The organism is Parundibacterium terreum (assembly GCF_014636315.1).
Lineage (GTDB): Bacteria > Pseudomonadota > Gammaproteobacteria > Burkholderiales > Burkholderiaceae_D > Undibacterium > Undibacterium terreum.
In genome coordinates this window covers 804,730-852,826 of the sequence record NZ_BMED01000003.1, presented here as the reverse complement: position 1 = coordinate 852,826, position 48,097 = coordinate 804,730, and the positions used below count along the sequence as shown (strand labels likewise).

Sequence of the window (48,097 nt, the reverse complement as noted above, 5' to 3'; positions counted from 1 at the left end):
GGTGCGAGCAGCATAACGTATCACTGACGTGGGAAGCTGGTCCGCGGAAACCGGCGTCTCGCAGAGGTTGATCGAAACTGAGCTGCCGCAAGTCTTCGCTTCCGCCTGGACAACGAATTCGCCGTCCTGGGGAAAAATCAGCAATCCACGGTCTGCCCCGGCATGCTCGATTGCCGTGCGCAACAGCGATTCGATCAGCTTTTCCGTCACAATCTCGCCCGATACCGCTTGCGATACCTTGATCACAGTTTCCAGGTCCAGATCTTCGACCTGTACATTGATCGTAGCCATAGAGCCCGGAATTCGCATGTCCTGCGTCAAATCCGGATGGAGCCGATCGAGTTGTCGCACCTTCCCAAGCGCACCCCATTTCAAATAAGTGCGCCGCGCGTTTCCTAGATAGAGATGCGCAATCTCCTCTAAGCCGCGCGCCACGTAGAAACGGGCAGCCAGTTCGTAGCACAATGCCTCGTTTTGAAGGAATCCATTTGAGCGCGAGCAGCGGATGGCGCGTTCGTAAAAATCCATTGCCTCGAGCTGGCGTCCCTCTATGCGTGCTATCTCCGCATCGACTAATAGCGCACTATCTTCGAAGTTCTGGGGACAATTTTCCGCCCAGGACCGAAGTTGCCTGCTATGGGTCGACAGCGCGTCTTTATGCCTCGCATACGGATCAGTACCTACGGGCTCGCAACTGGCGGCAAGGGAGAGCGCGGTATAAAGATGATATTCCGACCTCTCCAACAGCATTACCGAAAGCGACGCTGATGACGAAAGATACATTTTCGCCTTTTCTGCGGCATTGTTAGCTGAAGCGTAGTCGCCAGCGAAGAACCGTGCCTGCAGCTTTCTGATCCAGTAGAAACATTCTGGCACGGCCAGAGCCGGGTGACCAGTGAGGCGCCCCTCGAATGAACCCTCCACGAATATATCAGTGTCGAGCGAACCGAATTTCGCTGTTTCGCCGCGGAGCGTCCGAACCAGCGCAAGCGGGGCAGCGATCAAATCAGCAGCATATCCGAACCGGATCGCGCGCGTAAACTCCAATCCGCTCTCGGCTTCACGTGCGACCAGATCAAGTGGATCTCCCGACGCTAGAAGCATAGAACTTATTTTGCGACTTGCGTATGCAGCAAACATCGGATCGCCTTGCTCATTCGCCATCTGAAAGGCACGACGAGCCGGATCGATACCCTCCCGTAGCGGGCGTGTCCACGGCACCACGAGCGCAAAGACAGAATAGGCTTTTCCAGCCCATCGCCTCAATCCGCGGTGCTCGGTCAAATCGCAGGCCATCTTTCCCAGTCGATAGCCTGCATCGTAGTCGCCGAAGCGCTCGCCAGCGATAAGTCCGACTCCGGCATAATGAGTAGGCGAGGCGTCACTGTTGCCATGCTCCAGGCTGAGGTTCACCGCCCTGCAGGTGGTGAGCGCATACAAGTTACCGTCGGTGTATAAGGCCGGTGCTCCGAGAGCGGTGAGCACGTCGAGAGTTGCGCGAGACTCCGGATCCTCCATTAGCGGCAGGTCAATGAGATCCTCGATTGGCCGACTTCCGAGACGAGACCAGATACGTCCGTACTCGAGCCGCGCCTCCAGCTCAGTCGGATGAGCTTTCCAATCGATGCCCACATGCCCGAGGTATTCCAACCCCACCGTGACCGCGCGGTCGACGGCTCCTGACATCGTGTAAATATCCACGCGTCGGCTCGCGACAGCCGCTCGTTGAATGATGTCATTTGCGCGCGTCGCGAGCTTCGTCAATCGCTCCTCCACTAATGACAGCGCACCTATACAGATCGCACAGTCGGCTCCATGTAGCTCCAGGGCGAAGGCAAGGTCCTGCCGGCGCTCCCATCCATCCTCGGGCATCAGCGCTGCGCCAGCGCTGATATATGCCAGTGCAGAAGAGTAGGCAGACGAAGCCTTCGCTCGCTTGCCAGCGATCAGATTCAGCTCGGCGAGCTTCTCGCGTTCATCCTGTGATGTGATGAGCGGTGCACCGCGGTTGAGTTGATTAACGATCTCAAAAATCATCTCCGGTAATTTTTCCGGCGAAATACAAGCTTCAAGCTCCCTACCTATTCGGAGGTGGATCTGCGCACGTTCCCCCTCAGGAATCAAGGAGTACGCTGCTTCTTGAATTCGGTCGTGTACGAAGTTGCAGGATCGCTCAGTGCATGTGATGAGACCGGCTTGAACTGCCTCCCAAAGGCCTTCATGGAAATCTTCTCGCAGACGTGAGGACACTGTTTCCAATAGTGTAATCTCAGCGCCGCTCCCTATGCATGCAAGGAATTGAAGGTCTTGCTGGATTTCAACAGACATTCGGGTCAGTTTGACGACCATGAGATCCACCACATTATCGGTATATCCCTTCCGACGGATGCGATCAAGGTCCCACGACCAGTGCTCTGCTTCATGATCAAACACAAGCATCTTCTCTTCTGCCAGTGAAGAAACGAATTGAACGCCGAAGAACGGATTTCCTGCGGTTTTCTCGTGCACAAGGCTCGCGAGCGAAGCGACTTGCTCTGGCTTGCAATGTAGAGCATCAGCGATCAGCTGCTCAAGATGCTCTCGGGTAAGTGGGTCGAGCGTTATTTCGGTCACGTTCCCACCTTCAGCCTTGATGGTGTCAAGTTTACGCATCAATAGATGCGTGGAATTGACTTCGTTGTCGCGATAGGCACCGATCAGCAGGAGGTTTTGAGGATTGGGCCGGGTCAACAAATCCTCTATCAAGTCGAGTGTTGCCACGTCCAGCCATTGCAAATCGTCAAAAAACAACACCAGCGGATGTTCCGGCCGGGCAAAGACGGCAATAAACCGGCTGAACACTAGCCGAGCTCGGCGTTGCGCATCTTTTGGAGGCAACTCTGGAACTGGCTGTGATGCTCCGATGATGAGCTCCACTTCTGGAACCAGATCCGCAAGGAGCCCCGCATTAGGTCCCAGAGCTTCCCGAAAAACTTCTCGCCAAGCTATAAGCTCCTTCTCGCTTTCGGCAAGCAATGGATGTAACAGACTCCGAAACGCTTGCGCTAACGTCGAATAGGGGATGTCGCGTTTGTACTGACCGGACTTACCCGCTGCGAAAAGCCCACGCGACGGCACCAGTGCTCGATGTAGCTCATTGACTGTGGCTGACTTACCGATTCCGGCATATCCAGAGACCAGCACTAACTCCGGGGCACCGTTTTTAACGACGCGCTCGAAGGCGGCGAGCAGGGTCTCGACCTCGCGCGATCGCCCGTATAGTTTCTCTGGAATTATTAGTTGATCAGGCGTATCGCGTTCGCCAAGCGGGAATTCGTTGATGCGTCGCTCGGTAAGACAGCGTCGCAAGTCCGCCTCAACGCCTGCCGCGGTCTGATACCGCTCTTCCGAGGCCTTGGCAAGCAATTTCATGACTATCGCCGAAAGGATGGGGGGCAAATTGGGCACACGGAGATGCGGTGGCTCTGCCTCTATCGCTATATGGCAGTGCATGAGCTCCATCGGTTCAACTGCGGAGAACGGCAGACTTCCAGTGATCATCTGGTAAAGCGTAACTCCGAAGGCGTATAGATCGCTGCGGGAGTCGACCGAACGATTCATCCGCCCAGTCTGCTCCGGCGCCAGATACGCCAGCGTACCTGCAATGGCCTCCGGCGGCTCAGGCCTTTGGCGCTCTCGCGTAAAACGTGACGCGAAGCCGAAACCCGTGAGCCTAACTTCACCGCTATCGGAATTCACCAGAACATTGGCCGGCTTGACGTCCCTGTGCACGAGCCCACTTTGGTGGACTTTATTTATCGCCGACGCTATGCCGATGGCGAGCCGCAGGAAGGTTCCTGAGTCCATCGGCGCGTCGAGAAGTTCATCAAGGGACTTGCAGCAGGCATCTTCGGGAGTAAAGAATCTGCTGTCAGGTGCCCGGAGCCGCGCGGCTAGATCAAGATCAAGTTGAATTCGGTTCATGAATGCCGGTCCATTCTGGTGCTTGCCCGAGTCACGAGCGGCCGAACCACAATGTCTTCAGAAACGACTCCTTTGAACTCCAAGAGAACACTGAAGATCCATAAGCGGCTGGCTGGCAATGATCACGCACCGACTGACTACGAATAATGAAACAGTATTATTAGAGAATACAAGATATTAGCCCTCCGAGATAGACTTGTCTCGGGTCGCGCAGACGGCCATGGTTTTCGGAAAGTATTAATTGCTGATTTGCAAAAAGCCTTAACCCAGGCTCGCTGGAGACAGAAATGGCAATCAGTGACCTGGGCACGATTAGTGTCAAAGAATTTAGCCCCGAACACAATTAAAAATCTTATAACTTCGTATTCGGGGGTGCTATTACATATTTATGCAATTACATGACATCTTATTCTGTGTTACCAGCCCGTGCCCACGGTGAAAGCAGATTCACTTACGGTGCGTCTAGCGTGAATCGTGCGCCGACGTTAAGTGATTTTTTTTCGAAGCTACTTCTATCAATGTTTAAAGCAAAAAAAACCTTGGCACTAACTGAGCCAAGGTTTAACCACCGCGTCCCAGGCGGTGGGGAGACGACTCAATACCAGAAAACAAGCCATTCCGGAATTCCTTAACGGCGATATCACTGTCATTCGAACAAGTTAATGTCAGTGCACGCTTTCCATACATAAATGCCTAACAATAAAATTCCTACACTGGCTATGCCTGTTCCGATCCAACCAAAATATCCGTAACTAAATACCCCTAGTATCCAACCAAGCACACAGCTAGCAAAACAATAAATAGCCGCCGCTCCGGTGTAAGCTGCTAGCACGACAGCGCGCCGAGTCCGCCTACTATCGATGCTGAGGGATTCTTTGTCTGCTTTCATACCGGAGCCATCTTTAGACGCCATTTTTGCATAGTGAGAATTTCGCGTTTGGCCTTCTTCAGCGCTTTGCATAAGCAATGTCGTTAATAACAGAGGTAGGCGTGATCTGCTTCAAGCTTGTCGCTCCCACCTGGCGCATGATGGTTTCGAACTCTCTCTGCAGGATGTTTAACACAGCAGCGACACCAGGTTCTCCAAATGCCGCAAGGCCCCAGCAGTATGGACGTCCGATGCCAACGCCTGTGGCGCCGAGCGCCAAGGCTTTGAAGACGTCTGTACCGCGGCGAACGCCACCGTCGACCAACACTGGAATACGCCCTCCGACGGCTTTGACTACTTCGGGAAGTACGCCTATTGTCGATTGCAGGCTTTCCTCCGCACGACCGCCATGATTGGAGACGAAGATCCCGTCGACGCCAACCTGCAAAGCCTTAGCGGCGTCGTCTCCAGTCATTATTCCTTTCAGAAAAATCTTCATCTTGGTCGAATCTCTCAGCTTTTTGACGAAATCCCAGGACATGCCAGTTCCATACAAGTTTGTGACATGTGAGACGTCAATATTGCTAAACATAGGTTTGCGGGAAACCTCATTCGCAAACCCGCCGGCATGACAGGCTACACAAGTACGATCATCCAGGCGGCGCAGGCGGAACAACGTCTCGGTGTTGCGCCCACCTTGTCGATCTACAGTCAGCACCAACGCAGGCACGCCATTACTTTCTGCTCGCTTGATCAAGGCCTGCGTCACTTTCCAATCGTCGGTCGGATACAGTTGTAGCCAGACGGGCGAGCCGTGGGCCTTGTTTACGTCTTCCAGGGAAGAGTTGCCTACTGTTGAAAGAATCATATGTTGCTTTTTAGCGCCGGCGGCACGAGCAACTGCCACTTCAGCCTCGGCGTGAAAAGCGCCCTGACTGCTCACCGGCGATAAAAAGATAGGGCTGGAATATTGGGCGCCCAAAAGGTGCATACTTGTGTCAATCTTGCGTGCGTCAATCAGCCTACTGACTTTGATACGTATCTTAGAGTAGTCCTCATGATTGGCGCGCAACGTGTCATCACCATCTACGCCAGTAGCAAGATAGCCGAAATGTGCTGATGGCAATGCTTTTTTGGCAGCCGGTTCAAAGTCCATGACGTTAAGCGCGTCTTCCGGCGACTCAATGACATCACCCACTTTTCGTGTCTGCGCACGCAGTACATCATAGCTTTGCGCCAGCGCGGCGGCGGGAATCGCCCCCACTAACACAGCAAGAGAGCCTAGCGTCGTTGCGTTGCTAACTAGAGGACTGCAGGCCAAAAAGCGCAAGAAATTGCGGCGAGCATCTTGCATCTCCAACAGTTCCGATGTTTGTTCTGCGCTGAATAAATTTAATTCGCTCATTAGTCGCTCCGGTCATAACGTGTCGGTTTAGCGCTCATGTCCCCGGGATAGAAGCCGTGGAGAGCGCTATGAGTAGAGGTAAGAAGCTTCTCCGACCTTTTACTCAGTCTATATTCAGCGGTTCTTCAAGCTAATACCTCTAAAGGGGGAGATTAAGAAAAATAATTGCGAGGCCAATGGCGAATTTATAGATTCCTGCTCAAATTTCTTTTTCACGTGATTCTTTTTTTAACATTCGCGCAGTGACCAACCGAAGAGTTAAAGTTTCTTCTTAAAAATTGAATGCGGTCGGGTGAAATACCTTCTATTCAATTTTTTTCCCTTGATTACTAACCGGAGTTGAAATGAAAAATACGCTAGTTATCTCTACGTTTGTCCTAGTCTACGGACTCAATTCTGCAATGGCCGAAAACAATCCATCTGCCAGTGATACCCCGGAGAAAACCCGCGCGGAAGTAAAGGCGGAAATTAAAGCGGCTCGTAAATCCGGTGAGCTAGATCGAAATCAAGACCTTGATCCTTTTCCGATAAAGGCCAGTAAAGGTAAGGGAAGAACTCGTAGTGACGTAAAAGCCGAGGCGAAGTCTGCGGTCAAATCTGGGGAGGTAAATAAAAATATTGACCTTGATCCGATACCCCAAAAAGGAGACAAGCGCAGCGGAAAAACGCGTTCAGAAGTAAAAGCTGAAGCAATTGCTGCAAGTAAGTCTGGTGATCTGAACAAAAATCTTGATCTACAAGACCTACCTACAAAAACAAAGTAGCGCTAAGCAGCCCAAGGTACCTTGGTCTAGTACACAGCTATCCTCGAGTCGGAATCTCTAGCTCAGAAACATAGGATGCAGAACCGTGATGCCGCAAATCCGACTCTTTGCCAGCACGAACCTCTCCTTAGCACAAAACATCAACACGTCGGACGAGCATTCACTTGGCGGGTTATCCCTTCGTGGCTACGTGTAACTGGTGCAGCGCTTATTGCATAAATATGTAATTTCACCCCACTACAGAAGTCCATACACTGAAAGTCTGAAATTCCCAATTCAATCAATTCAAACTGCGCATAACTGCGGAATTCGACGCAAACCTCAATAAAGGAAATGCATGATGTCCAAACCAATTCGAAAAATTGCCGTCATCGGCACTGGCGCTATTGGCGCCAGTTGGGCGACCCTCTTTTTATCAAGGGGTCTGGAAGTAGTGGCGACCGACATAGCACCGGGGGCGGAAAGCAGATTGCGTCAGTTCATTGATCAAGCATGGCCGGCGCTTGAGTCAATGGGGCTGGGAGCCGATGCAGATAAGGGCAAGCTCAGTTTCACCCAGGATATGCACAAGGCGATAGAAGGCTCGGACTTGGTTCAAGAGAATGGCCCAGAGCGAATCGATTTTAAACTTTCGCTATATGAAACTCTCGATGCGAACCTACCCCCTGAGGTCCCGATCGTATCCAGCTCATCAGGACTCATGATGTCGGATATCCAGGTTGGTTGCAAACGTTATCCTGAGCGTTGCGTCATCGGCCATCCTTTCAATCCGCCGCATTTGATTCCACTGGTGGAAATTGTGGGTGGTAAGCACACGTCCGAACAAACAATTCAACAAGTGACGGAATTCTACCGTGCGCTGGGTAAGCGTACCGTCCGGCTTCACAAAGAAGTACCAGGACACGTTGCGAATCGCCTAGCGTCGGCTCTTTTTAGAGAAATCGTTTATCTAGTGTCCGAGGGCGTCATCAGCGTAGAGGATGCTGATACCGCCGTTTGTTGGGGACCAGGCTTACGTTGGGGTGTTATGGGCCCCTCATTGCTCTACCACCTTGGCGGTGGCGACGGCGGCATTGAGCATTTCTTTGATCAATTCACGGGTCCAATGCAGGCTTGGTGGAAAGTTCTTGGCAATCCGGTGATTACACCGGAAATCAGGCAAAAGATGATTGATGGAGTAAAGGCAGAGGCAGACGGTCGCTCCCTGACGCAATTGGCAACTCAGAGAGATACCGCACTAATCGCATTGTTGAAAGCGCGTTTCCACGAGTAATGGCTAATTAATAGGAGCCTGTTTTATGTCTGATTTTATGTATCTGCAGTATGAAAAAAAAGGGAACATAGCTTGCATTACGCTGGACAACCCTTCCGCAATGAACGCGCTAAGCCAGAATGTCATCATCGAGCTGGACCGGGCTTTCGACCAAATTGGCACTGACACATGTATATCTGGCGTTATTCTTACTGGCCGGGGCAAAGCCTTTGTCGCTGGTGCCGATATCACAGATCTATCAGCCGTTGATAGCGTCCAAGCAGAGCAATTTACGTATTTCGGTCAGCGACTATTCAACAAAATCGAATCTCTGGGAAAACCGGTGATTGCGGCAGTCAACGGTTACGCTTTTGGCGGTGGCTGCGAGCTTGCGATGGCATGCACTTTGCGCATCGCCTCAGACCATGCAAAATTTGGTCAGCCAGAAGTGAAGTTGGGCGTAATCCCCGGCTTTGGAGGAACACAAAGGCTGCCGCGTATCGTGGGCATTGGTCGTGCCATGCAACTGATTCTCACTGGAGGAGTAATCGATGCTGAAGAGGCCCTGCGTATTGGACTTATTAATGAAATAGTCGACAGTGACAAGCTGATCGCAAGAGCCGAAGAGATTCTTTCACAAATTTCAGCCAACGCGCCAATTGCCGTCCGCCTAGCAATGGAAGCCGTCAATCGCAGCAGGGACACGACCGTCTCCGATGGCCTTGCCATCGAACGTGCGTTATTTAGCGTCTGCGCAGGAACCCAAGACAAACGCGAAGGCACTAGCGCCTTTCTGTCAAAACGGCCTCCGCAATTCAGCGGGAAATAGCTAACTCGTGCAACCCAGGAGGATCAATGAAGAAAGCAATTGGCGCAAATAACCCAGTAAAGGATGACCTGCTGTACGTTTTGGATCTCAGCGGCGGCCGCATCTTCACGGTACGGCCAGATGGTACAGAAAAAAGAATATTGGTCACCGGGTGTACGAATCCGGATGGTATTGCCTTGGATCTGGAGGCCGGCCGGATGTATTGGACGGAAATGGGGGTTCCGTATCTGAATGACGGCACCATCGAATCCGCCGACCTGAACGGTCAGCAACGCAAGACTATTGCTCCCAAAGGCATTACCTATACACCTAAGCAACTTTGTTTGGACCAAAAAAACCGCAAACTGTATTGGTCCGACAGAGAAGGTATGCGGGTGATGCGTGCAGACCTTGATGGAAGCAATGTCGAAATTCTTGTCGAAACCGGCCACGGTGATGAGGACCGGAAAGATCAAACCCGGTGGTGTGTAGGCATTGCAGTTGATAGTGCATCCGGCCATTTCTATTGGAGCCAGAAGGGCTCTGACAACTCCGGCTTGGGGCGCATATTCCGTGCCGGAACGAACATGCCGGCAGGTGAAAGCGCGCAAGCGCGCAGCGATATTGAGTTGCTGTACAAAGAATTGCCCGAGCCAATTGATTTGGAATTGGATTTGGTGCGACGTCAGATTTATTGGACGGACCGCGGTGACGCCCCTTACGGTAATACGGTGAATCGAGGGGCCATGGATCCTGTGCCGGGTACCGATTGCAAACCGAATATTTTAGTCTCACATCTGATGGAAGGCATAGGCATTGCGCTAGATTTCGACAATGGGCGCATGTTCGTGACAGACCTCGGCGGCAGTGTCTATGTCGCTAGCTTGAACGGTGCCGATGTTAAACCCTTGCTTTTTGCGCAGGGTAATCTTACTGGCATTGCCTATGCAGGCAGTGCCGTCACTGGAGATTGAAATGTCCGAATTAAAAAAAGATAATCTTTTCTCAGGATTAAAGGTATTGGACCTGGCCAGCTTCATTGCTGGCCCGGCCGCAGCCACAATTTTAGGCGACTTTGGCGCCGACGTAATCAAAGTCGAGCCTCCGACCGGCGGCGATCCCTACCGCCACCTGTATCTTACGCCCCCGAATCCAAGCAGCGAAACCAACTATACCTGGCAGCTCACAAACCGTAACAAACGCAGCCTGGCGCTGGATCTGAAATCGCCGTGTTCCAAAGATGTGCTGCATCGACTGGTCACCTGGGCAGACGTCCTGGTTACCAATTTTCCACCTTCGGTCCGGCAAACACTGGGAATCACTTACGAACAGTTGGCGCCGCTCAATGAGCGTTTGATCTATGCTGACATCACTGGATACGGACTTGCCGGCGCCGAAGCCAACAAGCCGGGATTCGATGTCACAGCATACTGGGCGCGCACAGGCCTAATGGATGTGACGCACGACGCCGATAGTCCTCCTACGTTGCCGATACCCGGCATCGGCGACCACGCCACAGCCGTGACTCTCTATTCAGCGATAGTGACCGCACTTTATCGGCGCGTGCTGACGGGAAAAGGCGGACACGTTACCACCTCGCTGATCGCCGAAGGTGCATGGGCTGCGGCAGCCTGGATTGAAGGAGCATTGAACGGGGCCAAGTTTGTCGAGCAGCATGATCGTAAGCGTCCTGCCAACGCATTGCTCAATCCTTATCGTACCAAAGATGGCCGTTGGTTCCTGCTGGTCGCCGCCCAGGGCAAGGACTGGCATGGCTTTGTCGAGACAATGAACCTACCACAACTGCTCGTAGACCCCCGTTTTGCCGACGGAACTCTGCGCAATCAAAATGCCGAAGCGTTGGTAAGTATCCTGGATCCCGTTTTTGCAGAACAACCTTTAGCCCATTGGGTCGATGTGCTCAATCGCGGCCGCGTCATTTTTGGTGTCGTGCAAACATTTGACGAAATCGTCAAGGATCCGCAAATGCTAGCCAACGACGTGCTGGTACCGCTGGCCGAACCTACCGGCAAAGCTTCCCATACGGTCAATAGTCCTTTGACGCTTGTCGGTGTCCCAAAGGTGGCGCCGGGGCGCGCTCCGGATCTCGGCGAGCACAGCGTCAATGTTTTGACTGAACTCGCGTTCAGTACAGTCGAAATTAACGCAATGCTGGTGAATGGAGCCATTTCTACCCGACAAAGCGCGTCGTAACGGACATTTTTTAACTATGTAAAGGATTCTGTCATGCCTAAGCCAGTCACAGCCCCGGCCACTTTGCCTACTGCAAATGGGGATTTTTATATGGTGGCGAACACCCTCAGTGATGAGGACAATGCCATCCGATTGAAGGTTCGATTGTTCATGGAGACCGAAGTCGAGCCCATTATCAACGACTATTGGGCTCGGGACGAGTTTCCTTTCGAACTGTTGCCTAAGCTGCAGCAACTCGGGATCGGTGGCCTGCCATATGAGGGTTACGGATGCCCAGGAAAAACCATGATGCTGATGGGATTTGTCATGATGGAAATGGCGCGCGTCGATGCATCGATGTCTACGTTCTTCGGTGTTCATACAGGTCTTGCAATGGGATCTATTGTTCTCTGCGGCTCGGAAGAGCAGAAACAGAAATGGTTGCCGCCCATGGCGGCGCTCACTAAAGTCGGCTCATTCGGCCTGACTGAACCCAATGTAGGATCCGGTACCGGCGGCGGCCTGGAAACAACGGCGCGCCGTGACGGCGACGGTTGGATTTTGAATGGCGAGAAGAAATGGATAGGCAACTCGACCTGGGGCGATCTGACGATTATCTGGGCCCGCGATGTTGCGGACAATCAGGTAAAAGGCTTCATCGTTGAAAATAACACGCCCGGTTTCAAGGTGGAGAAGATTGTCACAAAAATGGCGCTACGCGTAGTGCAGAACGGTCACATCACCATGACCGACTGCAGGGTATCCGAAGCCAATCGCATGCCCGGCGCTACTTCGTTCCGTGATACCGCAAAAGTGCTGCGCATGAGCCGCGCCGCTGTAGCCTGGGAATCCGTCGGCTGCGCCACAGGCGCTTATGAGCACGCCTTGCGTTATGCGCAGAAGCGGGTACAGTTTGGGCGACCGATCGCTTCATTCCAATTGGTGCAGGACCTGTTGTTCCGTATGCTTGGCAACATCACGTCTTCCCAGGCACTGTGCCTGCGATTGTCGCAGATGCAAGAAGAAGGAATAATGAAGGACGAACATGCGTCGCTGGCCAAGGGCATTTGCACGGTACGCATGCGCGAGACCGTGGGATGGGCACGCGAAGTCCTTGGCGCCAATGGCATCTTGCTCGAGCATCACATCGGCCGGTTTGTCGCCGACGCCGAAGCACTATACTCATACGAAGGCACACGAGAAATGAATGCCCTCATCGTCGGTAAGGCAGTCACAGGCTTTAGCGCATTTGTGTAGTCATGGGGGCCTCACGACAGTACCTATCGTTTGGGGCCGCTTCTGCGCGCGGGCGTGACTGCGTCATTCCCGCATCAATCCAAAGTGCGGGCGGTCTTAAGAACGTCAATTTTGCGTCGATTGATGTAAATAGTAACCTTAACGCCGGCAAGCAGTATTTTATGACTGCAGGCGCTAGATACTAACTTACTCATCATCTGCTCACATTTGACCTTGTATCTGCTGCAAATTCCAGAACCAGCACACCCGATCGTTCGCGCGCGACGTTAGTATCGTCATCGGTATGTTAATACTTGACCTCCGATGTGAGGTATGAGTTGCTCTGTCAGTGTCGACAGTACGGTCCGCATTTATAATTTTTGGCAACTGGCTCGCTCCCGACCACTAAAAATAACTCTCATTGCTGAAATTTTTTGTGACGCGATCACCATGCAAATTCTTAAATCCGTCCCTTCTGACAACGGCGCAGCAAAAGACTTAGTTCGAATCTCGTGCGACACTTTCGGAATCGAAACGGACTTTGATAATTTAGATAAAGCAATCGGCTTATTTGGCACGATTGATAGTAAAAATTCAATTGAACTTGTTTGTGTTATAGACGTTGACGTAGTTCGCTGCGTGGCAATACAGCGGCTTACACCACAAGATGCAAAGTTGGTCGGTTTTCATGTCGGTGCCAATCGACAAGGCCATGGTATTGGTCGCGCACTCTTATCGGCAGCCATTGCAGAAGCGACTGCCCTCGGTATTACTCAGCAAAATCTCGATACTTGGAGCCATATGGAGGCTGCCGCGCATCTGTAGGTGACTTTCGGATGGAAGCGAGCAAAGGATCCTCTTCCAGACTCCGGAGCAAACCGTAGCTTCACTCTGGCACTGATTTAATTTTACCCATGCAGGCTCGTCAGACCAGACCTAATGTAAAGTCCTGCGAATTCGCACCAATCGACTATTCAATGTCGCTTTGATTGTCTTCACCCGGCAGAAGCCACAGCAATATAGTGGCAAGTACGACACAAATATCTATCTCCAGCAAGATGGCATTCATACAAGTTCTAAGTCAGGAGCCAGCTGACGGCAAGTCCCAACAAACTTGTGGCCGCTCAATAGGCATTCTTTGCAATGAACCGATCTGGTTGCAGTAAATACGCAGCAGGACTTCCGAGCCTGCTCTCAGCACCAGCGCTGAAGTAGGCAGTAGAGAGAATCCCAGTCGAGAGGCTTGCGCAGAAATCCTGCAGCTCCTTGATTAGCATAGAATAATTCAGTATCTTCACTCGGCTTGCCAGTAATGATAATCACAGGAACAGGGAACTCTGATCGCTTGATATGCGCCAAGAGCTCCAGGCCGTTCATCAAGGGCATTTCACGGTCGGTGATAACGCAGCAAACCTGGGGCAGAATGTCCGCCGCAAGTAGATCTAACGCTGACGTGAAAGGACGAGGATGGTAGCCGAAGGAAGAGAGAAGATTTGCCAGCGATTCGAGTACGCGACCGTCATCGTCAACTATCGCAATGCTGCGCTTCGGTATCATCATATCGGTACTCCGCCTTTAAAAGGCGATTGTCAGGCATTATTGGTTGGGCTTGGTATTAAATCGATAGGCAGCCGGCTGGCCAACTGGACCAGGGCGGCGAATGACTTTGTACGTAGTTTTTTCATGATGTGGCCACGGTGGACTTGCACTGTGTACTCCGTAATTCCCAAGCAGCCGGCAGCTTGCTTATTCAGCATTCCCTTGACTAAGAGCGACAGAACCTGCTGTTCCCGGGGCGTCAGGGTCCTATACAGTGATCGAAGCTGGGCCTGCTCATTTTGCTCTGATCTCAACAGCCGCTCCTTTGCCAGCGCGGCATCAATGGCCGCCAGCAAGCTTACTTCGTCTAGCGGCTTAGTGAGAAAGTCAATGGCACCGCCTTTCATTGCCTGGACACTAGATGGAACGTCACCACGACCAGTGATAAAAATAACGGGCAATGCGGCTCGTGACATTGCTTGTTGTTGTACTTCCAAACCGCTCATATTGGGCAAACTCAAGTCCAGGAGCAGGCATGCGCAATCATCTTGACGTTGATATTGGAGAAACTCCTGCCCAGAGGAGAATAGTTCGACGTTTTTTCCGTAGGCTTGCAGCAACGCGGAGAGTGACTCCCGAACTCTATAGTCATCGTCGACGATATAGACCATTTCCTTCAATTGTTCCATAATGTCCTCCAATGACGACATAATAGTCGCGCGGCATCCTTAACATTATAATTTTAGACATAGTTAACCGCTCTGGCTATTACATTTTCCTCTATGTTCGGTTGTCCTCATGTTGTTGGTAAGGTGAGCTTGAAGCAAGCGCCACCGCCAGGGAGGTTTTCTGCCCACAAGTGCCCCCCATGAGCTTGCGCGATAGAGCGTGAGATAGCGAGGCCGATGCCCATGCCTTTGGCTTTGCTGGTGACAAATGCGTCGAAGATACTATTGAGGTCAGCCAGTCCAGGTCCATTGTCTACCACTTCGATTAGTAACCGGCCCTCTACGCAAGACTGTGCGCTGATTCGTAACTGAGCACGACGGCCGACGTTTTCAGCGGCCTCGATGCCATTGCAGATCAAATTGATAAGTATTTGTTGGATCTGAATGCGGTCAACCAGCACCATCGGCAACCGTTCTGGGAAAGTACATTCTATTGAAGTATTTTTGCGCTGAGAATCTTCATGTACCAGGCGTACTGCCTCTCGCACCATCTCCGCAACTCTCGTGCCCGACTTCCTGATGGACTCGCGCTTGAACAAAGCTCGAATATTCTGCATTGTATTGTCAGCGGCGCGGCCATCACGCAAAATCATTTCGATTGATTTGGTCGCAGCCTTCACGTTAGGCGGCGTGGCGCCCAGCCATCTGCGGGCCGCCTGCCCGTTGGCAATGACTGAGGTTAGTGGCTGATTTAATTCGTGGGCAATGGATGCCGACAACTCCGCCACAGTAGCCACGCGGGTGGCCCGAGCTAGTTTGGCGCGCGTCTCGCGCAAGCGCTCTTCCGTGCGCACTCGCTCATCGACATCGATAGCTATTCCATACCAGCGCTTGATCTGACCATTAGTATCACGAAGAGGTTCGCCCCGCTGCTCATACCAATGGAAGCTACCATCCGCGATTCGTAGCCGGTGTATCATCAAGTAGGACGTACCAGTGTTAATGGCATACATAAACGCCGCGGCGGTCGCTTCGCGATCTTCAGGATGGACGTTTTGGAGCCAGTACCAGTCTTTTGACTTCTCCAGCGTCGTCCCGGTGTGCTCACGTAGGCGCTGATTGAGATAGGTGGGCTGGCCGTCAGCCGATGTACACCAAATACCCAAAGGTAATGTTTCCACAATTTTTGTGAGCTCATGCTTGCTCATTTCCAAAGCTTCTTGCGCCTTCACCAGTTCATGAATATCGACTCCCAGCATGTACCAATTCATGACTTCACCCTTTTCATCCAACAAGGGCACAGCTGTCAGACGTTGCCAACGGTATTCTCCATCAAATTGCTTGCTCAGTAATGTCACATCCAGCGGTTGTTTGGTTCGTATACTTGCAGCCCATTCGCGCTGCGCAATTGGCAAACTGTCTGGATGCAAACTGTCCATCCAGCCCTTGCCGATTATTTGCTCTGCCAGGCGCCCTAAATGAGCGACCGTTACTTTGTTTGCATAAACAAGTTCACCTTGTGCATTGGCGACGCTGATACAAGCCGGCACAAAATCGACGATGCGTCGGTATTCTTCCTCTTGCTTACGTAGCGTAGATTCGGCGAGCTTGCGATCCTGGATATCCCTGCTGATGCTGACCCAGCGAAGAAGCATTCCGTACCGGTCGCGCATGGGATAGGTACGACAAAGCATCCACCGGTACCGGCTGTCGTGGTGCCGCACCCGGAACTCTACTTCGCAGGATTGGCTGGCCGCGGCCACCTGGTTTAAGTGCTCAAGGTAGAGTGGAACATCGTCCGGGTGAATCACTGCCAGACAATCACTCAATGAAGCCGCAGTTTGGATGCCGGTGTAGTCCTTGGTTGCTTGGTTGACGAACTCGGGTCGCCGGCTGGGCAGCAGCGCCCAGGCCAGGCTGGGGCGCAAATTCTCGAGCATTTCCATGCAAGCAGTTCGTTCGGCCAGTTGATCTTGCTGCTGCGTCGAGGTCTGTCCAGCACGCTGCAATAATTTTGCGACCATCAAAGTAGCAAAAGAAAACCCCAAGAGGCGCAGCATGTCCGTGCTACTCCCAGAGGGGGACCCGGCGTAAAAAGTGCCAGCACAGGCACCGGCAATCACGGCCACCGATGCCGTCCATTTGTAGGGCTCTGCCGCAAAAAAAGACAGGGCGGCAATATCAAGTAAAGCGAGCCATTCCAAATGCAGCGATGGCCACCCTAAAACACCAGCCAAGACTAAGCCAAACAAGGCCAAGGCCTGGAAAGTTATTTGGTGAAAGCGGTGCTTGTCGCTGACTTTTGAGCTGAGTTCATTTAGTCTGGGCAGCATTTTGGAAAGGTAGCATTTCAAATTGCTTTCTATGATATCACTTGCGGAACAGCAACGTTTTTTAGTCAGAGTAGCCGCCGCCCAACGCCATAGTCAGTAAAATCTCCGTTTCCAATTGACGATTCTGAAGAATAATGCCTTGCTCTTGTTCGCGAAGGACCAATAGTTCCGCCTCCATCGCATGCAGGCGATCCTCTAGTCCGCGTTCGAAATGAGCCTGAGCGCTTGCGAATGCGAAACCGACGGCCTCCAACTTGGCATCCTGAAGATGTCGCTGCTGGAGCAGATCTTGCAGCGCTAATGCTGCATGCGCGACCTCAGCTACCGCATTGACCACAGCTTGGTTATACATTGCGATCTGGACTTCTTCTTGCGATTTGGAGAGTGCAAGCTCAGAATTAAGTCGACCACTGTCGAAAATTGGAAGACTCAATCCGGGAATCAAATTGATCTGACGACTCGCCTTATTGAACAGATCTCGCGGGCGTAGTGCGTCAAAGCCGATGAAAGCCTTGATATCAAAATTGGGATAGAAAGCAGCTCTAGCGGCCTCAGTTTCGCTGATTGAGGCCTGTACCGACCAACGCCAAACCTGCAGGTCGGGGCGTCTGGCGAGCAGTCGGTAGTCTAGGGTTGGTGGTATTGCTCCGGTGGCGGAAGGCAGTGGTTGCGCTTGAATTGTGAGCGACGTTGAGGTCGCGCCAAGTAACGCACGCAGTGCTTCGCGCGATTGCAGGAGGTGATCATTTGTTGCGCTGATCTGCTGCTCAATAGTTAACAACTGAGCACGCGTCGCCTCTATCGGTAGCCGCGGTTTCAACCCGCGCTGGAAACGTTCCTGATGTGCCTGCAGTAGCTCCTGAGTCAGGCGCAGTGAGCGACGTTGCAAATCCAATGCCGCATAGTCCGCCTGCACTTGGCAATAAGTCCGCGTCACAGCTGCAACGAGGAGTAAATTCGCCTCAGCCAATTCCGCTTGCTGAGCGTTGCGCTGCCCCACGGCTGCCGAGAATTGCGCCCGCCTTTTACCCCAAATGTCTAGAGTATAGCTGCCCATCATACCAATCGTGTCCTCGGTGTACCACCGGCCGTGAGGCTGACCGGTAACCGGATCAGTATGGGAAAATGGTCCGGCGAAAGCGTTTTCCGACAACTGGGTGCGGTCTACTGTTGCTCCTAAATCTACTGCTGGACCGCGGTTGGCATCGGCAAGTTGGACAGCCCCCTCGCTCAAGCGAAGACGCGCCTCAGCCACAGCCAAACTAGGGCCATCTCTCAATGCTTGGTCGATGAGTGCATCGAGTTGAGTGTCATGGTATCGCCGCCACCACTGCGGCGCAGGCCAGTCATGCGGGGCCATCGAAACATCGTCAGCCAGAGCAATGCGGCTTGGGTCCATCACGACAAGCCTGGACGGTGGTTCCTTCATTTGCGCACATGCGCCAAGGCCGAGAGCCAGCACCAGTATTAGCAAAGGGTATTGTGCGCATTTCATGGCTTGCTTTGTCCAGTAGAATGCCGCTGCAAAAGACATTGCTCCAGTTGCATCAATTGGTGATTTATTGAGCTGAGTACAGCTACTGTGTCATGAGCGGAGAAGGCTGTTGGCATGTATTCGTTCAACGGAGGAGAAAGCGCAGGAGGAATAGTCGCGACGAATGCCGCCATGGACCGCAGCCGGTCCGATGCAGCCTTGCTTGCTGCGTCCAATGCTTCTATCTGACCCGATATGCTGCTATGACCATCTTCACGCAACATATTCAGCCAGTCGAAATCCCAAAGAATTTGGCGCGCGCTGCTTAGTACTCGTTCAAATGGCCATTCTATTGAATCTTCACTACCGCCCGTTGGCTCAAAGGCCAAGCGGCCTTGGAATTGACGCAGTCGCACGACGACGGACCACGCGTCGACTTGAGCTATTTCATATTCGTCCTTGTCGGCAGCTCCACAAGTCTCCACGACGCGCGAAAGCGCCCGCAATAGCTCTGCTACCACGGATCGCACTTGAGCGCCTTCACGCTCCGGCCAAATCCAGCTGTATATGGTCAATGAAATAATGACGCCAACTACAATCCCAACAGAGCGGTCACGGATTTCCGTTAAGTCAGTGCTAGGCCCGAAATTTCCGAGCAATGCCAGGGCGAAACAGAAAACCAACTGAAATCCGACATAGTCTGTAAGCGGCGAGCCAGCAGCAATCCAGGCTCCCACTGCAATGATGGCAAGACTCAGCAACAACAAACCGGTGATGCTATCCAGATGAGGGATGACAAAGACAGTGGCAAGAAGTGCTGCGGCACTGCCAAAGGCAGCACCGATCAGGCGCATTACACCTTTATGGGTAACGGCCCCCAGGCCAGGTAAGGCCAAAATGATACAAGTAAGCATACATGTATGAATCCCAGGCCACTGCACAGCAGTAAAAAACAGATAACCTAATTGAGTAGCAAATACGACTTTAAGCGCGAATTGGAGAGCAAGCGTATTTAAACTAAAAGCAGCGGCTTTTGCGTTGGTAGTGGGGCTTTCTAAAGCCTCTCGAGGCACTTCCTCCTGCACAAGTTTCAGGAAGGCCCGGCACATTGCTGCTAACGGTGCTGGAGCTACCACACTATAGTTGGGAGGGACCGGCACCATTCGAAAGGCACCACCATCCACTAACCGGTATTGCAGTTCAGAGATGGCTGCGAGAATAATCGAAGCATGGCGTAGGTAATCTAGATTAAGTTCTGGCGGGCCAGCATTGGAAATTTGGCGAATAGCGACCAACAGCCGCTCTACCAGTCGCACCCGTGCTTGGCAGCGCGCGTTATGATCGGCTAATTTAGGATGCGCCATCAATGCGTAAGACAATTGACGACGCATACGCAGAAACGTCTCTTCCATATCGACGGAACTATTTTGTTCGCCCTTGAGCCTGTGTGTGATGTTCTCTAGTTGAAACTTCAATTCTTTATGCAAATGTGAGTCGGCACTCGCAGGCAACAGATATCCGACTAAAACATTGACGACAATGGGATAGGATATGGCCACCCACACCCAAAGCACCGCCCGCACCAACAACTCAGGATTAGGCGCAATATCGACCTCACTTTGAATATAAATGACCGCAAGTCCGACTAAGAATCCGATGGCACCCAGCTTGCTTGTTCTCAGAAAGTACATAGCGCACAGAAGAATAAACATGGCTCCAAAGATGCGCAGTAAATGTACGTCAAAGGTCAAGCGCAACAGCAGCAACGAGCAGGCAACGGCCAATGTGAGGCCTACGGTAGCGACCAGGCCCGACAGGCGTGTAAGGTAAGTATTTTGCTGGGTCGTTGAAAATATGGCAATTATGGACAAGGCTATAAAAGGAACCCTCAACGCCATAGAAATGACTATCACAATACCGCTTGCGATCAGATAGCGCCAAAGCGTGGTAAATCGTCCGGGAACAGGTGCCAGTTCCTTATGAATTACTGTACCCAGCGAAACAAACGAAGAAGTCATCGACGGCATAATAGTGAGATGCTCTTAGCGAAAATGACTGGGGTGTTCGGAGATAATCGCCACCGCAGAGGCACCGATTCGGAATAGCTCGCTATCCGCATTGTCCACCAGGATTCGAACTGGGAAGCGCTGAGCAACCCTCACCCAATTGATTGAACGCGGCACATGGGGGAGACCGGCGTCCTGGCTTCCCCCATCATCTGGATAGACTCCGTGTCCGACGGACTCCACAATGCCACTGAAATGGCGCGAAGGCGCGGTCAGCAGATAAATCTGCACGTGCCGGCCCGGGGCCATCTCTACCAATTCCGTTTCTCTAAAATTCGCCACCACATACCATCGGCGCGTATCGGCGAGCGTAAAGACTGGTCGACCTGCAGCGGCGAACTGGCCAGCCGCCGTTGTGAGCCCAAGAACCCGGCCATTGAAAGGAGCTCGCACCGTACTGAATTCAAGATTGAGCTTAGCTAGTGCAATTTCGGCAGTTAGGACTGCACGTTGGGCTAACAAGGCTTCCACCCCACTGACAGCAGCTTTGGCCTGCTGCGCCTGCAATACAGCCGACTGCAGCTGGGCCTGGGCACTGCGGTGAGCTGTTCTGGCTTGATCGAGCTGTTCAGCCGAAACATACCCGGGATTCAATAAAGGTGCCATCCGATTCAAAGTATCGGTAGCTTGCTCTGCGGCGGCGCGGGCTCTTTCGACGCTACTGTGTGCGGCGTCGGCAGCAAATTTTTGCGCATTCACCGAGCGCTGCGTCAATTCAATCTGAGCATTCAGCGTCTGTAAGCCCGCCTGCGCTTTGGCCAGCGTGGCCTCAAAAGGCCGGGAATCGATGCTGAAGAGAATGTCGCCCTGTTTGACAAGCTGATCATTTTTCACAGCCAGCTTGTCTATGCGACCACTGACTTCCGGAGCGACATTTACTGTGTCGGCATAAACATAAGCATCATCGGTGCGCGGCGCCGAATCCAGTCGCCATATGACATAGATGACCAGTGCCAATGCCAATTTCACCAAAAGCAGCGTCACGATACGTGCCTGCACAACCTTTTTCTTTGCTACTTGCATGACGGCCTCTAATTTTGAAAAAGTACGAGCCAAGAAAGAAGAGCCATCGAAAGATTTAGTGCGGCATAGCTTATGATCAGTGCCCACTGTTCAAAATGTTGACGCCAACCTGTGGCCGCCAGCAAGCTATCGACAAGCACGGTGATGACCAAGGCAATCAGCATGCAGAACATCCAGTCGGGGAAGAACGCTCCCAGTACTGCGACCGATGGAGTGACCTGGCAACCTCCTAGCAGCGAAAGCAGAATGCAAATGCGCATGCGCCTTATATAGCTGACAAGTCTATTGGTGTCGTTTAGCATAGCCTCGGAAGAGTTTAATTAGCGGCTTTGGAAATGAACTGCGAATTCTTGCATGAGAACGGACGTGCAAGTAGAGAACGGTCAACGCCAATCACGCAATCACGGACCACCCTAACCTTGGTGAGGTGAAGTTCCGACAACAAAGTCAAGCCCACCTTAAGCATCTTGCTTGAGGTAGTTGATACGGATCGAATTTGATCATTTGTGCTCATAGCCACTTGCACCTCAGTTCTGACGTCGCAGAGGATGGCCTAGACTAATCTAGGTGAGTAAACATCGTAGCGGTGATCGGCGATTCGGGGTATTACATCTTCCTGCAATATACGAGGCGATAAACACAGGATGGTCGACGTACTCTTCAAACTAGCATCGATTTCGCTGTCAAAAATCTGAATTGCCAGAGTCATTAGAAATTATGACGAATCCCCGTCGCTATCCCTTTGATTGTGGAGCCTGGGCTAACCCCCAAACTATTGATCGCGAGATCGTATATCCCATTCCTGTCGTTCCGTAGATGCGTGTAATAGACGAAGAAACTAGTACGCTTCGACAAAATATAATCATAGCCAAGCGTGAGATGGGTGGCTCCGGTATCCTCTCCCTTCCTCATAAATCCGATTCTCTTGGTTGAATCTCCAGTTACGTCCGCTGCACGCGCCACTCCAAAACGCACCTCCTGATTGCCGAATTGATGGGTCAATGAAACATAGTAGGATTTTCTTTCTAGTGTCCCTGTACTTGTTTCATATCGCAGTTTTTCGGCGATCGTGGCGATTCTGGTTTCACCAAATTTATAGGCAAATGCAATCTTTGCACCGCTGTCATTCAATCCGGGGCCCTGGTATTCGTGATGTCGCTCTGTCGCGATGGTGACGTAGACTGGCCCTTCGTCGTAGACGAAAGCTAAAGAGGTCAGCGATGGCTTTGCACCATTCACCGGCCGCTCTTCGTTAAATCCGTGCGCTATGTGCGCAGAATATCCTCGCCATGCAGGAGTCCAGTAGTGCAGGCTATTTTGTTGTCGCCGATCAAATGATGAGGTATCTATGACATTGTCGGTAGTCGAAGCAGAGCCATTCCCCATAATACTCATATATCCTGCCGTGGTCGGATAAAAAGGGTCAAGGCTTGAAGTCGCTCCGTTATACGGAGTAACCCAATTTCCTCCAAATATCGTACCTTTGGTCCCCTCCAGTCCAATTCGAGTGTCGCGCGCAGCGATTCCTCCCGCACCAGTATCGGGAGAAACAGTTCCTTCTATCTGAAAAATGGCATGCAGGCCATCACCCAAATCTTCCGCGCCGCGAAATCCCAACACCGAACGGTCATTTGAAAGCCGGTTCACCGCAATGTTATTCCCATTCGCGTCGCTGGAATTGCGAAAAGATTCTATCGCTACGTTGAGACGACCATAGACCGTTACTGATGTTTGAGCATGACCGGAAGCAGCGCATAGCAGCAAGGAAATCCCCAAAAAAGTCGCCTTCAACGTCACAATAATCTCCTAAAACGCAAAACAACTGCAGCCAAGCGTCCCCCAGAACCCGCTGTAGTCAGAAACCGGCACAGACGATTTGCGTGCGACATCATGAGCATGAGAATGCACACCACAAGGACCCTGGCACTGGTGAGGCATTTGCGCCAGTTTGTGAGATGCCTGGGCGGGGCGATAATGCCCAGGGACGCTTGCCACGGGCGACCAATCAGGCATTACAGGCAGAGGCGGCGGATCCATTGACGAGAACTCGGCTTGAGCATGGACCACTTTGCCGCCAACGATAGTCAAGACAGATTCAATCGACTTGATACTCTCTTCGTCGACAGAGAAGAAATCCTCTGACAGAACGCACAGGTCTGCGAGCATACCTTCTTTGATTCGCCCTTTTTTACCCTGTTCGTTTGAAAACCAGGCGCTGCCGGCAGTCCACAGCTCCAGTGCAGTATCTCGTGATATGCGATTTTCCGCCTCATACATGCCAAGGCCGCTGACTGTCTTTCCGGACACCATCCAATACAATGCTGTCCATGGGTTATAGCTCGCCACGCGGGTTGCATCGGTGCCTGCCCCAACCGGGACTCCTGCTGCAAGCATTCGCGCAATTGGAGGGGTATTCTGCGCTGCTTGGGCACCATACCTCTCAACAAAGTATTCCCCCTGGAAAGCCATACGATGCTGGATCGCGATACCGCCGCCTAATGCCTTTACACGATCAATATTTTTCGGTGTGATCGTCTCGCAATGGTCAAACATCCAATGAAGTCCATCAAAAGCAATATCCTGATTCACTTTTTCAAACACATCTAACATACGACTAATCGACTCGTCGTAAGTAGCATGAAGGCGGAAAGGCCACCTGTTGTTGACCAGATGGCGAACCACTTGCTCCAATTCCGGTTCAGCATCCTCGCCCAGGTCAGGGCGTGGCTCGCGAAAATCTTCAAAGTCGGCTGCGGAGAATACCAGCATCTCGCCGGCGCCGTTGTGCCTGTAGAAATCCGAGCCGTCGCCAGGTTTTACCATCGTGGTCCATTTTTTGAAGTCGTCCAGCTCATGCCCCTTGTTTTGAGTGAACAGGTTATAAGCGATACGAACAGTCAATTGGTCTTCGTCCGCCAATTGTTGAATAATGGCGTAGTCGTCAGGATAATTTTGAGATCCCCCTCCCGCGTCGATAGCGCTGGTTATTCCTAATCGATTTAATTCGCGCATAAATCGTCGCGTAGAGTTCACTTGTTGCTCGCGCGGAAGCGTCGGCCCCTTTGCAAGCGTTGCATATAGAATCATCGCATTCGGCCGTGCGATTAACATCCCAGTCGGATTACCGGCGGAGTCACGTTGTATTTCACAACCAGGCGGATTCTGCGTGTCTTTGTTATAACCTACCGCCCGCAGCGCGGCCCGGTTAAGCAGTGCGCGGTCATATAAATGGAGTAAAAATACCGGAGTATCGGGTGCTGCGGCATTAATCTCGTCCAGTGTAGGCATTCGTCTTTCAGCGAACTGGAACTCTGTCCAGCCACCGACGACGCGCACCCATTGAGGTGAGGGGGTACGCAGAGCCTGCTCTTTGAGCATGCGCATGGCATCTGCTAACGAGGGTACGCCCTCCCAACGTAATTCGAGGTTATAGTTAAGGCCGCCTCGGATGAGATGCAAGTGGGAGTCATTCAAACCAGGGACAATTGTTCTACCGCCTAAGTCAATAATTTTGCTCTTCCAAGTGATTCGTCGCATGACATATTCAGTATCACCAACAGCAATAAATTTTCCGTCTTGAATGGCGACAGCGCGCGCAAATGGCTTCGATTTATCGGTAGTGTGGAAACGGCCATTCGTCAAGATAAGCACTTCTGGCTCCGACGTCTGGCCATCAGGCGTTTGCAATTGGTGGTCCTTGTTCATATCAATACTCCGGTTAAGGCTGGATTTCAGTTAAGATTTTTTTAGATAACGAAGCTGCGTTCCACTAACTGTTTTCCTTTTTAGTGGCAACGGGCGGCGTTACCCCCGTAATCTCAGGCGCGCACTCATGGCGAAACCACGCTAAGGAAAAGTCTTTGTGCAATAACTGTTTGGCGATGGGTAAGATTTGGCCGCCAGCGAGCATTCCTAACAAACCAACGAGCGCTACCGCTGGCGGCGCTGGTGAGCGCACCCCAATCAAGCCATAAATGAAACCCATCAACACGCCGGCGCCAAGCGATATAAGATAAATCATGATCTTGCCCTTCAGGTTCAGGCGTTTGACCCGCATCCCTGTCGCGAGGCAACGCATTTTTTCTTGAAGATGCGGGCCGCAAGCCGACCCGCATCCCCACTCTCAGACGGTACTTATTTGGCAGGAATAGGAGCAAGCACGGGATGCGCGCCTGCGGCCCGTTGAGGTGCTTGGTGCACCATAGTGTAGGCATAGTCGACGCCCATACCATATGCTCCGCTGTGCTCTCTGACGATGGCCATCACCGCGTCATAGGTCTCTTTGCGTGCCCAATCCCGCTGCCATTCCAGCATGACTTGTTGCCAAGTTACAGGTATGACCCCAACCTGAATCATGCGTTGCATGGCAAAGTCGTGTGCCTCTACCGAAGTTCCGCCAGAGGCATCCGCTACCATATAGATTTCATATCCGCCTTCCTGCATCGCACTTAACGCAAAGCTGTTGTTGCAAACCTCAGTCCATAGACCGGATACCACGACTTTTTTGCGCCCATTATTGGCCAACGCGTTGCGTACTTTCTGGTCGTCCCAAGAATTCATCGAGCTACGCTCCAGAATCTCTTTGCCTGGGAAGACATCGAGAAGCTCCGGATACGTAGGTCCCGAGAATCCTTGAGTTTCAACGGTTGTAATGGTGGTTGGAATGCCGAATGCTTTAGCCGCCTTTGCCAAGCCAACGACGTTATTTTTAAGCGTTTGCCTGTCAATTGAGACTACGCCAAAAGCCATCTGCGGTTGCTGATCGATAAAAATTACTTGGCAGTTCTTAGGTGTCAGTAATTCCAGTTTTTTTTCGTTACTCATTTGTTTCTCCATTGGTTGGACTTGCGTGGTGGCCCCAGCGGCGGCCATTTAAATCGGGTTAGATCTGCATCCGGGCAAAAAAGCCTACTTTCTCTTATGCGGCAAGAGCGTTTGCAATCATTAAAAAAAATCAATCGCCCGAAGGTTATGGGTTCGTTTTTCAGTCGGTATCTAAATGAAAAGCGCCATGAAATTTGACGGAATAGTTGGCGACACCGGAATCGGTGAACGATGCGGGGCTCTCCCTATGCATGTAACAGTTCATATGCACGCTATAGGCCTTTCTGCTAGTCCGTGTCTCCCAACTCGATATGTAATGCAGCTGCTACGCCCTTACCATAGGCGCTGTCGGCCTGTAGGCAGTTGCGTATATGTCGCAATTGGATTTCGCGCGGCGCAGCGCCCAATGAGCGCGCAGTGTTGTCGAACAGTATTTGACGCTGCTGCTGTGTCATTAGGCGGAAAAGTGCGGCCGGCTGTGAGAAATAGTCTTTGTCTTGGCGATGGTTCCAGCGGGCTGCAGCACCGTTCAGCGCAAGCGGCGGTTCCCGATAGTCAGGTTGCTCGGCCCATTCTCCCTGGTCGTTGGGCTGATAGGACACCGTGTCACCATGATTACCGTCGACGCGCATGGCACCGTCCCGGTGGTAGCTGTGTACTGGACAGCGCGCAGCGTTCACCGGAATGAGACCATGGTTAACGCCCAGTCGGTAGCGCTGTGCGTCGCCATAGGAAAATAGGCGTGCCTGTAACATTTTGTCAGGAGAAAATCCTATCCCGGGGGGCACATTTGCTACATTGAAAGCTGACTGCTCGACCTCCGCGAAGTAGTTCTTCGGATTGCGGTTAAGTTCAATCTCACCGACCTGTATCAGCGGGAATTGACTGTGCGGCCAGATCTTAGTCAGATCGAACGGGTTGTAGTCAAGACCAAACGCTTCTGCTTCCTGCATGATTTGAACAAAAAGAGTCCATTTAGGATGGGCTCCTTGCGCAATACTCTCGTACAAATCGCGCTGATGACTCTCGCGGTCGTTACCAATGATCTTTTCCGCCTCGTCATCGCTCAGATTTTGAATTCCCTGTTGCGATTTAAAGTGAAATTTCACCCAGAAGCGCTGATTCTCCGCATTAATGAAGCTGAAGGTATGGCTTCCAAAACCGTGCATGTGCCGGTAGCTTGCAGGGATCCCGCGATCACTCATCACAATGGTGATTTGATGCAATGCTTCTGGCAATGATGTCCAAAAGTCCCAGTTATTCTTGGCACTCCGGAGATTAGTGCTCGGGTCGCGCTTGACCGCATGATTGAGATCAGGGAACTTCAGCGGATCGCGGAAAAAGAATACCGGAGTATTGTTACCGACCAGGTCCCAATTTCCCTCCTCTGTGTAAAACTTGACCGCAAAACCCCGGATGTCGCGCTCAGCATCGGCGGCGCCGCGCTCACCAGCGACTGTCGAAAAACGCATGAAAATCTCGGTCTTTTTTCCTATTTGAGAAAATAGCTTCGCTCGCGTATAGCGCCTGATGTCATGTGTGACAGTGAAAGTTCCATAGGCGCCTGAGCCTTTGGCGTGCATGCGCCTCTCAGGAATGACTTCTCGATCAAAGTGGGCAAGCTTCTCAAGGAACCAAACGTCCTGTAGCAGCTGGGGTCCACGCGGTCCCGCGGTCAACACGTTTTGATTGTCTGACACAGGAGCCCCTGCCATTGTGGTCAACTTCTTCTTTTCGTTCATGGTCATCCGTTTTCTCTTAAAATTGAGCTTAATAGTTTTGTTTCAGATCATCTTATTTCGGGGGTAACGCTATTCAGAGTTCGAAATATGAATATCGGCTAAAAATTTCCATTCAGCGGCAGCCACGAAAAGCCGCGGGTGTCATCCCTACCAGCAGAGCAAAGCGTGTAGTGAAATAGCTCTGGCTCTTATATCCCACCGCGAACGCGACATCGACAATCGCCATATCGTCTTCAATAAGCATTTTTTTGGCTGCATCTATACGACACCGCGTAATGAACTGATGAGGCGAATCGCCCGTGGAGTGCCTGAACATCCTGGCAAAATGAAATGGACTCATATCGAGCTGTCCGGCGATATCGCGAAAGCCAATATCGTCTCGATAATGATCACGTACAAAGTCGATCGCGCGCCTCACTTTATAGCGTGGCAATCCTCCTAACGAAGCGCTATTGACTGGCGCATCACTATAGGTAGACAGAAGATGCTGGCCAATGACGACGGCCACTGACTCAATATAGGATTTTTCCGCATGACGACGGAGCCTGAGCTGCCGCTCAATCCCGCGCGCCATATGCCATAGAAAAGGGTCAACCGACTTAAGTTGCTCGGTCAAGTGATAGCTGCCAATCTCGTTGACTTGGGCCAATGCATCCAAAAATGCAGGTTTCAGCATGATGCTGGTCAGCTCAGCTTCCCCATCCCACTCCAGGCTATGAGCGCAGCCTGCAGGGATAATCGAGACATGTCGATCTGTGAGCTTAGTTTTTTGTTGATCACCGGTGTTGGGACCGTTACTCAAGATCACGGAAGTGCGCGTGCAGGGAGCTACTATTGCGTGGGTTTCATGTGCATTTGCGATCGATTTGGACCACGATGCGTTCCCTGTCCAGACGTACATTCCTTCGCAGTGAGCTTCGAGCGCCTCATCGTCTGTGTGAGCGCGGTCAAACAAAACATCCATTATTTGGCCTCCAGTATGCTCAAATAGAACCGCTCCCTAAATCCAATTTCTAAATCAGCTAGGTGTCAGAAGGGGCGTTGACGAATGGGCAGACATGCCATTCGAACTTCGGTCCATCTCTATTCGTCCAAACATTGGACGAATACTTGAACGCAGCTTATCGTCAACGTGAGCGTCGCCACAATTACATATAAGTGTTATTTGCCATGATTTCGCCGCATCTCGGTGCTTGGGCCATTGCGTCCATCACACAGAAAATGTGTGTTGCGCTTTGATTTCCAAAAAATTCCAGGAAGAACCGGTGGAACATAGATAAAGCGTAGATGGAAAGGCAGGCAAAAGCAGCGTGCATTCCGTTTGCGCGAGATGTACAGAAGCGGGTGTGAACGAATTGTGTCCGATAGCGCCGGCGACTAGATTTTGTAGCGTTCATTGCATATTTTGCATTACACCTCCCCGCCGTTCGCGTCTTTACAAATCCGCAATAAAGGCTAACGGCCACAGCGATCGCAACTATTCTGCGGGCAGGCTGCCGCACCCATCCCTCTTTCGGACAATAGACAATTCGCTAGCGAAAGACATACTGTTAAGCATTCTTTGAATTTCTTCTGCGAATTCAAATTTATTTAACGTTACATCGAAAGATAGCCATGACTTCCCAAAGAATTAGTGACGAAAGAGCCCGCAAAAGTTTTCAAGATTTGAATCGACTGAATAATGTCCGGAAAAGCATTTGTCTTGTCGTCTTAGCTAGCAGTTCAATGCTTTTAACAACCACACCTACCTTTGCCGCAGACCTGCAGACTTCAATCCAACACGGACAGCAGATTGCGCAAACCTGTGTGGCGTGCCATGGGATCGACGGCAATACGGCAAGTCCTGCGCTTTACCCGAACTTGGCCGGACAAGCCCCCGCATACTTGGAATTGCAACTGGTAAATTTCAAGAGCGGGGAACGTCCCAACGCAATCATGAAGGGTTTTGCAGCTTCGTTGAAAGATTCCGACATGCATGACGTTAGTGAATATTTCGGAGCACAAACAGCAAAACCGCAAGCATCATCAAATCGTGACTTAGAAGAAGAGGGGAAACGCATATTTACAAAGGGAAGCTCAGCCGGCGCACCGGCTTGTGCGAGCTGCCATGGTGCCCAAGGACATGGGCAGGCTGCATTTCCCCGCGTTGCCTCTCAACCAGCAAGCTACACGCTGGAGCAATTACATGTCTATCGTGACGCTCCGAAGTTCAATAATCCCTTGGCAACGGTTATGAAGGGTGTCGCTGTCAAGTTGAGCGAGGATGAGATGAAATCAGTATCGGCGTACATCGCAACAATTCCGTAGACCTGCCACGATTTTCGCCTCCACTCGATAAAGCAAAGATATAGAAAATCGGGATTTTATTTCCGCATTGTCTTGGGAAAAACTCGGCGAGATCCGTTGAGGGATTGCAGCTATCACACCACTATTAACTGCTTCCCAGCGATTTTTGCTCACCCGGCGCGACGCGACTCCGATCCAAATTCCATTGCATGACGATCACGCAGCAGAGAACAGTGATCGGAAAAAGTAAGGCAAAAAAAAACCGATAGCGCGGTAAGCAAATGCAGCGAGGGCCGCACCAGCGCCAAACGCTGCGAGAGGCCAAACAAATTTTGAGCAGCGTGCTTCGGCCACGTCGTCGACTCCGCCGAGTAGCACATCTATAGTATCGATGACAATTTGCGTTACATTTCCCGTCATCATCGATGTCGGCGCCAAATGAGACAACAATAAGCGGCCAGTCGCGCTATGCACGCCCATTGCGGCACTGCCAAATAAACCCGCAACCATTGCGCAAGGAGTAGTCTCTTGCTCTATTGGCGAGGCCAGCCATCCACACAACATGAATCCGCACAACAATGATATCTGTAAAACCAAAGATAACGTCAGGGCGGGCCATTCACGACACTGGGAAACAGCGATCAAAACACGAGCGACAGCAACTCCAATAACAAATGCAGGAATGGCCAAAATCTTTAAGAGGATAGCGGCCCGAGAAGGATCAGCCATCCCCGCACCAATAAGCACGAAGTTCCCGGTAACATGGGCTGTGAACAGCCCAAACAGCGCAATAAATCCCAAGGTGTCCACATACCCCGCAACGCAACCCAAACTTATTCCTTGAAACTGATTCCGACGATTTTCATCCATACTTTGATTTTTCTAACTTCAGCACTATTACTTAAGGGCTCGACCAATGCTATCGGAGAGCGATACCAAACTGTTGGCTCCAAGCGCGTTACATCCAGGAAAAACCTTGGGTTCGCTAGGCAACTTGCAGCCTATGTAAGCCCGCGTACTCCTAAAAGAATAAATATCCCGCTGAACACGGAAGGGGCGAAGCCAAATTCTGTGGTGCTGACCAACATAAATGCGATGCTTGCGATATGATGCGTTCTCGAATTCCCCTAGATGTGGCACTAAAGATGAAACAACCTCTCAAACGACGACCGCTCACTGGTATGTCTGAATAAGGTATATTCCAAATTCGTAGACGGGACCGACCGGTGATCCATAAGAAAGTTAGCGAAGCGTATCGTTAGTCAAGTGCACCGGTGCGAAATCCTCTATCTCATAGCGATCTAAAAAATTAGATCCGAACTGCTGATTTTCATTTGAGATCAATAGCAGCGAATTTGTTTTTTTTCCTGTACGCTCACGCGATTTGCTTACCGGACATGTACTGCCGAACCCAAATCGTGCATGCCTCGCAAAGAATGATCGCAAAGACGAGTTGCGTGACAGTTGAACTTTATGTGTCCCGGCAAGAATACAACCGTCGAGATAGGTAATTTCGAATCTACATTCAAAGTCGATCGTTGATGACCTTGACCAAACTTGGAGCAAATTATCTGCGGCGAAGAACGATCCCACTACTGCCATAGACTTCTGATTGCTATGCTTTATTTGAATACGCCTAATGCCAATTTTTTCTTGGTTCCCAAAATCGTCATCAGAAATATGATGCTTTGTGTCGCCAGCCGGCGTTGCAGTTTTCATTTCAAAACTCCCCAAATATGATGCCACGCTTAATCGGATCAAGGCCGATACGACTTGGATAAATGCTCCATTAGTCCTTTGAATTAGGTTTCCGACAGCCACTAACCGGCATTTCGTGATCGAAAACAGTACCACTTGGCGACTGGAACCCGTAGTTCATGGTAGGCGGAAATCCTCGAAGTTTGAATAGGGTAAAAGTGGGAGTAAACATATGCTGAATAGACTAGTTGGGTGCCAGCGATATGATGCGTGAGCATCGTGAGACGAATGTCGCAAGCTTCTGCCTCCCTCGAATCCAGCTTTTTTCATTTTTCGTTGACGAGAGACGCAGCTTGCCGTTTCAGACACCTGGAAACAAGATTTTCCTATCCCCCAATTTGGGGATGGAAATTTCGTTTTTTAGCCGTTATCGTCGTCACCTTCGCTTGAGCAGATCAGCATTTGATATCTATATTTCAACTTTGCGGTGAGTGCAGCGCTCTAACACGCGAAACTTCAGGCTTAAAGCCTAGCGTTTTAGGCATCAGGATTTTTAGGAACATGGAAATTCAATTGGCACAAATTTCTGGCGCGATTGCCGGCGGTCTTATCGGCGGCTTATCCGGCTTTGTCGCTAACAACTTCCAGAGGTATTTGCAAACGCGGCGACTGCGCCGAAATGTGGCATGTGCACTTTTAGGTGAAATTGAAGCTTTACGATGCAAGATTCGGGATGATTATCTAGGACGACTCGAAATCGAAATAGCCGCATTGCAGACAGAAAGACGCTTCGCTAGCAATCACTTTCGAGGAGAAAAAGATTACGCAATAGTGTTTCGCTCACTTGGTCAACATATAGGCCTGTTATCTGCCCCGCTGCCACGAGATCTCGTAGCTTGGTATATAGGCCTCGCGGTGTGCCAAGAAAGAGCGCGAGAATTTCACGATTCAACAATGCGTCTAGATCCGGACCAAATCGATCACGCAATTGATTTATTACAATTACAGCATTCCGGTTTTTCCGAACTTGTAAACAAAGCCGCTCCATTGCTGGAGCAATTGGCCCGCCTTTGATCGTAAGAATGAATAGGAAATATTGGGGCTTTATTTTCTATTTTTATGAATGCCGAACGAAGCAACGTGGTATCGCTCTTGCTCGTAGCTCTAAGCTGTTTCAGCCACCTATAGATATACGGAGAAAAATTTTGCACATCCGCTTGGACAAATTCAATAAAAACCCCGGAGTCGTTACAGAACAATCCCACGCTGAAGTAATCCTATCGATTGACGACGAAATCAGAGGTTTGGTTGCGACAGCTAGGATTTTGAAGAAACTTGCCGTTGTTGCCTTGCTCGGGAGCATAGCTACGGTTGTATGGTATTTTTGGTTTTGATGTCTAGATTTTCTAAATTACGGGCGGGAAAGAAGGAATACTGACTTCTATCCCACTCCGGTAACTCGTTATAAGTGGGGGGTATTAACACTACTTTGAGCAGTCGCAGAGCTTAATACACATCCAAGCAGGTTTTTCCCTTCGGCGCGACAATCCGCGCTCCAATCCCACGCAGGCTGGGCTAACGAGCCAAAGATGAAACCCACCACGGCCAACATAATGACAACAACCGTAGCTCGTTCTTTCGGCCCAGGTTCTCGCCCAATCCACGCTGAGAATCAACGAACTTGACGGCCGATCAAATAGGCTATTGGAACAAATAATGCAACTCCAAATGAAATTACTCCCACCGAAAACATTCCCATACGTTTTTACCTTTTTAATTTAATTGCTATATGAAAACTAGATAATGCCTGAAATTATGACCTGAGATTAATGTTCGTCCAGGATCGCGCTCGAAATGTGAGGCCGCTTTCAGTGCGGCTCAAAAGGTAGCGGCTTCTGACCCTTGCTTAAAACGGCCTCTGGCTCCGCGATGATTCGCGAACTCCGTTGCCCGGTAAAATACCACCAAAACCATTGCGTATATACTCGAATGCGATTTTGTGCATGAGGCAGTGACATAATGTGAATAAAAGCCCAAATCAGCCATGTGACAAACCCACTCGTGTGCATTTTTTCGGTCTGAAGCAACGCGAAGTTCTTTCCTACAACGGCCATATTGCCTTTGTCGTTGTATCGAAACGGTTGCGCACCGACGCGACCTCGGACACGATCAGCAATCACATTGCCCACATATTTTCCCTGCTGTAGGGCGACCTGAGCTACACCGGGCAAAGGCTTATTGTCTTGTAGAACACCCGCTGTATCTCCTATTGCGAATACTTCCATGTGCCCTGGCACCTCTAAATATGGTCCAACCAAAACCCGTCCAGCTCGATCAGTCTTGGCACCTAACCAGTCGCCTAATGGGAACGGTTTCACTCCCGCTGTCCAAATGACCGTCGAGCTTGGAATGCGAACACCGGCCGCTACAACACCGTCCGCATCAATATTTTCGACCATCACGCCAGTTCGAATTTCTACGCCGATCTTTTTGAGTTGAGCAGTAGCCTTTTCGGATAACTCATCGCCGTAGGCCGGCAATATGCTTTTTCCTCCTTCAAGCAATATGATTGAAGCACTCGAAGGATCGATGCGCCGAAAATTCGATCTCAGCGTGGTGGCAGTCATTTGTGCTAGCGACGCTGCCAGTTCAACTCCGGCAGGACCACCTCCTACTAATACGAATGTCATATGACGTTTTTGTTCATTGAGATCGTCTTCCAACTCGGCTCGTTCGAACGCGCCAAGTATCCGATCTCGAATGCGCCTGGCGTCCGTCAGCGTCTTGAGGCCGGGGGCAAACTCTGAGAACCGATCATTCCCAAAATACGTCGGGTGAGTTCCGGTAGCTAGAATCAGAAAGTCGTACGGGACCCTTCTGGCAGACTGATTTTCACAGTCGACGACCACTTCACGGCCAGCGGTATCTACTCCCACTACTTCGCCCATTATTACGCTCAAATTTTCCTGAGAATCAGATAGTTGACGGATGGGTGAGGCGATTTCCGACTCAGATAATACGGAAGTCGCAACCTGATAAAGTAGCGGTTGGAAGACATAATGGTTTCTGCGGTCGATGAGCAAAACCTCAACGGGAGTTTTTTTCAAAGCGCGCGCAGCAGCTGTGCCCCCGATACCGCCTCCAACAATAACAACACGTGGCAGGATCTCCTTCACTGCTCTTTCAGGCAAACGTAGCGCCTCATCTAATTCGTCGTGCATCATTAGTCTCCTTGTGTATTGCCAGTTGCGCCCATAAATCAGCCGTGGTCGCGCAAAAGCACGACCAGGGTAATTTTCCAGCGGGAACGGTAACAAGGGAATCCCCCAAACGATGGGTGGCGATTTGGAAGTGATATCCCCAAACAGCTTATTCTCATAAAAGACCACATAGGCTGCGAATATAAAAGACGTCTCGCCGGAACCACATCGACTTCATGCTGCGGCCATGCTTGGCCTATATTTTGGTGGCGAACCTAGTTTAAGCAGGATATTTTGTGGAATCTGCTTCGTAACTAACCTTTATAGGCAGCAAAGCTTTTGCCCCGATGCGAATTACGGAAGATTGCATCAATACAGCATTGACGTTCTCAGTTCCAGTGTGAAGGTGACCAATTTTGAAAGTACTCACGAGTCTCGCTAGATTGTCCGCCTGGCCTTGCAAGGAATTTGCAGCTGCGGCAGCTTCTTCGACAAGGGCAGCATTTTGTTGCGTAGCGTCGTCCAATTGCAGTATTGCTTCATTAATCTGCTCTATGCCAACCGTCTGTTCATGACTGGCAGCCAGTATCTCGGCCATGATGTCGGTCACTTGCTGGATGCTGGTAACAATTTCGCCCATGGTGACCCCTGCTTGATCGACCAATTGGGAACCGGCATCAACCTTGTGTACTGAGTCACCAATGAGTGTTTTGATCTCCTTTGCCGCAGCGGCGGAACGTTGCGCCAGATTCCGTACTTCTGTCGCCACAACGGCAAAACCACGGCCCTGCTCGCCAGCGCGAGCCGCCTCTACCGCTGCATTGAGCGCCAAAATATTGGTCTGGAAGGCAATGCCGTCAATAACACTGATAATGTCGAATATTTTTTTGGATGATGCGCTGATAGACCCCATCGTGCTAACGACTTCTGCGACCACCTTGCCTCCTTTGACTGCAACATCCGAGGCGGATAAAGCCAATTGGTTAGCTTGCCGGGCATTATCGGCATTCTGCTTCACAGTAGAAGTTAACTCTTCCAATGATGACGCAGTTTCTTCCAATGAGCTCGCTTGTTGCTCGGTGCGCGAAGAAAGGTCGAAATTACCCGTTGCGATCTGATGAGATGCAGTTGCAATTGTCTCAGTTCCGATGCGCACCTGACCTACAATATTGGCTAAGCTTTCCTGCATTTCCTTCATCGCCCTCAATAAGCTGGGACGATCAATGTCGACAACCTTGACCATCATCGATAGATCGCCCGAGGCAATTCCGCCGGCGATCTCCACCGCATATTGTGGCTCTCCCCCGAGCTGGCGAACGAGGCTACGCGTAATTAAGACAGCAGCCACGATACCGGTCATCAAGGCGATACTACCGAATGCAAGGACCAAGGCACGCGCAGTGGTGTAAATCTGTTCAGCGTCTGCAATAGCCTTGGCATTGTGCTTTTCCTCATATGCAGTAAATTCATTGATCGTGGCCCACCATTTTCTTTGTATAGGGCGAAGATCGGCACGCAGTATCCTGAACGCTTCATCGGTCTGTTCTTGGAGGGCTGTCTCGGCGGCTCGATTGATGTAGGGTTCAGCTAATTTTGCCTGCTCCCCGATACTATTAAATAGGTCTCGCTCTTCTGTGCCGTCCAACATAGATGCCAATTTTTGCTCGGCGGCGGCATATTTGATGGATTGCGCTTTGATCCTATCGACTTCAGCCTGAATCTCCTCTTTCTCTTTGAGCAAAATAAGATTGCGTAAGGCAAGTTCGCGGTCGGTCGTGGTCAAATACATCGCGGAAGCTAATTTGACTTGGGCATCATTTATGTTAACGATGTCGTCCATTTTGTTTTTTAGTTTGGCCATACGATTCACGCTCATCACTACAATAATCAATAGCGTGGTAAGAACAAGGGAGAAGCCTAGTGTTAGACGAGTGGAGACTTTCATTCTTCCAAAATTCATCAAATTTCCTTTCAATTGCATTTAGCAGGATTCTAATAAGACCATTCCGTGTAGCGAGTCCCTGTTAGTCTCATCGAGGTCGCGAACTGTGTTAACAATCGCGTTCGATCCGACATGCAATGTGCCGGCCCACTGACTCCATTGGCGCTATCTCTAAAAGACACTGGGGAACTAACCGGAAAGTCTTTAACATTGCGGATGCCTTATATATCCTAAAAGGTCTGCGTTACGTATCCCCCATTCGGTATATTTCCGAGTGTTATTTTTCGTGCGGAATTAGCTTTTCTGACTCAATCTGCTCAATTAGGTACGGTGTAGGCGGCTCTATCCTTTTAGGTAAGGCGAGCTTGGGGATATTGTTTGTATATCGGCGCCGGACGTCGGCTCGAATTAAATATGGCGGACGAGGCAAATAATTCACCTACCAAAGCAACGGTGAGCTATCGCTGCATTTCATCAGCATATCCATCGGCATCATGTTGTGACGCAGGTGGGACATAATCCAGAGAGAACCCACGACGACAATGAGAACAATAAACATAGTTGTCGCGAATGCAAGAATGTTGGTGCGCTGCTCAGGCGCCGTATTGATGTGTAAGAAGAAAATTAGGTGAACGAGCATCTGCGCTATCGCAAGCACGCTCAGGGCGGCCAGGACGCTCGCAGAGGTCATCCAGGTGTTTGTGGACAAGATGAACGCAGCAGTAGGTAAGGATGCCGCCGAAATATATCCGATAAGATATCCGTGCCATGTCCCATGGCGCCCTCCATTCCGAATTCCAGGCGCTCCCTCAGAGACCTGCTCGTTAGAGGTTTGATGGTCAATCATACTCGTCCTCCGATGAGATAACTAAACTAATTTTCAAAAGGCGAAGTCTCATGGCTATTCGACGGCCTCCGCGACATGTTTACTTGAAAACTATCCTCGGGAGCTGATTACGTCCCTCACCGATAGAAAATGAATTCAGTTAAATTGGCAATGTCTCAATAATGCAGGATTAGCCGACGCGGAGCCTATCCCTCGCTTGGGGGATACCGATACTGCAGGTTGCAGCACTACCATGAACACGGGTTTTAAACGCCGATTTATCTTTGTGATGGATGCAACAAGTACTTTTGACTAGCCATCGCTGCGGGTACCAGAATTCGGTAAACGACTTCTGCCGCTGTCGGAGTCTCATGCTGAAGTAGATGGGTCTTAGCTGAATAGGAAGTCAAGTCGATGCTGAACGCAGTAAAAAATTTTATTTACAGTATGTTCTTCTGTTCGTCCGCACTTATTTCAGCTTTAGCAATCAATGAATGCATTCCCCCGGAAGCGCGAATGAAAACGGGGTTGGTCCTACAAATCTATGACTCAGACGTTCCGGACACGAGCTTGCTGAAATGTCTGAGATATCTGCCAGCAGACGAACTGGCGCATCGGCATTTTGCAAAAATTCAGTACAGGCATAGAGCCAAGATGATTGTAACTAATGCGGAGTATGACACTTTGGGTTTGAAGCTAGGCGACGAGGTGAAGTTTTTTCCGGAAGACTGTGAAATAGGAAAAATTTCGCAAATCAACAGAATATTGCGTCAAACAAAATAGGTGCTCCCAGCATGTTCTTTTGCTCGCTGAATTGACCCGGTCGTTTTGATCCAGCTTCCACTGCCAGGCAAAGGCGGCCACCCGGTCGTACGACCCCTTTAATCCTAATTCTTTTAGATCCAAGTGTAGTTGTTTCAGGCTGCGTCGCTGCTTGCAGTTTTTGCCTGCCTCGGTGTTTAACCAGCCTGAAAGCTGGAAAGTGCATTTGTCGATGGCGCAGGCTGTTTGCCGCTCCACGCAGGCCGGCTCTATCATTTCCGAGCGCAGATAGCGTCGGAAGGTATTTCGCGAAAAGCCGAGTCGTCTGGCGAATTCTCTCAGGGGAATCTGGTCACGAGTGTGCCAGCGTCGAATAATGCCTAGTAATGCCACGTGGATCACTCCAATCTCCTACTCATCACGATAAGTAGGATTGTGTTCTAAACGTGGGTCAGAATTACGTGCAAATTTCCCCGCAAAGTGGGTCAGTTTTCAATGCAACTCAACACCAAGCGTAAATCGGGAAGCATATTAGCCGCGCAGGCATACATCCGGCTAAAACTTCTCACAGGGTTATGGCTAGGAGACCTGCTGAGAATTACGATGTCCGACATCCAGGAAGACGGTCTGCACGTAACTCCAAGGAAAACAGAAAGTACAACTGGAAAAACAATCATCTATGCATGGTCTGATGAACTCAGAGGGGCAGTGGCCCTAGCTAAGTCAGTGCGCCCTAGAGAAATATCGCCATACCTTTTTTGTACTTTGAAGGGAGAGTGCTATTTCAAGGAAAATGGACGTGCTGGCGGCTGGGAGTCATTATGGCGAAATTTCATGGCAAGGGTCTTTGCAGAAACGCAGGTCACTGAAAGGTTTACCGAGCATGACTTAAGAGCCAAATGCGCTAGCGACGCCGATTCACTGGCGCATGCGCAACAATTATTGGGACATGCCGACAGCAAAGTCACCCAGCGGGTATATCGCCGAAAGGCTGAAATAGTCCAACCGCTGCGCTGAGCAATTTGATTTGAATAGCGCAATCGTGCTGAATAGTGCAAAAAATAAGGCTCCTACAAAGGGAGCCTTATAAATACTGGCGGAGAAAGGGGGATTCGAACCCCCGGTAGGCTATGAACCTACACACGCTTTCCAGGCGTGCGACTTAAACCACTCATCCATCTCTCCTGATTCGTTTCGCAAAGTGTTGCATCTGCGAAGCACGCAATTATAGCAGAACTTTTTTCAGGTATGAAGTTTTTCTTGCGCCAACTATTCTACAATGATTTTAAGTATAAAAATTGCAACACCTTCGCCCCAAGCAGCGTGCGCGCAACTATTTATTTATCCTTTTAATTTTAGCGCCCCCAAGGGATGCAAACCCCTCCAGCCTGTGCCTCCGCTCCTACACCTGCTTGCAGCTTTTACAAAACGCGACATTCATACTCTTGGCCCAGCCGTTATAATGCCGCACCATGAACTTATTAAAAACGCTAGCCACCATTAGTGGCATGACGATGCTGTCGCGTATTACCGGTCTGATCCGTGATGTCTTGATCGCCAGCGCCTTTGGCGCCACCGGACATACCGACGCCTATAACATCGCTTTCCGCATTCCCAATCTGCTGCGCCGCGTGTTTGCCGAGGGCGCTTTCGCACAAGCCTTTGTGCCTATCCTGGCTCAATACAAGTCCCAGCAAGGCCATGACGTGACCAAGCATCTGGTGGATCATGTAGCGACGCTGCTGACCTGGGTGCTCGTGATCACCTGCGTGGTCGGTGTGGTCGCTGCGCCGGCTGTGGTGTATATGGTTGCCACGGGCTTCCATTCCAAACCGCAGATATTCGATCTGGCCGTGGTCATGACCCGTATCATGTTTCCCTACATAGGCTTTATGTCACTGGTGGCCCTGGCAGGCGGCATACTGAATACCTGGCGCGAGTTCAAGATACCGGCATTCACACCTGTGCTGCTGAATCTGTCGTCAATCGCTGGCTCCCTGCTATTGGCACCGCTATTGAAAGAGCCCATCTATGCACTGGCGATTGCAGTGTTCGTTGGCGGCGTGCTGCAACTGGCGATACAGGTTCCCGCCCTGGTCAAGATAGGCATGATGCCAGCCATAAGCCTCAACCCCCTTCCTGCCTTGCGTGATTCCGGCGTGCGGCGCGTGCTGATCAATATGGGGCCGGCGATCTTCGCAGTATCGGCGTCCCAAATCAGCATACTGATTAATTCTAACCTCGCTTCGCGCTTGCAGGAAGGAAGTATTTCCTGGCTGGGTTATGCAGACCGCCTGATGGAATTTCCCACGGCGCTGCTGGGCGTGGCACTGGGTACAATACTCTTGCCCAGCCTGTCAAAAGCAAACGCGGACGGCGATCATGCAGAATACTCAGCGCTGCTGGATTGGGGCTTGCGCCTGACCTTCCTGCTAGCGATGCCCTCGGCAGTCGGCCTGGCAACACTGTCCGAACCCCTGACGGCATCCTTATTCCATTACCACCAGTTCAGCGCAGACGCGGTGCATAAAACGGCAACGGCCCTCATCGCTTACGGCGCCGGGCTGATCGGCCTGATCGTGGTAAAGATCCTGGCGCCGGGCTTTTACGCCAAACAGGATATCAAGACACCGGTCATGATCGCGGTAGGCGTGATGCTGGCTACGCAAATGATGAACTACCTGTTTGTACCGAAACTCGCGCATGCAGGCCTTGCATTGTCGGTAGGTCTGGGCGCCTGTATCAATGCCGGCTTCCTGTACATAGGGCTGACAAGAAAGGGCATCTACCAGCCGCAAAAAGGCTGGCTACTATTCCTGATCAAGCTGATTGCTGCGCTGTTCTTGATGGCAGGCGTTGCACTAAGCGTAGCCGGCCATTTCGATTGGATTACCATGCAGGCCACACCAGTCAAGCGCCTGCTGGCATTGGCGCTGGTACTGGCAAGCTGCGGTATTGTCTATTTTGGCGCGTTGCTGATCATGGGATTCAGGCCCAGGGATTTCCGCAAGGTGGCGCGGGTGTAGATCCGCGATATAAAAACATCTAGAAAGCAAAACAGGCAGAGGATTCGCATCCCCTGCCTGTTTTTTTAGCTCAACCCAAAGCTTAGTTCTTGCCTTCGATCTGCTCCCATTTTTCCAGCGCTTCCAGCAACTGCTCGTCGATCTGCGCAAACCTGTCGTTCAGCTTCTTCGCTTCATCTGCGCCATTCTTATACAGATCAGCGTCATTCAGCTTTTCCGTAATACTCTTCTGCTCTGCTTCCAGTTGCGCGATCAGCTTAGGCAACTCATCCAGCTCGCGCTGCTCCTTGTAGCTGAGCTTTTTCTTCGCTGCAGGTGCAGGCGCAGCTTTTACTTCGGCCTTGGCTTCTACTTTAGCAGCAGGCTTGTTCGCAGTAACTGTCGGGCGATAGCGCTCCCAATCGGTATAACCGCCGATAAATTCGCGCCACTGGCCTTCGCCTTCAGACACAATCACCTGCGTCACCACGTTGTCCAGGAAAGTACGGTCATGGCTGACCAGGAAGACGGTGCCCTTATAATCTTCCAGCAATTCTTCCAGCAACTCCAACGTATCGATATCCAGGTCATTGGTCGGTTCATCCAGCACCAGCACATTGGCCGGCTTGGCAAACAAGCGCGCCAGCAACAGGCGGTTACGCTCGCCGCCGGACAGGGACTTGACCGGCGAACGCGCGCGTTCCGGTGCGAACAGGAAGTCATTCAGGTAGGACATTACATGCTTGCGCTGGCCATTGATTTCCACCCAGTCGCTACCTGGTGCAATCGTATCGGCCAGGCTGGCGTCTTCATTCAACTGCGCACGCATCTGATCGAAATACGCGATCTGCAGCTTGGTGCCCTGCTTGATGGTGCCGCTATCCGGCTGGTCTTCGCCCAGGATCAATTTCAGCAAGGTAGTCTTGCCGGCGCCATTGGCACCGATCAGGCCTATCTTGTCGCCGCGCATCAGGATCGCGCTGAAATCGCGTACGATGACTTTCTCGCCAAAGCTCTTGTTGACATTTTCCAGTTCCGCCACGATCTTGCCAGAGCGCTCGCCGGTAGATACATCCAGCTTGACCTGTCCTTGCTGATCGCGGCGTATGCTGCGCTGCACGCGCAATTCTTCCAGGCGTTTTACCCGGCCCTCGTCACGCACGCGGCGCGCCTTCACGCCCTTGCGTATCCATATCTCTTCCTGAGCCAGGAATTTATCAAACTTGGCGTTTTCCACTTCCTCCACTTCCAGCTGTTCTTCCTTGCGGGTCTGGTAGGTGGTGAAATTGCCGGGGTAAGAAGTCAGCTTGCCGCGATCCAATTCAATAATGCGGGTAGAGACATTGTCCAGGAAGCTGCGATCATGGGTGATGAACAGCACGCTGCCCTTGAAGTCGCGCAGCAGGCCTTCCAGCCACATGATGGAACTGAAATCCAGATGGTTGGTCGGTTCATCGAGCAGCAATACATCAGGCGCGCTCACCAATGCGCAAGCCAGCGCCACGCGCTTCTTCATCCCGCCGGACAGCGTGCCCATGATGGCATCTGCCTTCAGGTTCAGCTTGTCCAGCGTGGTTTCTACCTTATTGGTCAGGCTCCAGGCATCGGCCGCATCCAGTTTGACCTGGATGTCATGCATGCGCTCCATCAGCGCATCATCATTGTCGCCGCCAAACTGTCCTGTCAGCGCCTCATACTCTTGCAACAATGCCTGCATGTCACCCATGCCGGATGCCACTGCATCAAATACGCTGAGGTCGGCAGAGAATTGCGGTTCCTGCTCTACATACGCAATCTTTAGGCCCTGCTGCATCACCAGCAAGCCGTCATCCAGCTTGGATGTGCCTGCGATAATTTTGAGGAGGGAAGATTTACCGGTACCGTTACGACCGATCAAGCCGACCCGCTCCGAGGTTTCCAGTGAAAATTCTGCATGATCGAGCAAGGCCACGTGCCCAAAGGCCAATTGGGCATCGCTAAGTGAAATGACTGCCATAAATACTTGATTACCGGTTAATACGACCTGATCAGGAGCCTAACAGCGCCCTAAAAGCGTAATTTGGATGAATAAAGGCAGTATTGTACCGACAAGCCGGAGTTCCCACCTATTTATTCCATTGATTGGGAATGGCGCTGGCCCATGCACAGGAGTCTGGCGGGGCGGAGAAATGCAGAAATTTTTGCTTTTCCTGCATTTTTTTGTAAATTTTATTTGAGCGAATAATTACAGGTAGGGTAAGATGGCAGACTTTCCAGGGTATGCAAATATCCTAGAGTCTCTCCGTAGCACAATGGATAGTGCACATGCCTCCTAAGCGTGGGATACAAGTTCGATTCTTGTCGGAGGGACCAAACCCCTTCTCCACCCGCCCTCTCTCCACGCGATGCAAACAAAGCCTCAAAGGCTTTTAAGCACCTGCATAAAATCATCAATCTTTCGTGCGGATGAGTCCTGGCTTGCTACCAGGTTCTGCTCGATACAGATTCCGCCAAAGAACACGATCACTAGGTCAGCAATCGCATCTGCCGGCATTTTGGGTTTCTCGGCTTCAATATTCTTGATCAGCAACCCGCGCATCCGGGCCCGCCCTTCGGTCACGATCTGATTCGCTTCTTCTGGCAGGTCGGCAAACTCGCGCATGGAATTAATGGAAAAACAACCTTTGCGTCCATCCAGCTTGCCCTGCGCTACCCGCAGGAATTCTTCGATATTATCCCAGCCCAGCGGCTCGGTTGACAGGCGCTGGACACCCCCGCGGTTTTGCAGGTAATGGCGGAGGCTGGCAAGAAACAGGTCTTCCTTATCCTTGAACTCTGAATAGAGCCCGGATTTATTCACGCCGGAGGCCTGCTCCAGGTCTGGTAGCTTGGTGCCTGCAAAGCCATGCTCCCAGAAGACAGGTATCACCTTTTCCAGAACACCCTCGCGGCTAAATTTTTTCGGTCGTCCCATATACCCATTATCGCTCAATGAACTATTTAGTTCAATATCTCTTGATCTGGAAATGACTTCGCCCGATAATGAACCAATTAGTTCAATACACATGCATCCTTATGCACCTCCATTGACTAAGGCAATTATTTACTTTTTATCATCAGGAGCAAAAAATGAAATTAAGCGGAAATACGATATTCATTACCGGCGGCGGCTCCGGCATAGGACGCGGCCTCGCTGAGGCACTGCACAAGCTGGGCAACCAGGTCATCATCTCCGGCCGGCGTCAGGGTCACCTGGACGCAACAACCAAGGCCAACCCAGGCATGCAATCGGTGATTTTGAATGTAGAAGATCCAGCCAGCATCGCCGCAGTTACCCAAAAGCTGATCACCGATTTCCCCAAACTGAACGTATTGGTGAATAACGCAGGCATCATGCAAATTGATGATGTAGCAGGCACGGTTGAAGATGAACTGATCGTATCAACCATCACCACCAATCTGATGGGACCTATCCGCGTAACTTCTGCGCTGATTGAGCATTTGAAGAAACAGGAATCCGCGACCGTCATCAATGTGTCTTCCGTCCTCGGTTTTGTGCCTATGGCAGTATCCGCCGTGTACTCATCGACCAAGGCGGCGCTGCATTCTTACACGCAGTCTTTGCGCTACAAGCTGGGCGGCAGCTCGGTGAAGGTCTTGGAACTGGCCCCACCTTGGGTACAGACCGACCTGCTGAACAGCAATGAAGAGCCGCGCGCAATGCCATTGGCGCAATTCATCAAGGAAACCATAGAAGTACTTGGTACGGACGCCGAAGAAGTCCTGGTTGAAAACGCAAAAATGCTGCGCAATAACCCTGGCCCGAATGAAGCGGCATTTGTCACGCAGTTCAACGATATGCTGGCCGAATACACGCCTGAAGAGTAAGCAGGCAGGGCATGGCAGGTTAACCTGCCATGCCCTTTTTTGTATTTGCGACCAGGATTTCTTTTACAGACAACACCATGGATACCGTCATGACAGCCGCCACCGCCAACGTCCCAGCTCCCGCAATCAGCTCCTCCAATATGCCGTTATATTGGCTGGCATTAGGCACATTTGCCATAGGCACGGAGGGCATGATGATCGCCCCGCTGCTGCCCAGCCTGGCCAGCGACTTTGCCACCAGTGTGACGGCGGTAGGGCAACTGGTGACGGTCTTTGCACTCACTTATGCAGTCAGTTCTCCGATATTGACCGCACTCAGCGGCAGCATAGATCGCCGCAAGATGCTGATCCTGTCCATGCTCGCTTTTGCGCTGTCCAATGTGCTGGCCTGGCATGCACATGACTACTGGACGCTGATGGCTGCGCGTGTGCTGCTCGCCATTACCGCCGGCTTTTATGTGCCGAACGCCAATGCCCTTGGTGGAGCGCTGGTGCCGCCCGAGAAGCGCGGCAAGGCGCTGGCCATCGTCAATGGCGGCATCAGCATAGCCGTGGCAATCGGCGTGCCCTTGGGCGCAGTTATCGGCCATGCCTTTGGATGGCGCATGACCTTTGCCGGTATAGGTGCATTGGCATTGCTGGCCTCGCTGGGTTTAATCGTGGGCCTGCGCCCCGGCACCGGTTCCGGCATCCCCAGCGCCAGCCTGCAGGAACGTTTTGCAGTCATGAAGCAGCCGCAGGTCTTGCTGGCCTTGCTGGTAACGACACTATGGGCCACCGGTGCCTACACCGTGTACACCTACCTGACGCTGTTTCTCGCTACCGTTGCCGGAGTGAGCAGCGCCCATATCGGTAGCGTCCTGTTCATGTGGGGTATTGCGGCTGTGATCGGCATCGTCATAGGAGGCAACCTGAGTGATAAGCTGGGTCCGCGTGCAGTCATTCTGCCCAGCCTGGTACTGCTGACGCTATCCTTTTTCGCCCTGTCGCTGATTGCAGACCTGCTGCAGCCTGAGCTTGCGCTCATTCCGGCGCTGATCGCCATAGTGGCATGGGGCGTATCCGCGTGGGCATTCTTTCCGGCGCAACAGGCACGCCTGTTCGGCATCCGTGAGGCCAAGCTGGCGCCTATCGTGCTGTCGCTGAATGCCTCCTTCATGTATATCGGCTTTTCTTCCGGCGCGGCACTGGGTTCCATCATCGTCGCAGCAGGCGGTGTGAGAAACCTAGGCTGGATAGGCGGCTTGTGCGAGATTGTGGCGCTAGTACTGGTCATCGCAACCACTCGCCGCAAACAGGGATAAGCGCTATACGGAAAGCGCAGGCGAAATTACTTGGAAGACGTTGTCTTTTTTGCCTGTGCTGACCCGTTCTGCTGGAAGGAAGAAACTGCCGGCAGCTCGACTTGAGGAATAGCGATGTTTTCCAGGGCGATGAACTCTTCCAGCACCTGATGCAGCTCGGCGAATATTTTTTTACCGCAAGCCTGTTCCACATTCTGGTAAGCCTTGTTGATGAGCGGCCCTATCTGCTGCATCAGGTGTTCGCCCTGATTGCTGAGGCTCACCATCACGCGTCGCTGGTCATCCGCAACGCGCTCACGATGGATTAATTCCATCTCTTCCATCCTGGCCAGCATGCCGGCCATGCTGGGACTGAGTATCTGGCATAGCTCGCAGAGCTCACGCGGTTCCAGTTGCCCCGATTCACCCAATACGCGCAGAATGCGCCATTGCTGCTCCGTTACCCCGTAGTGGTTCAGTATCGGGCGGAAATTGGACATCAGGAAATCCCTTGCCTTCAAGAATCGCTGTGGCAGATTGGGATAGGTGATCTGGTATTTCATTTTTATTCCCTTGTTTTTACGCAATGCCTTTTTTTTTGAAAGGCTGGTTTTTTTTGATTATACACCTTGACTCGCTAACATATTAGTGATTTAATTACTCATATGTTAGTGATTATTTGATCCGGAATATCTTTTGGAACCAGTAGAAATGAGTATCGTATGATCGTGCGGGATCGCCCTTCCGGCCTCAGGCTGTTTTTGTCCTTACGCGGCTCGGTGCTGCCGCGGATCTTGCCTTCGCTGATACTGAATACGGTCATCGCCACGCTGGTCACTCTCACGCACGGCGATCTGTTTGATCTGAAGATTACGCTGACGACAATACCTTTCAGCATGATAGGCCTGCCTCTGGCTATCTTCCTGGGCTTTCGCAACAATGCGGCGTATGACCGCTATTGGGAAGCCCGCAAGCTGTGGGGAGAGCTCGTGCTTCGCAGCCGCAATCTGGCACGCCAATGCCAAAGCCTGATCAAGGATGCAAACCCTGCCAATGCAGGCCAGGGGCTG

38 protein-coding genes and 2 tRNA genes (1 of these 40 cut by a window edge) are annotated in these 48,097 nt (G+C 51.4%); 15 read left to right on the top strand and 25 right to left on the bottom strand.

Going from position 1 to position 48,097, the window contains the following annotated elements; all coding sequences use genetic code 11:
* Both IEW12_RS18485 and IEW12_RS18480 read right to left on the bottom strand, forming a co-directional pair.
* Positions 1 to 3,963: ATP-binding protein (locus IEW12_RS18485; RefSeq protein ID WP_188567516.1), on the bottom strand; the 3,963-nt coding region annotated here is incomplete at its 3' end.
* A 947-nt stretch (positions 3,964 to 4,910) separates the two neighbouring features.
* A complete protein-coding gene (locus IEW12_RS18480; protein ID WP_229751205.1) occupies positions 4,911 to 6,236 on the bottom strand; it encodes an alpha-hydroxy acid oxidase in 1,326 nt (441 codons plus the stop codon).
* Positions 6,237 to 6,580: 344 nt separating this feature from the next.
* Between IEW12_RS18480 and IEW12_RS18475 the strand changes: the two genes are divergently transcribed.
* The 7 genes from IEW12_RS18475 to IEW12_RS18445 all read left to right on the top strand — a co-directional run bounded on the left by IEW12_RS18475 (position 6,581) and on the right by IEW12_RS18445 (position 13,314).
* Positions 6,581 to 7,000 (top strand): DUF4148 domain-containing protein, encoded by a 420-nt coding sequence (locus IEW12_RS18475; protein ID WP_188567515.1) that lies wholly within the window; start codon positions 6,581 to 6,583, stop codon positions 6,998 to 7,000.
* Positions 7,001 to 7,340: 340 nt separating this feature from the next.
* A complete protein-coding gene (locus IEW12_RS18470) occupies positions 7,341 to 8,273 on the top strand; it encodes a 3-hydroxyacyl-CoA dehydrogenase NAD-binding domain-containing protein (protein ID WP_188567594.1) in 933 nt (310 codons plus the stop codon).
* 25 nt (positions 8,274 to 8,298) lie between these two features.
* The gene (locus IEW12_RS18465; RefSeq protein WP_188567514.1) at positions 8,299 to 9,081 is read left to right on the top strand and encodes an enoyl-CoA hydratase/isomerase family protein; all 783 of its coding nucleotides are present in this window, start codon (positions 8,299 to 8,301) and stop codon (positions 9,079 to 9,081) included.
* 26 nt (positions 9,082 to 9,107) lie between these two features.
* Positions 9,108 to 10,034, top strand: a complete 927-nt coding sequence (locus IEW12_RS18460) for a 3-hydroxyacyl-CoA dehydrogenase (protein ID WP_188567513.1) — start codon at positions 9,108 to 9,110, stop codon at positions 10,032 to 10,034.
* A gap of 1 nt (position 10,035) precedes the next feature.
* The gene (locus tag IEW12_RS18455) at positions 10,036 to 11,274 is read left to right on the top strand and encodes a CaiB/BaiF CoA transferase family protein (RefSeq protein ID WP_188567512.1); all 1,239 of its coding nucleotides are present in this window, start codon (positions 10,036 to 10,038) and stop codon (positions 11,272 to 11,274) included.
* A gap of 33 nt (positions 11,275 to 11,307) precedes the next feature.
* Positions 11,308 to 12,510: an acyl-CoA dehydrogenase family protein gene (locus IEW12_RS18450; protein WP_188567511.1), complete on the top strand. Its 1,203-nt coding sequence runs from the start codon at positions 11,308 to 11,310 to the stop codon at positions 12,508 to 12,510.
* Positions 12,511 to 12,939: 429 nt separating this feature from the next.
* Positions 12,940 to 13,314: a GNAT family N-acetyltransferase gene (locus IEW12_RS18445; RefSeq protein ID WP_188567510.1), complete on the top strand. Its 375-nt coding sequence runs from the start codon at positions 12,940 to 12,942 to the stop codon at positions 13,312 to 13,314.
* A gap of 369 nt (positions 13,315 to 13,683) precedes the next feature.
* Here the strand turns inward: IEW12_RS18445 and IEW12_RS18440 are convergent, their stop codons facing one another.
* From IEW12_RS18440 to IEW12_RS18380, 13 genes are all read right to left on the bottom strand, one after another.
* Complete coding sequence (locus IEW12_RS18440) at positions 13,684 to 14,049, bottom strand: response regulator transcription factor (RefSeq protein WP_188567509.1); 366 nt, start codon at positions 14,047 to 14,049, stop codon at positions 13,684 to 13,686.
* A gap of 29 nt (positions 14,050 to 14,078) precedes the next feature.
* Entirely contained in the window at positions 14,079 to 14,717 is a 639-nt protein-coding gene (locus tag IEW12_RS18435) for a response regulator transcription factor (RefSeq protein ID WP_188567508.1), read from the bottom strand.
* Positions 14,718 to 14,824: 107 nt separating this feature from the next.
* Positions 14,825 to 17,050 carry a PAS domain-containing sensor histidine kinase gene (locus tag IEW12_RS18430; protein ID WP_188567507.1) on the bottom strand — a complete coding sequence of 742 codons (2,226 nt, stop codon included), beginning with the start codon at positions 17,048 to 17,050 and terminating at the stop codon, positions 14,825 to 14,827.
* Positions 17,051 to 17,090: 40 nt separating this feature from the next.
* Positions 17,091 to 18,563: an efflux transporter outer membrane subunit gene (locus IEW12_RS18425; RefSeq protein WP_188567506.1), complete on the bottom strand. Its 1,473-nt coding sequence runs from the start codon at positions 18,561 to 18,563 to the stop codon at positions 17,091 to 17,093.
* A complete protein-coding gene (locus tag IEW12_RS18420) occupies positions 18,521 to 20,530 on the bottom strand; it encodes an FUSC family protein (RefSeq protein ID WP_188567505.1) in 2,010 nt (669 codons plus the stop codon). Before IEW12_RS18420 ends, IEW12_RS18425 begins: the two co-directional genes overlap by 43 nt.
* Before the next feature lie 15 nt (positions 20,531 to 20,545).
* Positions 20,546 to 21,592: a multidrug transporter subunit MdtN gene (mdtN, locus tag IEW12_RS18415; RefSeq protein WP_188567504.1), complete on the bottom strand. Its 1,047-nt coding sequence runs from the start codon at positions 21,590 to 21,592 to the stop codon at positions 20,546 to 20,548.
* An 8-nt stretch (positions 21,593 to 21,600) separates the two neighbouring features.
* On the bottom strand, positions 21,601 to 21,852 hold the full coding sequence (locus IEW12_RS29015) for a YtcA family lipoprotein (RefSeq protein ID WP_268237257.1): 252 nt from the start codon (positions 21,850 to 21,852) through the stop codon (positions 21,601 to 21,603).
* 448 nt (positions 21,853 to 22,300) lie between these two features.
* Entirely contained in the window at positions 22,301 to 23,389 is a 1,089-nt protein-coding gene (locus IEW12_RS18405) for a porin (RefSeq protein WP_229751203.1), read from the bottom strand.
* Between the two features lie 9 nt (positions 23,390 to 23,398).
* Entirely contained in the window at positions 23,399 to 25,297 is a 1,899-nt protein-coding gene (locus IEW12_RS18400; RefSeq protein WP_188567502.1) for an amidohydrolase, read from the bottom strand.
* 64 nt (positions 25,298 to 25,361) lie between these two features.
* Complete coding sequence (locus IEW12_RS18395; protein ID WP_188567592.1) at positions 25,362 to 25,616, bottom strand: XapX domain-containing protein; 255 nt, start codon at positions 25,614 to 25,616, stop codon at positions 25,362 to 25,364.
* Between the two features lie 110 nt (positions 25,617 to 25,726).
* The gene (locus IEW12_RS18390; protein WP_188567501.1) at positions 25,727 to 26,416 is read right to left on the bottom strand and encodes a hydrolase; all 690 of its coding nucleotides are present in this window, start codon (positions 26,414 to 26,416) and stop codon (positions 25,727 to 25,729) included.
* Between the two features lie 287 nt (positions 26,417 to 26,703).
* Positions 26,704 to 28,158 carry a catalase gene (locus IEW12_RS18385; RefSeq protein ID WP_188567591.1) on the bottom strand — a complete coding sequence of 485 codons (1,455 nt, stop codon included), beginning with the start codon at positions 28,156 to 28,158 and terminating at the stop codon, positions 26,704 to 26,706.
* A 112-nt stretch (positions 28,159 to 28,270) separates the two neighbouring features.
* The gene (locus IEW12_RS18380) at positions 28,271 to 29,122 is read right to left on the bottom strand and encodes an AraC family transcriptional regulator (RefSeq protein WP_188567500.1); all 852 of its coding nucleotides are present in this window, start codon (positions 29,120 to 29,122) and stop codon (positions 28,271 to 28,273) included.
* Between the two features lie 650 nt (positions 29,123 to 29,772).
* On the opposite strand from IEW12_RS18380, the gene IEW12_RS18375 reads away from it, so the two are divergent.
* Positions 29,773 to 30,465, top strand: coding sequence for a c-type cytochrome (locus IEW12_RS18375; RefSeq protein ID WP_188567499.1), 693 nt, complete (start codon positions 29,773 to 29,775; stop codon positions 30,463 to 30,465).
* Between the two features lie 195 nt (positions 30,466 to 30,660).
* On the opposite strand, the gene IEW12_RS18370 is transcribed toward IEW12_RS18375, so the two are convergent.
* Together IEW12_RS18370 and IEW12_RS18365 are read right to left on the bottom strand one after the other, a co-directional pair.
* Positions 30,661 to 31,314, bottom strand: coding sequence for a YoaK family protein (locus tag IEW12_RS18370; protein WP_308789144.1), 654 nt, complete (start codon positions 31,312 to 31,314; stop codon positions 30,661 to 30,663).
* A 372-nt stretch (positions 31,315 to 31,686) separates the two neighbouring features.
* Positions 31,687 to 32,163, bottom strand: coding sequence for a hypothetical protein (locus IEW12_RS18365; RefSeq protein ID WP_188567498.1), 477 nt, complete (start codon positions 32,161 to 32,163; stop codon positions 31,687 to 31,689).
* A gap of 540 nt (positions 32,164 to 32,703) precedes the next feature.
* On the opposite strand from IEW12_RS18365, the gene IEW12_RS18360 reads away from it, so the two are divergent.
* Complete coding sequence (locus tag IEW12_RS18360; RefSeq protein WP_188567497.1) at positions 32,704 to 33,216, top strand: hypothetical protein; 513 nt, start codon at positions 32,704 to 32,706, stop codon at positions 33,214 to 33,216.
* Between the two features lie 794 nt (positions 33,217 to 34,010).
* Here IEW12_RS18360 and IEW12_RS18355 read toward each other — a convergent pair.
* The 4 genes from IEW12_RS18355 to IEW12_RS18340 all read right to left on the bottom strand — a co-directional run bounded on the left by IEW12_RS18355 (position 34,011) and on the right by IEW12_RS18340 (position 39,274).
* Entirely contained in the window at positions 34,011 to 35,366 is a 1,356-nt protein-coding gene (locus tag IEW12_RS18355; protein ID WP_229751202.1) for an NAD(P)/FAD-dependent oxidoreductase, read from the bottom strand.
* Between the two features lie 256 nt (positions 35,367 to 35,622).
* Positions 35,623 to 37,323: a methyl-accepting chemotaxis protein gene (locus IEW12_RS18350; protein WP_229751201.1), complete on the bottom strand. Its 1,701-nt coding sequence runs from the start codon at positions 37,321 to 37,323 to the stop codon at positions 35,623 to 35,625.
* A gap of 400 nt (positions 37,324 to 37,723) precedes the next feature.
* Positions 37,724 to 38,131, bottom strand: a complete 408-nt coding sequence (gene cyoD / locus IEW12_RS18345) for a cytochrome o ubiquinol oxidase subunit IV (RefSeq protein ID WP_188567496.1) — start codon at positions 38,129 to 38,131, stop codon at positions 37,724 to 37,726.
* A gap of 675 nt (positions 38,132 to 38,806) precedes the next feature.
* Entirely contained in the window at positions 38,807 to 39,274 is a 468-nt protein-coding gene (locus tag IEW12_RS18340) for a hypothetical protein (RefSeq protein ID WP_188567495.1), read from the bottom strand.
* Between the two features lie 93 nt (positions 39,275 to 39,367).
* On the opposite strand from IEW12_RS18340, the gene IEW12_RS18335 reads away from it, so the two are divergent.
* Positions 39,368 to 39,889, top strand: a complete 522-nt coding sequence (locus tag IEW12_RS18335) for a tyrosine-type recombinase/integrase (RefSeq protein ID WP_188567494.1) — start codon at positions 39,368 to 39,370, stop codon at positions 39,887 to 39,889.
* Between the two features lie 77 nt (positions 39,890 to 39,966).
* On the opposite strand, the gene IEW12_RS18330 is transcribed toward IEW12_RS18335, so the two are convergent.
* Positions 39,967 to 40,057: transfer RNA gene (locus IEW12_RS18330), tRNA-Ser, on the bottom strand.
* Between the two features lie 287 nt (positions 40,058 to 40,344).
* On the opposite strand from IEW12_RS18330, the gene murJ reads away from it, so the two are divergent.
* Entirely contained in the window at positions 40,345 to 41,898 is a 1,554-nt protein-coding gene (murJ, locus tag IEW12_RS18325) for a murein biosynthesis integral membrane protein MurJ (protein WP_188567493.1), read from the top strand.
* An 82-nt stretch (positions 41,899 to 41,980) separates the two neighbouring features.
* On the opposite strand, the gene IEW12_RS18320 is transcribed toward murJ, so the two are convergent.
* Positions 41,981 to 43,873: an ATP-binding cassette domain-containing protein gene (locus tag IEW12_RS18320; RefSeq protein ID WP_188567492.1), complete on the bottom strand. Its 1,893-nt coding sequence runs from the start codon at positions 43,871 to 43,873 to the stop codon at positions 41,981 to 41,983.
* Positions 43,874 to 44,154: 281 nt separating this feature from the next.
* Between IEW12_RS18320 and IEW12_RS18315 the strand changes: the two genes are divergently transcribed.
* Positions 44,155 to 44,229: transfer RNA gene (locus tag IEW12_RS18315), tRNA-Arg, on the top strand.
* 46 nt (positions 44,230 to 44,275) lie between these two features.
* On the opposite strand, the gene IEW12_RS18310 is transcribed toward IEW12_RS18315, so the two are convergent.
* Positions 44,276 to 44,923 (bottom strand): TetR/AcrR family transcriptional regulator, encoded by a 648-nt coding sequence (locus tag IEW12_RS18310; RefSeq protein ID WP_229751200.1) that lies wholly within the window; start codon positions 44,921 to 44,923, stop codon positions 44,276 to 44,278.
* Positions 44,924 to 44,985: 62 nt separating this feature from the next.
* Between IEW12_RS18310 and IEW12_RS18305 the strand changes: the two genes are divergently transcribed.
* Positions 44,986 to 45,744, top strand: coding sequence for an SDR family oxidoreductase (locus IEW12_RS18305; protein ID WP_188567491.1), 759 nt, complete (start codon positions 44,986 to 44,988; stop codon positions 45,742 to 45,744).
* Positions 45,745 to 45,833: 89 nt separating this feature from the next.
* The gene (locus tag IEW12_RS18300) at positions 45,834 to 47,048 is read left to right on the top strand and encodes an MFS transporter (RefSeq protein ID WP_188567490.1); all 1,215 of its coding nucleotides are present in this window, start codon (positions 45,834 to 45,836) and stop codon (positions 47,046 to 47,048) included.
* Between the two features lie 26 nt (positions 47,049 to 47,074).
* On the opposite strand, the gene hpaR is transcribed toward IEW12_RS18300, so the two are convergent.
* Positions 47,075 to 47,590 carry a homoprotocatechuate degradation operon regulator HpaR gene (gene hpaR, locus IEW12_RS18295; RefSeq protein WP_188567489.1) on the bottom strand — a complete coding sequence of 172 codons (516 nt, stop codon included), beginning with the start codon at positions 47,588 to 47,590 and terminating at the stop codon, positions 47,075 to 47,077.
* Positions 47,591 to 47,749: 159 nt separating this feature from the next.
* Here hpaR and IEW12_RS18290 point away from each other — a divergent pair, with 159 nt between their 5' ends.
* A protein-coding gene (locus IEW12_RS18290) for a bestrophin family protein (protein ID WP_188567488.1) crosses the window boundary here: on the top strand, positions 47,750 to 48,097 show its 5' portion. 594 nt of this gene lie beyond the right edge of the window; 348 of the gene's 942 nt are visible here — the first part of the coding sequence; it begins with the start codon at positions 47,750 to 47,752; its stop codon lies off the right edge, out of view.

Excerpts from the sequence above, each read along its gene's own strand:
- IEW12_RS18480 (WP_229751205.1), bottom strand. The coding sequence starts at position 6,236 with ATGAGCGAATTAAATTTATTCAGCGCAGAACAAACATCGGAACTGTTG.
- IEW12_RS18475 (WP_188567515.1), top strand. The coding sequence starts at position 6,581 with ATGAAAAATACGCTAGTTATCTCTACGTTTGTCCTAGTCTACGGACTC.
- IEW12_RS18470 (WP_188567594.1), top strand. The coding sequence starts at position 7,341 with ATGTCCAAACCAATTCGAAAAATTGCCGTCATCGGCACTGGCGCTATT.
- IEW12_RS18465 (WP_188567514.1), top strand. The coding sequence starts at position 8,299 with ATGTCTGATTTTATGTATCTGCAGTATGAAAAAAAAGGGAACATAGCT.
- IEW12_RS18460 (WP_188567513.1), top strand. The coding sequence starts at position 9,108 with ATGAAGAAAGCAATTGGCGCAAATAACCCAGTAAAGGATGACCTGCTG.
- IEW12_RS18455 (WP_188567512.1), top strand. The coding sequence starts at position 10,036 with ATGTCCGAATTAAAAAAAGATAATCTTTTCTCAGGATTAAAGGTATTG.
- IEW12_RS18450 (WP_188567511.1), top strand. The coding sequence starts at position 11,308 with ATGCCTAAGCCAGTCACAGCCCCGGCCACTTTGCCTACTGCAAATGGG.
- IEW12_RS18445 (WP_188567510.1), top strand. The coding sequence starts at position 12,940 with ATGCAAATTCTTAAATCCGTCCCTTCTGACAACGGCGCAGCAAAAGAC.
- IEW12_RS18440 (WP_188567509.1), bottom strand. The coding sequence starts at position 14,049 with ATGATGATACCGAAGCGCAGCATTGCGATAGTTGACGATGACGGTCGC.
- IEW12_RS18435 (WP_188567508.1), bottom strand. The coding sequence starts at position 14,717 with ATGGAACAATTGAAGGAAATGGTCTATATCGTCGACGATGACTATAGA.
- IEW12_RS18425 (WP_188567506.1), bottom strand. The coding sequence starts at position 18,563 with ATGTCTTTTGCAGCGGCATTCTACTGGACAAAGCAAGCCATGAAATGC.
- IEW12_RS18420 (WP_188567505.1), bottom strand. The coding sequence starts at position 20,530 with ATGCCGTCGATGACTTCTTCGTTTGTTTCGCTGGGTACAGTAATTCAT.
- mdtN (WP_188567504.1), bottom strand. The coding sequence starts at position 21,592 with ATGCAAGTAGCAAAGAAAAAGGTTGTGCAGGCACGTATCGTGACGCTG.
- IEW12_RS29015 (WP_268237257.1), bottom strand. The coding sequence starts at position 21,852 with ATGCGCATTTGCATTCTGCTTTCGCTGCTAGGAGGTTGCCAGGTCACT.
- IEW12_RS18400 (WP_188567502.1), bottom strand. The coding sequence starts at position 25,297 with ATGAACAAGGACCACCAATTGCAAACGCCTGATGGCCAGACGTCGGAG.
- IEW12_RS18390 (WP_188567501.1), bottom strand. The coding sequence starts at position 26,416 with ATGAGTAACGAAAAAAAACTGGAATTACTGACACCTAAGAACTGCCAA.
- IEW12_RS18385 (WP_188567591.1), bottom strand. The coding sequence starts at position 28,158 with ATGAACGAAAAGAAGAAGTTGACCACAATGGCAGGGGCTCCTGTGTCA.
- IEW12_RS18380 (WP_188567500.1), bottom strand. The coding sequence starts at position 29,122 with ATGGATGTTTTGTTTGACCGCGCTCACACAGACGATGAGGCGCTCGAA.
- IEW12_RS18375 (WP_188567499.1), top strand. The coding sequence starts at position 29,773 with ATGACTTCCCAAAGAATTAGTGACGAAAGAGCCCGCAAAAGTTTTCAA.
- IEW12_RS18370 (WP_308789144.1), bottom strand. The coding sequence starts at position 31,314 with ATGGATGAAAATCGTCGGAATCAGTTTCAAGGAATAAGTTTGGGTTGC.
- IEW12_RS18365 (WP_188567498.1), bottom strand. The coding sequence starts at position 32,163 with ATGAAAACTGCAACGCCGGCTGGCGACACAAAGCATCATATTTCTGAT.
- IEW12_RS18360 (WP_188567497.1), top strand. The coding sequence starts at position 32,704 with ATGGAAATTCAATTGGCACAAATTTCTGGCGCGATTGCCGGCGGTCTT.
- IEW12_RS18355 (WP_229751202.1), bottom strand. The coding sequence starts at position 35,366 with ATGATGCACGACGAATTAGATGAGGCGCTACGTTTGCCTGAAAGAGCA.
- IEW12_RS18350 (WP_229751201.1), bottom strand. The coding sequence starts at position 37,323 with ATGCAATTGAAAGGAAATTTGATGAATTTTGGAAGAATGAAAGTCTCC.
- cyoD (WP_188567496.1), bottom strand. The coding sequence starts at position 38,131 with ATGATTGACCATCAAACCTCTAACGAGCAGGTCTCTGAGGGAGCGCCT.
- IEW12_RS18335 (WP_188567494.1), top strand. The coding sequence starts at position 39,368 with ATGCAACTCAACACCAAGCGTAAATCGGGAAGCATATTAGCCGCGCAG.
- murJ (WP_188567493.1), top strand. The coding sequence starts at position 40,345 with ATGAACTTATTAAAAACGCTAGCCACCATTAGTGGCATGACGATGCTG.
- IEW12_RS18320 (WP_188567492.1), bottom strand. The coding sequence starts at position 43,873 with ATGGCAGTCATTTCACTTAGCGATGCCCAATTGGCCTTTGGGCACGTG.
- IEW12_RS18310 (WP_229751200.1), bottom strand. The coding sequence starts at position 44,923 with ATGTGTATTGAACTAATTGGTTCATTATCGGGCGAAGTCATTTCCAGA.
- IEW12_RS18305 (WP_188567491.1), top strand. The coding sequence starts at position 44,986 with ATGAAATTAAGCGGAAATACGATATTCATTACCGGCGGCGGCTCCGGC.
- IEW12_RS18300 (WP_188567490.1), top strand. The coding sequence starts at position 45,834 with ATGACAGCCGCCACCGCCAACGTCCCAGCTCCCGCAATCAGCTCCTCC.
- hpaR (WP_188567489.1), bottom strand. The coding sequence starts at position 47,590 with ATGAAATACCAGATCACCTATCCCAATCTGCCACAGCGATTCTTGAAG.